Origin of the sequence: Stenotrophomonas cyclobalanopsidis (assembly GCF_008710035.1) — a bacterium.
Lineage (GTDB): Bacteria > Pseudomonadota > Gammaproteobacteria > Xanthomonadales > Xanthomonadaceae > Stenotrophomonas > Stenotrophomonas cyclobalanopsidis.
Window position 1 is genome coordinate 1 of the sequence record NZ_VYKI01000029.1, and the last position, 42,960, is coordinate 42,960.

The 42,960-nt window shown below is 67.0% G+C and carries 30 protein-coding genes and 1 pseudogene; 13 read left to right on the forward strand and 18 right to left on the reverse strand.

Annotated elements, in window-relative coordinates; genetic code table 11:
- Positions 1-243 precede the first annotated feature (243 nt).
- The 8 genes from acnB to FJU31_RS16555 form a co-directional block, all read right to left on the reverse strand.
- Positions 244-2,835, reverse strand: a complete 2,592-nt coding sequence (gene acnB / locus FJU31_RS16520) for a bifunctional aconitate hydratase 2/2-methylisocitrate dehydratase (RefSeq protein ID WP_150455703.1) — start codon at positions 2,833-2,835, stop codon at positions 244-246.
- 41 nt (positions 2,836-2,876) lie between these two features.
- A complete protein-coding gene (locus FJU31_RS16525; protein WP_150455704.1) occupies positions 2,877-3,275 on the reverse strand; it encodes a type II toxin-antitoxin system VapC family toxin in 399 nt (132 codons plus the stop codon).
- 6 nt (positions 3,276-3,281) lie between these two features.
- A complete protein-coding gene (locus tag FJU31_RS16530) occupies positions 3,282-3,506 on the reverse strand; it encodes an AbrB/MazE/SpoVT family DNA-binding domain-containing protein (protein WP_150455705.1) in 225 nt (74 codons plus the stop codon).
- Between the two features lie 65 nt (positions 3,507-3,571).
- Entirely contained in the window at positions 3,572-4,996 is a 1,425-nt protein-coding gene (locus FJU31_RS16535) for an OprO/OprP family phosphate-selective porin (RefSeq protein ID WP_150455706.1), read from the reverse strand.
- A 134-nt stretch (positions 4,997-5,130) separates the two neighbouring features.
- Positions 5,131-5,907: an ABC transporter permease gene (locus FJU31_RS16540; RefSeq protein WP_150455707.1), complete on the reverse strand. Its 777-nt coding sequence runs from the start codon at positions 5,905-5,907 to the stop codon at positions 5,131-5,133.
- Positions 5,891-6,724 (reverse strand): ABC transporter ATP-binding protein, encoded by an 834-nt coding sequence (locus tag FJU31_RS16545; protein WP_150455708.1) that lies wholly within the window; start codon positions 6,722-6,724, stop codon positions 5,891-5,893. Before FJU31_RS16545 ends, FJU31_RS16540 begins: the two co-directional genes overlap by 17 nt.
- A 14-nt stretch (positions 6,725-6,738) precedes the next feature.
- Positions 6,739-7,800, reverse strand: a complete 1,062-nt coding sequence (locus FJU31_RS16550; protein WP_150455709.1) for an ABC transporter substrate-binding protein — start codon at positions 7,798-7,800, stop codon at positions 6,739-6,741.
- Between the two features lie 76 nt (positions 7,801-7,876).
- Positions 7,877-8,998: a 4-oxalomesaconate tautomerase gene (locus FJU31_RS16555; RefSeq protein ID WP_150455710.1), complete on the reverse strand. Its 1,122-nt coding sequence runs from the start codon at positions 8,996-8,998 to the stop codon at positions 7,877-7,879.
- A gap of 109 nt (positions 8,999-9,107) precedes the next feature.
- Between FJU31_RS16555 and FJU31_RS16560 the strand changes: the two genes are divergently transcribed.
- From FJU31_RS16560 to rpfF, 9 genes are all read left to right on the forward strand, one after another.
- Positions 9,108-10,010, forward strand: coding sequence for a LysR family transcriptional regulator (locus FJU31_RS16560; RefSeq protein WP_049455867.1), 903 nt, complete (start codon positions 9,108-9,110; stop codon positions 10,008-10,010).
- Between the two features lie 171 nt (positions 10,011-10,181).
- Positions 10,182-12,935, forward strand: coding sequence for an aconitate hydratase AcnA (gene acnA / locus FJU31_RS16565; protein WP_150455711.1), 2,754 nt, complete (start codon positions 10,182-10,184; stop codon positions 12,933-12,935).
- Positions 12,936-13,101: 166 nt separating this feature from the next.
- Complete coding sequence (locus tag FJU31_RS16570) at positions 13,102-13,476, forward strand: type II toxin-antitoxin system Phd/YefM family antitoxin (RefSeq protein WP_116863625.1); 375 nt, start codon at positions 13,102-13,104, stop codon at positions 13,474-13,476.
- Positions 13,476-14,108 (forward strand): ATPase, encoded by a 633-nt coding sequence (locus FJU31_RS16575; RefSeq protein ID WP_150455712.1) that lies wholly within the window; start codon positions 13,476-13,478, stop codon positions 14,106-14,108. The genes FJU31_RS16570 and FJU31_RS16575 overlap by 1 nt, the downstream gene beginning before the upstream one ends.
- Before the next feature lie 146 nt (positions 14,109-14,254).
- Positions 14,255-14,845, forward strand: a complete 591-nt coding sequence (betI, locus tag FJU31_RS16580) for a transcriptional regulator BetI (protein WP_150455713.1) — start codon at positions 14,255-14,257, stop codon at positions 14,843-14,845.
- Between the two features lie 42 nt (positions 14,846-14,887).
- A complete protein-coding gene (gene betB, locus FJU31_RS16585; RefSeq protein WP_150455714.1) occupies positions 14,888-16,360 on the forward strand; it encodes a betaine-aldehyde dehydrogenase in 1,473 nt (490 codons plus the stop codon).
- Between the two features lie 101 nt (positions 16,361-16,461).
- The gene (betA, locus tag FJU31_RS16590) at positions 16,462-18,144 is read left to right on the forward strand and encodes a choline dehydrogenase (protein WP_150455715.1); all 1,683 of its coding nucleotides are present in this window, start codon (positions 16,462-16,464) and stop codon (positions 18,142-18,144) included.
- A 212-nt stretch (positions 18,145-18,356) separates the two neighbouring features.
- A complete protein-coding gene (locus FJU31_RS16595; protein WP_150455716.1) occupies positions 18,357-20,033 on the forward strand; it encodes a long-chain fatty acid--CoA ligase in 1,677 nt (558 codons plus the stop codon).
- Positions 20,034-20,232: 199 nt separating this feature from the next.
- Positions 20,233-21,102, forward strand: a complete 870-nt coding sequence (gene rpfF / locus FJU31_RS16600; RefSeq protein WP_150455717.1) for a diffusible signal factor synthase RpfF — start codon at positions 20,233-20,235, stop codon at positions 21,100-21,102.
- A 12-nt stretch (positions 21,103-21,114) separates the two neighbouring features.
- On the opposite strand, the gene FJU31_RS16605 is transcribed toward rpfF, so the two are convergent.
- The 7 genes from FJU31_RS16605 to prfB all read right to left on the reverse strand — a co-directional run bounded on the left by FJU31_RS16605 (position 21,115) and on the right by prfB (position 32,452).
- Positions 21,115-23,292, reverse strand: coding sequence for a response regulator (locus tag FJU31_RS16605; RefSeq protein ID WP_150455718.1), 2,178 nt, complete (start codon positions 23,290-23,292; stop codon positions 21,115-21,117).
- Positions 23,293-23,447: 155 nt separating this feature from the next.
- On the reverse strand, positions 23,448-24,587 hold the full coding sequence (gene rpfG, locus FJU31_RS16610) for a cyclic di-GMP phosphodiesterase response regulator RpfG (protein WP_150455719.1): 1,140 nt from the start codon (positions 24,585-24,587) through the stop codon (positions 23,448-23,450).
- A gap of 215 nt (positions 24,588-24,802) precedes the next feature.
- On the reverse strand, positions 24,803-26,314 hold the full coding sequence (gene lysS, locus FJU31_RS16615; RefSeq protein ID WP_150455720.1) for a lysine--tRNA ligase: 1,512 nt from the start codon (positions 26,312-26,314) through the stop codon (positions 24,803-24,805).
- Positions 26,315-26,497: 183 nt separating this feature from the next.
- Positions 26,498-28,138: an acetolactate synthase large subunit gene (locus FJU31_RS16620; RefSeq protein WP_150455721.1), complete on the reverse strand. Its 1,641-nt coding sequence runs from the start codon at positions 28,136-28,138 to the stop codon at positions 26,498-26,500.
- A 63-nt stretch (positions 28,139-28,201) separates the two neighbouring features.
- Positions 28,202-29,587 carry an NAD-dependent succinate-semialdehyde dehydrogenase gene (locus tag FJU31_RS16625; protein WP_150455722.1) on the reverse strand — a complete coding sequence of 462 codons (1,386 nt, stop codon included), beginning with the start codon at positions 29,585-29,587 and terminating at the stop codon, positions 28,202-28,204.
- 802 nt (positions 29,588-30,389) lie between these two features.
- Positions 30,390-31,172 (reverse strand): helix-turn-helix transcriptional regulator, encoded by a 783-nt coding sequence (locus FJU31_RS16630; RefSeq protein WP_150455723.1) that lies wholly within the window; start codon positions 31,170-31,172, stop codon positions 30,390-30,392.
- 154 nt (positions 31,173-31,326) lie between these two features.
- Positions 31,327-32,452, reverse strand: a protein-coding gene (gene prfB / locus FJU31_RS16635; protein ID WP_108768747.1) for a peptide chain release factor 2 whose coding sequence is annotated in 2 segments (ribosomal slippage) — positions 31,327-32,376 and positions 32,378-32,452 — 1,125 coding nt in all. Because the reading frame shifts where the segments join, the coding sequence is not laid out codon by codon here.
- 181 nt (positions 32,453-32,633) lie between these two features.
- Here prfB and FJU31_RS16640 point away from each other — a divergent pair.
- The gene (locus FJU31_RS16640; protein WP_150455724.1) at positions 32,634-33,374 is read left to right on the forward strand and encodes a M48 family metallopeptidase; all 741 of its coding nucleotides are present in this window, start codon (positions 32,634-32,636) and stop codon (positions 33,372-33,374) included.
- A gap of 33 nt (positions 33,375-33,407) precedes the next feature.
- Here FJU31_RS16640 and FJU31_RS16645 read toward each other — a convergent pair.
- Positions 33,408-34,162, reverse strand: a pseudogene (locus FJU31_RS16645) (LytTR family DNA-binding domain-containing protein).
- 282 nt (positions 34,163-34,444) lie between these two features.
- On the opposite strand from FJU31_RS16645, the gene FJU31_RS16650 reads away from it, so the two are divergent.
- The gene (locus FJU31_RS16650; RefSeq protein WP_150455725.1) at positions 34,445-35,650 is read left to right on the forward strand and encodes an acyltransferase family protein; all 1,206 of its coding nucleotides are present in this window, start codon (positions 34,445-34,447) and stop codon (positions 35,648-35,650) included.
- A 106-nt stretch (positions 35,651-35,756) separates the two neighbouring features.
- The gene (locus tag FJU31_RS16655) at positions 35,757-36,551 is read left to right on the forward strand and encodes a phosphatase PAP2 family protein (protein WP_150455726.1); all 795 of its coding nucleotides are present in this window, start codon (positions 35,757-35,759) and stop codon (positions 36,549-36,551) included.
- A 117-nt stretch (positions 36,552-36,668) separates the two neighbouring features.
- On the opposite strand, the gene FJU31_RS16660 is transcribed toward FJU31_RS16655, so the two are convergent.
- Together FJU31_RS16660 and recJ are read right to left on the reverse strand one after the other, a co-directional pair.
- A complete protein-coding gene (locus FJU31_RS16660) occupies positions 36,669-39,500 on the reverse strand; it encodes a VIT domain-containing protein (protein ID WP_150455727.1) in 2,832 nt (943 codons plus the stop codon).
- 419 nt (positions 39,501-39,919) lie between these two features.
- Positions 39,920-41,677 (reverse strand): single-stranded-DNA-specific exonuclease RecJ, encoded by a 1,758-nt coding sequence (gene recJ, locus FJU31_RS16665; RefSeq protein ID WP_150455728.1) that lies wholly within the window; start codon positions 41,675-41,677, stop codon positions 39,920-39,922.
- A gap of 120 nt (positions 41,678-41,797) precedes the next feature.
- On the opposite strand from recJ, the gene FJU31_RS16670 reads away from it, so the two are divergent.
- Positions 41,798-42,829 carry a DUF1176 domain-containing protein gene (locus tag FJU31_RS16670; RefSeq protein ID WP_150455729.1) on the forward strand — a complete coding sequence of 344 codons (1,032 nt, stop codon included), beginning with the start codon at positions 41,798-41,800 and terminating at the stop codon, positions 42,827-42,829.
- The last annotated feature ends 131 nt before the right edge of the window (positions 42,830-42,960 follow it).

The following is a 42,960-nucleotide window of genomic DNA, read 5'->3' on the forward strand; positions in this document are numbered from 1 at the left end:
TGCGGGATGGGGATCGCTCGGCTCGTCTGTCGGCGCTATCCGCAGATCCATGCTTGTCGGTCCCTCCACCCTGGCTCCTACATACCTCGTAGGAGCCGGGAGGAACATACAAGCCCATGCTCGGCTGGGCAGTCGCGAACAGCAGCCGAGCATCGGCTCGGCTCTACAGCCGGCAGCCGCACACAAAAAACCCCCGGCTTGCACCGGGGGCTCTTCGTTTACCGCATCAACCAGTCAGCAGGATCAGGCAGCGACCGTCTTGGCCACGTCCTGGTATTCCTCGATCTGGTCGAAGTTCATGTAGCGGTAGATCTCCGCACCGCTCTGGGCGATCACGCCCACATCGGCCATGTACTCTTCCTTGGTCGGGATGCGGCCCAGACGCGAGCAGATCGCGGCCAGCTCGGCCGAACCCAGGTACACGTTGGTGTTGCGGCCCAGACGGTTGGGGAAGTTGCGGGTCGATGTCGACATCGCGGTGGAGCCTTCGCGGATCTGCGCCTGGTTGCCCATGCACAGCGAGCAGCCCGGCATTTCCATGCGTGCGCCGGTGGCGCCGAAGGTGCCGTACACGCCTTCCTTGGTCAGCTCCGAAGCGTCCATCTTGGTCGGCGGGGCCACCCACAGGCGGGTCGGCAGGTCGCGCTTGCCTTCCAGCAGCTTCGCAGCGGCACGGAAGTGACCGATGTTGGTCATGCACGAACCGATGAACACTTCGTCGATCTTGGCGCCAGCGACTTCAGACAGGGTCTTCACATCGTCCGGGTCGTTCGGGCACGCCACGATCGGCTCGTGGATGTCGGCCAGGTCGATCTCGATGACGGCAGCGTATTCGGCGTCGGCATCCGGCTCCAGCAGCTCCGGGTTGGCCAGCCACGCTTCCATCTTCTCGATACGGCGCTGCAGCGAACGCGGATCCTGGTAACCCTCGGCAATCATCCACTTCAGCAGGGTGATGTTGCTGGTCAGGTACTCGATGATCGGTTCCTTGTTCAGGCGCACCGAGCAACCGGCCGCCGAACGCTCGGCCGAGGCGTCGGACAGCTCGAACGCCTGTTCGACCTTCAGCTCCGGCAGGCCTTCGATTTCCAGGATGCGGCCGGAGAAGATGTTCTTCTTGCCGGCCTTGGCCACGGTCAGCAGGCCCGACTTGATGGCGTACAGCGGGATCGCGTTGACCAGGTCACGCAGGGTCACGCCCGGCTGCATCTGGCCCTTGAAGCGCACCAGCACCGATTCGGGCATGTCCAGCGGCATGACGCCAGTGGCCGCAGCGAAGGCAACCAGGCCCGAACCGGCCGGGAACGAAATGCCCACGGGGAAACGGGTGTGCGAGTCACCACCGGTACCGACGGTATCCGGCAGCAGCATGCGGTTGAGCCAGCTGTGGATCACGCCGTCGCCCGGACGCAGCGAAACGCCGCCACGGGTGGAGATGAACTCCGGCAGGGTGTGGTGGGTCTTGACGTCCACCGGCTTCGGGTACGCAGCGGTGTGGCAGAACGACTGCATCACCAGGTCGGCCGAGAAGCCCAGGCAGGCCAGGTCCTTCAGCTCGTCACGGGTCATCGGGCCGGTGGTGTCCTGCGAGCCGACCGAGGTCATCTTCGGTTCGCAGTAGGTGCCCGGACGCATGCCCTGGCCTTCCGGCAGGCCACAGGCGCGGCCGACCATCTTCTGCGCCAGCGAGAAGCCCTTGCCGTTGTCGGCCGGCTGCACCGGCAGGCGGAACATGTCGGTCGGGGCCAGGCCCAGCGCTTCACGCGCCTTGCCGGTCAGGCCGCGGCCGATGATCAGCGGAATGCGGCCACCGGCGCGCACTTCGTCGAACAGCACTTCGCTCTTCACTTCGAACTCGGCAATCACTTCGCCGTTCTTCAGTGCCTTGCCGTCGTACGGACGCAGCTCGACCACGTCGCCGTGCTCCATCTGCGAAACGTCCAGCTCGATCGGCAGGGCGCCGGCATCTTCCATGGTGTTGTAGAAGATCGGGGCGATCTTGCCGCCCAGGCAGACGCCGCCGGCGCGCTTGTTCGGGATGAACGGAATGTCATCGCCGGTCCACCACAGCACGCTGTTGGTGGCCGACTTGCGCGAGGAACCGGTGCCGACCACGTCGCCGACGTAGGCGACCAGGTGGCCCTTGTCCTTCAGCGACAGGATCTGCTGGATCGGACCGCGCTTGCCGTCTTCTTCCGGGGTGAACGCCGCGTCGTCGCGCTTGTTCTTCAGCATCGCCAGGGCATGCATCGGAATGTCAGGGCGGGTAGTCGCGTCCGGGGCCGGCGACAGGTCGTCGGTATTGGTTTCGCCCGGCACCTTGAACACGGTGACGGTCAGGCTCTGCGGCACTTCCGGGTTGCTGGTGAACCATTCGGCATCGGCCCAGCTCTGCAGCACGGACTGGGCGTTGGCGTTGCCCGCCTTGGCCTTTTCCTGCACGTCATGGAAGGCATCGAAGACCAGCAGCGTCTTCTTCAGGCCGTCAGCGGCGATGGTGCCGATGGTCGCATCGTCCAGCAGCTGCACCAGCGGTGCGACGTTATAACCGCCGAGCATGGTGCCCAGCAGTTCGGTGGCGCGCTCGCGGCTGATCAGCGGGTTCTGCTCGCTGCCCAGGGCGATGGCCGCCAGGTACGAGGCTTTGACTTTGGCAGCATCGTCGACGCCGGCCGGCACGCGGTGGGTCAGCAGGTCGAGCAGGAACTCGGCCTCGCCCTGCGGCGGGTTCTTCAGCAGTTCGATGACATCGGCCGTCTGCTGCGCGCTCAGCGGCAGCGGCGGGATGCCAAGCGCAGCGCGCTCGGCGACGTGGTGGCGGTAGGCTTCCAACATGACAACTCCCGGGTAATGCGTAGATTGAAAAAAAGATGGGCTCAGGCTTGCGGCACGATCAGCTTCAGGCCCTTGAAGTAGTCGCGGTAAAACGTGTCGTTCCAGGTGATCAGGCCATCGCACTGAAGCAGTGCGTGGGCGCCGACCATGAATTCGTCCAGGCTGCGCCGGCTGCCGCCGCGCTGGCGGTGGCGGCGGTGCATCTCGCCGGCGCGCAGGGCCGACTTGGCCTCCAGCGCGTTGAAGTGCACGCCCATTTCTTCCAGTGCTTCCAGCACCTCGGCGCCGCCGCGCAGCGAGGCGCAGACTTCGGCCAGGGTTGCGCCGCAGACCACCACGCGGCCGCCGACCAGGCTCTGCCGCAGGATGGCTTCCACCGCATCGGCCTGTGGGCCGTTGCTGAGCAGTTCGACCAGGACCGGGGAATCGACGGCGATCATCACGGCTTATTCCTCATCGCGCACCGAGCGCACGGCCGCTTCGGCCGAATCGAAGCCATCGAGCGCGAACTTGCCGCGCGCCCGCGAAATGGCATCGTCAACACTCTTGCGCAGGATGATCCGGCTGCCGTCCAGCTCGACCTTCAGCTGGGTGCCCTTGGTCAGGCCCAGCGCGTCACGCACTGCCTTGGGCAGGGTGATCTGTCCGCGCTCTGCAACGGTGGCTTCCATGGGTAGGCCCTCTTCGGTATGCACGAATTATACATACCGAAGGGGCCATACCGCCAGCCGCGTACTTAGAACGCGACCTGCAGGCGGGTATTGAAGGTGGTGCCCTCGTCCCTGCCCTGCCCACTGCCGGTGCGGTTGTAGGTCTGCCAGCGGATCGCCTCGAACATCACCCGGCTGTAGTCGTTCAGGTACCAGTTCGTTCCCAGCGTCCAGGCGTGGCCGGTGCCGCCGGTGGGCAGCTCGGCGTAGTCCACGTCCTCATACCGCGCTTTCAGCTCCCAGGCACCGGCGCCGCCGTCGGTCACCGGGTCGGCCACCTTTACCTTGCCCCAGGTGCCCGCCTTGCCGGAGTAAGCCGGAACCGCGCCTGCCAGGAACCAGCCGGCCGAAACCGCCCAAGCCTGGTGGTCCAGGTCGTAGCGGCCGCTGGCGTCGATCCCGCGCAGGTTGCGCGTGCCCCACTCGCCGGTGGCCCATGCCGGGCCGAAGAACCCGGCCGCTTCCAGGCCATAGGCCGTGCTGCGCTCGGCCCCCACCAGGGTGCCCGGGGCGATCTTCACCAGATCGTTGAAGTGCCCGGCGATGGCCGAGCTGCGCAGCACGCCGCTGGCACCGGCGGCGATCTCCTCGTGGAACGCCCAGGCCCCCAGGTGCACGGTGGCGGCCTTGCTGGCCACCGGATTCCAGTGCACGCGCGTGGCCCAGGTCTGGCTGTCGTTGTCGTTGCCGGCGTTGTTCAGGTCGTTGCCCGCCACCGACAGGCTGGCGTGCCAACCCTTGCCGTACACGCGCTCGGTCAGGCCCACGCCGAACAGCCCACGCTGCGGCAGCATCAGCGTACCCACGACGTTGCGGTCCGGGAACGGCGTGTTGGAGGTGCTGCTGGAGCCGTCGATGCCACGGTCGTTCAGCCGGTTGCCCACGGTCAGGTCGGCCGGCAGGCCGAACAGGGTGTGGTCCACGGTCGCATAGACCGATTTCCAGGCGACCGCGTTGTCGGCGAAGTCACCCTCCACCGCCCAGCCCAGGATGCCGTAGCGGCCCTCGGCGCCCAGGCGCACCGAGCGGATCTCGGTGCCGGAAATGTTGCGGTCGGCCACCGACGAACCGTCGGTACTGGAGCCATCGACGAACAGGCGGCCGCGCGGGCGGAAGGCGACCTTGCCATCGGCGCTGCTGAAATCGGGCGCCCCCTTCGCCCAGGACACCTTCGGTGCCTTGGACTGGCTCGACTCCAGCGCGGCCACCCGCGTTTCCAGCGCAGGTGCCGGTGCCGCAGTCGGGGCAGCGGCGGCCCCGTGCCCGCCTTCAACCGCACGCAGGCGGGCTTCAAGCTGCTGGATCTGCAGTGCCTGCTGCTGCACCAGCGCCGACAGTTCGGCCTGGCTCAACGGGGCCGGGGCGGACTGTGCCCCGGCATGGCCGCTGGCCAACAGCAGGCCGAGCGCGACCGACAGCGCTGCGCGGGGCAGCACGGTGTGCGTGTTCATGGATTCTCTCTCCGGCCAGCCGGCCCCCTGGCCTGGCGCTGGCCTGTTGCGGTGGTGCGGGGGAAGATCGGGGGAGGCAGCGCGCGCCGCCGGATCAGCCCGGCGGCACGGCATGCGGGCTCAGCGCAGCGTGGTCAGCTGGTGGCCTGTGCCTGGGCGTTGGGACGCCAGGTGATCAGCTTGTTCTCGACCACGTCGAGCAGGGCATCGATGACCAGCACGAAGGCGGCCAGGATGATGATGCCGGCAAACACACCCACGGCATTGAAGTTGCCTTCGGCCTGCGCGATCAGGTAGCCCAGGCCTGCCGAAGCGCCCAGATACTCGCCGATGATGGCGCCGACCACGGCGAAGCCGACCGAGGTACGCAGCGAAGACAGGATCCAGCTGGCAGCCGCGGGGAAGTAGACGTGGCGCAGCAGGTCGCTGCGGCCCGCACCGAGGATGCGCGCATTGGCCAGCACCACCGGGTTCACTTCGCGCACGCCCTGCATGGCGTTGAAGAACGTGGTGAAGAACACCAGGGTCACCGCCAGGGCCACCTTCGACCACAGGCCCAGGCCCAGCCAAAGCACGAAGATCGGTGCCAGCACGACGCGCGGGATTGCATTGAAGCCCTTGATGAAGGGATCCAGGATGCGCGCCGAGCGGCGGCTGAGGCCGAGCCAGACACCGCCGGCCACGCCCAGGCCGGTACCGATCAGGTAGCCCAGCGCGGTCTCGGTCAGGGTGATGTAGACGTGCTGGTAGAACGAGGTATCCGACAACCAGTTCCACGCCTGCTGGGCGATGGCCGTGGGCGCGGGGAAGAAGAACGGGTCGATCCAGCCCAGCGCGATGCCGCCTTCCCAGCCACCGAACACGGCGATGACCAGTGCGATCTGGATGAAACGGTCAGTCTTGGCGTGCATAGCTCTTCTCCACTTCGCCGCGCAGGCAGGCCCAGATGTCGCGGTACAGGTCGGTGAAACGTTCGTCCAGCTTGATTTCGGCGACATTGCGCGGCCGTTCCAGATCCACGTCGAAGCTGCGCACGACGCGGCTGGCCGGACCGGAGGACAGCACCACCACGCGGTCACCCAGGGCGATGGCTTCTTCCAGATCGTGGGTGATCAGGATCACCGAGCGGCGATCCTCCTGCCAAAGGCGCAGCAGCTCGTTCTGCATCAGGTGGCGGGTGTGGATGTCCAGCGCCGAGAACGGCTCGTCCATCAGGATCACCTTCGGCTCGACGATCAGCGCTTGCGCCATCTGCACGCGCTTGCGCTGGCCACCGGACAGCTGGTGCGGGTAACGGTGCTCGAAGCCGGTCAGGCCGACCTTGGCCAGCCACGCATTGGCCTTGGCCTTGCGCTCTGCCTCGGGCACGCCACGGAAGCGCAGGCCGAGTTCGACGTTCTGGTACGCAGTCTTCCACGGCAGCAGTGCGTCCTGCTGGAACAGGTAGCCGACCGACTCCTGCACGCCGCTGACCGTGCGGCCGTCGATGGCCACGTCACCGGACGAGGGCTTCAGCAGCCCCGCCACGGAATTGAGGATGGTGCTCTTGCCGCAGCCGGTGGGACCGACGATGGCGAGGAACTCGCCGTCGCCCACCTGGATATCGACATCACGCACGGCGGTGAACTCGCCGAAGGACATGGTCACCTTGTTGATGGCGACCATGGTCTGTGCAGGCTCCAGCTGCGGCGCGCCATTGAGCTGGCGCACGGTGGCATTGAGGGCCATGGGGTTACCTCCGCTTAACGTTGGGCAGCCGGCGCCGCAGCGTGGGCACGCTCGACGAAGGCATTGGTGTAGGTCCTGGACAGGTCGATGTCAGCGTTGGCGACATCCTTGTTGAACTCGCGCAGCACCTTCAGCGGCGTCTCCAGATCGGCCGCAGTGAAGTGACCGTCGGTGGTGAAGATCGCGCGGGCGTTCTCCACGGCACGCGCATAGGTGGCGCGGTCGCCGGAGACGTAGCTGTCCGGCAGTGCGGCGACGATGTCCTCGGCACTGTTGTCGGCGATGAACTTCAGGGCCATCTGCTCGGCACGGGCGATCTTCTCGGCCGCTTCCGGGCGCTGCTCCAGGAAGCTGCGGTTGGCGTACATCACCGAGGTCGGGTACAGGCCACCGTAGACCTGGCGTGCGCCCTCGTCACTGCGTGCATCGATGATGATCTTCCCGACCTTGCGCTCGGTGATCAGGGTGGCGGCGGGGTCGTAGTTCACCAGCAGGTCGATCTTGCCCTGCTCCAGTGCAGCCACCGCTGCCGCTCCCGAACCGACGCCGATCAGCGAGATGCTGTCCACCGGAATGTCATGCTGGGCCAGGAAGTGGCGGACGAAGAAGTCGGACGAGGAGCCCGGCGCGGTGATGCCGACCTTCTGGCCCTTGATCGTGTCCGGGCGGGCCGGGTCGAAGGTCGCGTCATCGCGGCCGGCCATCACCAGGCCGGAGTTGCGCGACAGCAGTACGAAGCCCACCACGTCCTTGCGCTTGGCCTGCATCTGGATGGTGTGGTCATAGAAGCCCACGGCCACGTCGGTGGAGTTGGCCACCAGCGCCTGCAGCACCTTCGAACCGCCCTGGGCGAAGTTCTCGGTCTTCACCTCCAGGCCGACGTCCTTGAAGTAGCCCTTGGAATCGGCAATGAAGAACGGCAGGTTGTTGAGGTTGTAGGACCCCACGCTGATCCGCACCGGCGTGGTGTCTGCGCTGCCGGCGGCCGTGCCCTGCGCATCGGCCCCATTCCTGCTGCACCCGGCCATGGCCAGGCCAGCCGCGCACAGCGCGGCCATGAACATCTGCTTGTACATCATCCCTCCCAGGAGTGAAGCATCTACGTTGTGGTGGCCGGCCACGCGCTGCTGCGCGGGCCCGACCGGTTTCAGGTCATGCCGCTGAAGTCCATTGGCGGGCTTGGGTGGAACAGGTCTCGGTGGTTGCGGGCGAGGTCGCGAACACGCGGCCTTCGAACAGGCGGCGGGCGGTACGGACCACGCTGGCAACCACCGGCGCATCGTCCGAGCTTCGGCTCAGGCCCACGTCCAGGGCCCCGCTCGGATGTTCGAGGGTAATGCTGCCGGGCAGGCCCAGGCATCCGACAAAAGTGTTGGCCAGCGTGCCGGGGGTGACGGCCGCCGTCGCCAGGCCAACGCCGCCGGTGATCGCCAGCGCGGTGTGGCATTGATGGGGCATGAAATATCGCACCTGCAGGTGGCCGCCGTGCTGCGGTGCAGAAAGCAGCACCGGCTTGGGGATGACCTTGTTGCCGGCGTCGGCGATGCCCATACGGGCGCCAGCTTCGATGCGCAGCGCTTCAAGACGGGCGAGGAAGCCCGCATCCGCATTCAGTTCGCCCGGCGAGGCATCGCCGCGCACGCCCATGTCCTCGGCGCGCACCAGCATCATCGGCATCGCACAGTCGACCAGGCTCACCGCCACGCCGTCGATCGTTTCCTGCGCATGCCCGCTGGGGAGCAGCTTGCCGGTACGGGCGCCGGCGGCATCCAGGAAGGACAGCCGCACCGGCGAGGCCGAGCCCGGCGCACCGGCGATCCGCGTATCACCGCGGTAGACCACCTCACCGCCCGGCGTTTCCACCGTGGCCACGATCAGCTTGCCGGTATTGACGTTGAATATCCGTACCCGGGTCTGCGGGTCCTGCGCCTGCACCAGCCCACGCTCGATGGCATAGGGCCCGACAGCGGCCAGCATGTTGCCGCAGTTCGGCGAGGTGTCGACCACCTGCTGCTCCACCCTCACCTGGGCGAACAGATAGTCCACGTCCGCGTCGGCGCGGCTGGACCGGTCGATGATCGCCACCTTGCTGGTCAGGGCGTTGCCCCCACCGATGCCGTCGATCTGCAGCGGGTGGCCCGAACCCATGACTTCCAGCAGCAGGCGGTCGCGCTGGGCGCTGTCCGCCGGCAGATCGGATGCCAGGAAGAAGGGACCCTTGGAGGTGCCGCCGCGCATGAGCACGCAGGGAATGCTGAGCAGATCGTTGGACATACGTGTGCTAGATTGATGCGTATAGGGGATGAATACCCCCTCTGTGATTCGATACTGGCATGACCAAGATTGATCTGTGAATTGCTGATTTTTGGATGATTGATACCCCATGAGCATCAATTGCGAGATTCTGGACCTTCGCGCCTTCCTCCTCGTTGCCGAGACACGCAGCTTCCACCGTGCCGCTGAAAGCCTGCATGTGTCGCAGCCGGCACTCAGCCGCCGCATCCAGAAGCTGGAACAGGCCGTCGGCTCACCGCTGCTGGAGCGCACCACGCGCAGCGTCAGCACCACCGCCGTCGGCGAGAACCTGCTGCCACTGGTGCGGCGCATGCTGGAGGAATTCGACGGCTCGCTGTTCTCATTGCGCGGCCGCGAGGACACCCGTGGCGCCACGGTGACCATCGCCTGCCTGCCGACGGCCGCGTTCTACTTCCTGCCAAGCGTGATGGCGCGCTTCCACGAAGCGCATCCCAACGTGCGGTTCCGCATCCTGGATATTCCGGCCACCGAGGGCCTGCAGGCGGTGGAACGTGGCGAAGTGGAATTCGGCATCAACTTCATGGGGGCCAACGACCCCAACCTGGATTTCGACGTGCTGGCCGAAGACCCTTTCGTGCTCGCCTGCCGCCGCGACCATCCGCTGGCCCGCAAACGCAAGGTCGAATGGGCGGACCTGGCCCAGCACCAGCTGATCACCGTGCACCGCACCAGTGGCAACCGCACCCTGCTCGATGGCGCACTGGCGCGCGAGAACCTGAAACTGAGCTGGCACTACGAGGTCACCCACCTGTCCACGTCACTGGGCATGGTCGAAGCGGGCATCGGCGTGTCGGTGCTGCCGAAGATGGCCACCCCCGATGGCGACCACCCGATCCTGGTGACCCGCCCGATCGGCAACCCGGTCGTCTCACGCACCATCGGCATCGTGCGTCGCCGCGGCGCCCTGCTCTCGCCCACCGCCGAGCGCTTCCTGCAGATGCTGATGAGCCAGTGGCGCGGCAAGCCGTGACATCGGCACTACATACAGCCCTGTAACCTTGCGTCCTGCGCCAAGGGCGTCCCGGCCCCTCCCCGCTCGGCCATACTGACGGGGATCCGGCGGCCGCGACGCCACCGTCAAATGCAAGCAGGCCTGCCACGGCGGGCCAGAGCAAGCCATCCGCAAGAGGAGTCATCCCGCATGAGCGATTCGTTCTCCACCCGCAGCCAGCTGGACGTCCGCGGCAAGACCTACGACTACTTCAGCCTTCCCACGCTCGGCAAGCGCTTCGACATCTCCCACCTGCCCTACTCGATGAAGATCCTGCTGGAGAACCTGCTCCGGCACGAGGACGGCGGCGCCACCGTCGGCCCCGACCACATCGAAGCGGTGGCGCGTTGGCAGCCCAGCGCCGAGCCGGATACCGAAATCGCCTTCATGCCCGCGCGCGTGGTCCTGCAGGATTTCACCGGCGTGCCCTGCGTGGTCGACCTGGCCGCCATGCGCGATGCGGTGGTCAAGCTGGGCGGCAAGCCCGAGCAGATCAACCCGCAGATCCCCTCCGAACTGGTCATCGACCACTCGGTGCAGGTCGATGTGTTCGGCAAGCCCGACGCACTGGACCTCAACGGCAAGATCGAATTCCAGCGCAACCAGGAACGCTACGGCTTCCTGCGCTGGGGCCAGAAGGCCTTCGACAACTTCAAGGTGGTGCCGCCCAACACCGGCATCGTCCATCAGGTGAACCTGGAAAACCTGGCCCGCGTGGTGATGACCGCCGACAAGGATGGCCGCGCCGTGGCCTACCCCGATACCGTGTTCGGTACCGACAGCCACACCACGATGATCAACGGCATCGGCGTGCTTGGCTGGGGCGTGGGTGGTATCGAGGCCGAGGCGGCCATGCTCGGCCAGCCCTCCTCGATGCTGATTCCGCAGGTGGTCGGCTTCAAGCTGACCGGCAAGCTGCCCGAGGGCGCCACCGCCACCGACCTGGTGCTGACCGTCACCCAGATGCTGCGCAAGCTCGGCGTGGTCGGCAAGTTCGTCGAGTTCTACGGCGACGGCCTGCAGCACCTGCCGCTGGCCGACCGCGCCACGATCGGCAACATGGCGCCCGAATACGGCGCCACCTGCGGCATTTTCCCGATCGATCACGAATCGCTGAACTACCTGCGCCTGTCCGGCCGCAGCGACGAGCAGATCAACCTGGTCGAGGCCTACGCCAAGGCCCAGGGCCTGTGGCACGAACCGGGCAGCGCGCCGGCCCAGTACAGCAGCACGCTGGAACTGGACATGGGAACCGTGAAGCCCTCGCTGGCCGGTCCCAAGCGCCCGCAGGACCGCGTGCTGCTGGAAGACGTGCAGAAGAACTACCGCGAATCGCTGGTTGGCCTGACCGCCAACCGCGACCGCAAGGACCCGGCCATCGCCAACTTCACCAACGAAGGTGGCGGCACGGCAGTCGGCAACGAGCAACTGGCCAAGGGCCAGGCCGACATCGAGATCGAAGGCCGCAAGCTGCGCCTGAAGGATGGCGCGGTGGTCATCGCCGCCATCACCTCCTGCACCAATACCTCCAACCCGGCGGTGATGATCGGCGCCGGCCTGCTGGCCCGCAATGCCGCGGCCAAGGGCCTGAACCGCCAGCCGTGGGTCAAGACCTCGCTCGGCCCAGGCTCGCGCGTGGTCACCGATTACCTGGAAAAAGCCGGCGTGCTGAAGGAGCTGGAGAAGATCGGCTTCTACGTGGTCGGCTACGGCTGCACCACCTGCATCGGCAATTCCGGCCCGCTGCCGGCCGAAGTCAGTGCCGGCATCGCCACGGGCGACCTGGTGGTCACCTCGGTACTGTCGGGCAACCGCAACTTCGAGGGCCGCGTGCACCCCGAAGTGAAGATGAACTACCTGGCCAGCCCGCCGCTGGTGGTGGCTTATGCCATCGCCGGCACCACCGACATCGACCTGACCACCCAGCCGCTGGGCACCGGCAGCGATGGCCAGCCGGTGTTCCTGCGCGACATCTGGCCGAGCAACAAGGAAATCGGCGACGTCATCGCCGCGACCATCGGCCCGGAGATGTTCAAGCAGAACTACGCCGACGTGTTCAAGGGCGATACCCGCTGGAACACCATCGCCTCGCCGGACGGCAACCTGTACGAGTGGAGCGACGCCTCCACCTACATCAAGAACCCGCCGTACTTCGATGGCATGACCATGCAGACCGGCAGCATCGACGACGTGCACGGCGCACGCGTGATGGGACTGTTCGGCGATTCGATCACTACCGACCACATCTCCCCGGCCGGCAACATCAAGAAGGATTCGCCGGCGGGCCGGTTCCTGCAGGAACGCGGCGTGCAGCCGGCCGACTTCAACAGCTACGGCAGCCGCCGCGGCAACGATGACGTCATGGTCCGCGGCACCTTCGCCAACATCCGCATCAAGAACCTGATGTTCGGTGGCGAGGAAGGCGGCAACACCCTGTACTACCCGGCCAACGGTGGCCAGCCGGAAAAGCTGGCGATCTACGACGCCGCCATGAAGTACAAGGCCGACAACGTGCCGCTGGTGGTCCTGGCCGGCAAGGAATACGGCACCGGCTCGTCGCGCGACTGGGCGGCCAAGGGCACTCTGCTGCTGGGCGTGAAGGCAGTCGTGGCCGAGAGCTTCGAGCGCATCCACCGCTCCAACCTGGTCGGCATGGGCGTGCTGCCGCTGCAGTTCCGCAACGGTGAGAACGCGCAGTCACTGGGCCTGGACGGCTCGGAGACGATCGACATCACCGGCCTGGAAGACGGCGCCAGCAAGCGCGCCACGGTGACCGCGACCAAGGCCGACGGCACGAAGAAGACCTTCGAGGTGTCGGTGATGCTGCTGACCCCGAAGGAAGTCGAGTACTTCCGCCACGGCGGCCTGCTGCAGTACGTGCTGCGCCAGCTGGCCAGCAAATAAGCTGGTAGCGCCGGGCCATGCCCGGCGGCGGTTGACGTGGACAACGGCCGGATCGACGTTGATCCGGCCGTTTACGCAATTTATCCTGTTTTCATATTTTTCCCGATTCATGCAATTCGCACGAAACAGGCGTAAGGTGGGCCCATAGCCCCGCTGGAGCCCCGCCATGCTTCACCTCCCCGTCCGCTTCGACCCGATCAACGAGTTGACCCACACCACCGCCTCGTCGGTCAAGGAGCACTGGCGCAAGGTCATGCAGGAGGTCCGCGACCAGCGCATGGTGGTGGTCACCAACCACAACGAGCCGCAGGCGGTCATCGTCTCCATCGAGCAGTACCGCGCCCTGCAGGCACGGGTGGAGGCACTGGAATCCTCGCTGGAGGAACTGCGCGGGCAGGCCCCGGGCCTGGCCGAACTGCGTGCCGGCTTCGACCAGCGCTTGGCCGTGCTGCAGCAGGCCCAGGCCGGTGACACCGCGCGCGCCCTGCTGCGCCGCCCGGCCCGCCTGAAGGGTCAGGTCAAGGCCGGCACGGGGCACTGATGTCGCGACCGTTCCTGTATGTCCTTGCCGGCGTCAATGGCGCCGGCAAGAGTTCGGTGGGCGGCCACGTACTGCGCGAGGCCGGGCTGGACTGGTTCAACCCGGATACCTTCGCCCGTGGCCTGCGTGAACTGTCGGGCCTGTCGCAGGCCGAGGCCAACGGCCAGGCCTGGCAGGAAGGCGTCAACCGCATCCGCGATGCCCTGGACCAGGGCCGCAACCACGCTTTCGAGACCACGCTGGGCGGCAATTCCATCGCCGCCCTGCTGCATGAAGCCAGCCACAGCCACGACGTCCTGATGTGGTTCTGCGGTCTGTCCAGCCCCGAGCAGCACATCGCACGCGTGCAGGCGCGGGTGCGCAGCGGCGGCCATCCGATCAACGAAGCCGACATCCGCCGGCGCTGGCCGCTGGCCCAGCAGAACCTGGTGCGGCTGATGCCGGTCCTGGCCCAGCTGCAGGTCTACGACAACAGCGCCGACGCCGCCCCCGGCGAGGCCGTGCCCGATCCGCAGCTGCTGCTGCAGATGGAAGGCGGCCAGGTGCTGTACCCCGAGCCCGACGACCTCGCCCAGCTGGCGGCCACGCCCGCCTGGGCCGCCCCGCTGCTGGAAGCCGCCCTCCGTCTATAAACCCGGGGTCGGATCCCTTTCCGCAGGAAAGGGCTCTGACCCCGAATCCCCACTCACACACCGCCTTCACTTTTTGTTGATTGAACGTTCAATCAACAAACGCGATACTGTCCACCTCGGGCCAACGCCCATGCCCCAGGTGAGCCGTGCCGAAGAAAGGCATCGAACTGATCCGCCGCGAGCAGCTGATCCAGGCCACCTTCCAGGTGATCCACGATATCGGCCTGGCCGACGCCACCGTGGCCACCATCGCCCGCCAGGCCGGCCTGTCCACCGGCATCGTCGCCCACTACTTCGGCGACAAGGCCGGCCTGCTCAACGCCGCGATGCGGCAGATCCTCAACGAGCTGAAAGACGCCTTCGCCCAGTACCGCACCAAAGCCGATGCAGACCCGCGGGCCCAGCTGCGCGCGCTGGTCGATGGCAACTTCGACCAGACCCAGACCAGCGGCCCGGCCATGCGTGTCTGGCTGACCTTCTGGGCGGCGAGCATGCACCAGCCGGAACTGGCCCGCCTGCAGCGCATCAACGACCAGCGGCTGTATTCCAACCTGGCCCATCAGTTCCACCGTGCGCTGCCCGCCGGACGCGCTCGCGACGCCGCCCGTGGCCTGGCCGCGATGATCGACGGCCTCTGGCTGCGCGGCAGCCTGGTCGGTGGTCCGTTCGACACCGGCGCCGCCCGCACGCTGGCCTACGCCTACATCGACTTCCAGCTGCAGCCCGAGGGCGTATAAGCAGCTTCAAGCCCTTCCCCCTTTGTCTCCAGGAGTGCCCCCATGACCGCCCTGCCCGTCCAACAGCTCTACATCCACGGCCGACGCGTCGACGCCACCAGCGGCAAGACCTTCCAGTCCATCAACCCGGCCAATGGCCAGGTCCTGGCCGAGGTGCAGATCGCCAGCCAGGCCGACGTCGAGCGCGCGGTGCAGAGCGCAGCCGAAGGCCAGAAGGTGTGGGCGGCAATGACCGCGATGGAACGCTCGCGCATCCTGCGCCGCGCCGTCGATATCCTGCGCGAGCGCAACGATGAGCTGGCCCGGCTGGAAACCCTGGACACCGGCAAGGCCCTGTCTGAAACCACCACCGTGGATATCGTCACCGGCGCCGACGTGCTGGAGTACTACGCCGGCCTGGCCACCGCTATCGAGGGCACCCAGCTGCCGCTGCGTGAGTCGAGCTTCTTCTATACCCGCCGCGAACCGCTGGGCGTGGTCGCTGGCATCGGTGCCTGGAACTACCCGATCCAGATCGCGCTGTGGAAGTCGGCACCCGCGCTGGCCGCCGGCAACGCCATGGTGTTCAAGCCCTCGGAAGTAACCCCGCTGACCGCGTTGAAGCTGGCCGAGATCTACAGCGAAGCCGGTGTGCCGGACGGCGTGTTCAACGTCGTGCAGGGTCCGGGCGGCGAGATCGGCAACTGGCTCACCGAACACCCGGTGATCGAGAAGATTTCCTTCACCGGCGGCGTGGCCACTGGCAAGAAGGTCATGGCCGCCGCCGCGTCGTCATCACTGAAGGAAGTGACCATGGAGCTGGGCGGCAAGTCGCCGCTGGTCATCTGCGATGACGCCGATCTGGACCGCGCCGCCGACATCGCGGTGATGGCCAACTTCTTCAGCTCCGGCCAGGTCTGCACCAACGGCACCCGCGTGTTCGTGCCGCGCAGCATGCTGGCCGCGTTCGAGGCCGCGGTGATCGAGCGGGTCAAGCGCATCCGCATCGGCGATCCGCAGGCCGCCGAGACCAACTTCGGCCCGATGGTCAGCTTCCCGCACATGCAGAACGTGCTGCGCCACATAGACAGCGGCAAGGCCGAAGGCGCACGCCTGCTGACCGGCGGTGGCCGTGCGGAGGAAGGCGCGCTGGCCGATGGCGCCTACGTGCTGCCCACCGTGTTCTCCGACTGCCGCGATGACATGACCATCGTCCGCGAGGAGATCTTCGGGCCGGTCATGAGCATCCTCGCCTACGACGACGAGGACGAAGCCGTGCGCCGCGCCAACGACACCACCTTCGGCCTGGCCGCCGGCGTGGTGAGCCGTGACATCAGCCGCGCCCACCGCATCATCCACCGCCTCGAAGCCGGTATCTGCTGGATCAACACCTGGGGCGAATCGCCTGCGGAAATGCCGGTCGGTGGCTACAAGCAGTCCGGCGTCGGCCGCGAGAACGGCCTGTCCACGCTGGGCCACTACACCCGCATCAAGTCGGTGCAGGTCGAACTGGGTGACTACGCCAGCGTGTTCTGATCAGCGTGCCCTGAGCCAGCCGCCCGGCGCGAACGCCGGATCGACATTCTGCCGGGAGAGTTGCGCAACGCGCGCGCATTCCGGCCCGCAGGAGAACCATCATGAGCACCCCCAACGAGTACGACTACATCATCATCGGCGCCGGTTCGGCCGGCAACGTACTGGCCACCCGCCTCACCGAGGATGCCGACGTCAGCGTGCTGCTGCTGGAAGCCGGTGGCCCGGACTACCGCCTCGACTTCCGCACCCAGATGCCGGCGGCACTGGCCTACCCGCTGCAGGGCAAGCGCTACAACTGGGCGTACAAGACCGACCCGGAGCCCTTCATGAACAACCGGCGCATGGATTGCGGCCGCGGCAAGGGCCTGGGCGGCTCGTCGCTGATCAACGGCATGTGCTACATCCGCGGCAACGCCATGGACTACGACAACTGGGCCGGCATGCCGGGCCTGGAAGACTGGACCTACCTGGATTGCCTGCCGTACTTCCGCAAGGCCGAAACCCGCGACATCGGCGCCAACGATTACCACGGCGGCGACGGCCCGCTGCGCGTGACCACGCCCAAGGCCGGCAACAACGAACTGTTCGCCGCCATGGTCGAAGCCGGCGTGCAGGCCGGCTACCCGCGCACCGATGACCTCAACGGCTACCAGCAGGAAGGCTTCGGCCCGATGGACCGCACGGTCACGCCGAAGGGCCGCCGCTCCAGCACCGCCCGCGGCTACCTGGACCTGGCCAGGCCGCGCCCGAACCTGACCATCGTCACTCACGCCCTTACCGACCGCATCCTGTTCTCGGGCAAGCGCGCGGTGGGCGTGCAGTGGCTGCACAACGACCAGCCGCGGCGCGCCACCGCCCGCCGCGAAGTGCTGCTGTGCGGCGGCGCCATTGCCTCGCCGCAGATCCTGCAGCGCTCCGGCGTCGGCCCGGCCGAACTGCTGCGCAGCCTGGACATCGATCTGGTGCACCACCTGCCCGGCGTCGGCGCCAACCTGCAGGATCACCTGGAGATGTACCTGCAGTACGAATGCAAGAAGCCGGTATCGCTGGCCCCGGCGTTGAAACTGCACAACCAGCCGGCCATCGGCGCCGAATGGCTGTTCCTGGGCACCGGCATCGGCGCCAGCAACCAGTTCGAGGCCGGCGGCTTCATCCGCAGCGACGAGGCCTTCGACTGGCCGAACCTGCAGTACCACTTCCTGCCGGTGGCCATCAATTACAACGGCTCCAACCCGATCAAGGCGCACAGCTTCCAGATGCACGTCGGCTCGATGCGCTCGCCCAGCCGTGGCCGCGTCCAGGTCGTCTCCAAGGATCCGCGCGTGCACCCCAGCATCCTGTTCAACTACATGTCGCACGAGCAGGACTGGCGCGAGTTCCGCGCGGCCATCCGCATCACGCGCGAGATCTTCGCGCAGCCGGCGCTGGCACCGTACAGCGGCCGCGAGATCTCGCCCGGCCGCGAGCTGCAGACCGATGCGCAGATCGATGGCTTCGTGCGCGAACACGCCGAAACCGCTTACCACCCCTCGTGCACCAACAAGATGGGCCACGCCGATGACCCGATGGCGGTGGTCGATGGCCAGGGCCGCGTGCACGGGCTGGACGGCCTGCGCATTGTCGACGCCTCGATCATGCCGCAGGTGGTCACGGGCAACCTCAACGCGCCGACCATCATGATCGCCGAGAAGCTGGCCGACGTGATCCGCGGCCGCACCCCGCTGGCTCGCAGCACCGCGCCGTACTACAAGGCCAACGGTGCCCCGGCGCGCAGCCGCGGCTGACGCATAAAACCCGCCGGGCACGGCCCGGCGCTACCGGTTTCCGCACCCTGATCGGTAGCGCCGGGCCATGCCCGGCGGCACCTGACGCATTTGACCAATCCGCGCCGCAAGGCCCCCTTCGCGTTTCCCCTACGGAACGGTATGCTGCTGCGAGCGGTTCTGGCGGATACTGTCCGCGCCGCACCCATCAAAACGATTCCTGGAGGGGGAATATGAGTCTGGATCGTCCCTGGCTGCAGAGCTATCCGAAAGGCGTTCCCGCCGACATCGACATCAATGAGTTCCATTCGGTAGCTTCGGTCTTCGACGCTTCCGTCGCGAAATTCCGCGACCGGCCCGCCTACTCCAGTTTCGGCAAGGTCCTCACCTACGGCGAAACCGACGCACTGGTCGAGCAGTTCGCCGCCTACCTGCTGGGTGAGCTCAAGCTCAAGAAGGGTGACCGCGTCGCCCTGATGATGCCCAACTGCCTGCAGTACCCGATCGCCACCTTCGGCGTGCTGCGCGCCGGCCTGACCGTGGTCAACGTCAACCCGCTGTACACCGCGCGCGAGCTGAAGCACCAGCTGGTCGATGCCGGCGTCAGCGCGCTGGTGGTGGTCGACAACTTCGGCGACACCGTCCAGCAGGTCATCGCCGACACCCCGGTCAAGCACGTCATCACCACCGGCCTGGGCGACCTGCTCGGCCTGAAGGGCACGATCGTCAATTTCGTGCTCAAGTACGTCAAGAAGATGGTGCCCAACTACCATCTGAAGGGCGCGGTGCGCTTCCGCCAGGCGCTCAAGCTCGGCAGCCGCCACACCCTGCCCAAGGTCGAGATCGACCACGACGACGTCGCCTTCCTGCAGTACACCGGCGGCACCACCGGCGTGGCCAAGGGCGCGATGCTGACCAACCGCAACCTGATCGCCAACATGCAGCAGGCCTCGGCCTGGATCGGCGCATCGGGCATCGAGCCGGGCAAGGAGTGGATCATCACCGCCCTGCCGCTGTACCACATCTTCGCGTTGACCGCGAACGGTCTGGTCTTCATGAAGTTCGGTGGCTGCAACCACCTGATCACCAACCCGCGCGACATGAAGGGTTTCGTCAAGGAGCTCAAGTCGGTGCGCTTCACCGCCATCACCGGCGTCAACACCCTGTTCAACGGCCTGCTCAACACGCCCGGCTTCGACACCGTCGATTTCTCCTCGCTGAAGGTCACCCTGGGCGGTGGCATGGCCGTGCAGCGTGCGGTGGCCGAGCGCTGGAAGAAGGTGACCGGGGTGACCCTGGTCGAGGCCTACGGCCTGACCGAGACCTCGCCGGCGGCCTGCATCAACCCGCTGGACCTGAAGGAATACAACGGCGCCATCGGCCTGCCGATCCCGTCCACCGATGCCTGCATCAAGGACGACAACGGCAACACCCTGGCCATGGGCGAAGTGGGCGAGCTGTGCATCCGCGGCCCGCAGGTGATGAAGGGCTACTGGCAGCGCCCTGATGAAACCGCCACCGCCATCGATGCCGACCAGTGGCTGCACACGGGCGACATGGCGAAGATGGATGAGCAGGGTTTCTTCTACATCGTCGACCGCAAGAAGGACATGATCCTGGTGTCCGGCTTCAACGTGTACCCTAACGAAGTCGAGGACGTCATCGCGATGATGCCGGGCGTGCTGGAAGTGGCCGCTGTCGGCGTGCCGGACGAGAAGTCCGGTGAAGTGGTGAAGGTGGTCATCGTGAAGAAGGACCCGAACCTGACCGCGGAAATGGTCAAGGAACATGCGCGGGCCAACCTCACCGGTTACAAGCACCCCAGAATCGTAGAATTCCGAAAAGAGCTGCCGAAGACCAACGTGGGCAAGATCCTGCGTCGTGAACTTCGCGATACGCCCGCCCCGTAAGGGTTCTCGGACAGAGGTGAAGAACAGGCCCGGGTCGGCGACGACCCGGGTCTTCTGTTTGCGCGGGGGCGGGTTTCCCGCCGCTTGCGGGCGGTTCACAGGGAGTGCATAGAATCACTCGCCGCCGCACGTTCAGCTTGCCCCCTCACTATTCTCCGTCCGCTCTGCGGTCGGCCGGACGGTCATACGGAGAACACCCATGTCTGCAGTCCATCCCTTCATCGCCCGTCCCTCGCGCCACCCCACCCTGCGCGTGAGCGAGGAGCCGGAACGAAACGTCTACTGGATCCACATGCACGCGCACCTTGCCGAACAGCCGGGTCGCCCCTGCTTCGCCTCGCGCCTGGTGAACGATATCGTCGACTACCAGCGTGACCTGGGCGAACGACTCTCGGCGTCGCATGTCCTGTCGCCGCATGTGGTACTGGCGTCGGACAGCGATGTCTTCAACCTGGGCGGCGACCTGGAGCTGTTCTGCCGCCTGATCCGCGAAGGCGACCGTGCCCGCCTGCTCGACTACGCGCAGCGCTGCGTGCGGGGCGTGCACGCCTTCCACGCCGGGCTGGGCGCACGCGCCCACAGCATTGCCCTGGTGCAGGGCAACGCCCTGGGCGGCGGCTTCGAAGCTGCGCTGAGCTGCCACACCATCGTGGCCGAGGAAGGGGTGCTGATGGGCCTGCCAGAGGTGCTGTTCGACCTGTTCCCCGGCATGGGAGCCTACTCGTTCCTGTGCCAGCGCATCAGCCCGCGCCTGGCTGAGAAGATCATGCTGGAGGGCAACCTCTACACGGCCAGCGAACTGAAGCAGATGGGCCTGGTCGACGTGGTGGTGCCGGTCGGCGAAGGCGTTGCGGCCGTGGAACAGGTCATCAAGGACAGCAAGCGCATCCCGCATGCCTGGGCCGCCATGCGCCAGGTCAACGAGATCGCCACCCAGGTGCCCCTGCACGAAATGATGCGGATCACCGAAATCTGGGTGGACACCGCCATGCAGCTCGGCGAGAAGTCCCTGCGCACGATGGATCGACTGGTGCGGGCGCAGGCACGCCGCAATGGGGATGGGGCCTGAACCCCGCGCGGATCAGGAAGGCGATCGCTCGCCACCGTCCTGCCGGACAACGCCGGCAATACGTGCGTCGAGCGCCTTCCTGCCGCTGCGCAATGCAGCGGCCAGACCGGAGACACGGACGCTCCACTCGGCCTTGAGCTGCCAATCGGCCATCCGCATCAGTTCACCACTGGTGGCCGCCACCTGCACCAGACCCAGGTTGCTGGTGACCCCGCGCAGGGCATGGGCTCGCTCACGGAACTCTTCCCAGTCCTGCTGCTCGGCACTGCTCTGGATATGCTTCATGCACAGATCGACGTCGGCCAGGCACTGGTCGATGAACTTGCGCTCGAAGCCATCGCCCATGCCCAATGAAGCGAGTTCGTCCAGCACGGCCGGATCGAACACGCCGTTGCTGACCACCTGCGGTGGCACTGCTTCCAGGCTGGTACCGGCGCGGACGTTGGCCGCAACGTCCGCCAGGACATCGAGCAGGCGCGTGGCCACCACCGGCTTGGCCAGGAAGGCGCGCGCGCCGGCCTGCTCGCAGCTGCGGATGGATTCGGGCGTGACATCGGCACTGAGGACCATCACCGGCACATACGGCATGCCGCTGGCATGCATCACCCGCAGCTGCTTGAGCAGATCCAGGCCACTCATGCCGGGCATGTGCAGATCGACGATGGCCGCATCGAAACTGGCCTGTTCCAGCGTGTCCAGCACCTGCTCACCGCCGTTCACGCAGGTCACCTTGTGCCCGGCTTTCTCCAGCAGGCGCTGCAGGACCATGCGGTTGGCTTCGTGGTCATCGGCCACCAGCACGCGCAGGCTGCGGACCCGCGCGCGGTGGCGCAGGAACGGATTGGAGAAGGCGATGACATTGCCGCCCTCCTCGGAAGGCGTGGCCACGTCCTCGGTCACGCTGGCCGGCTCCAGCTCCAGTTCCACCCAGAACAGGCTGCCGCGTGGCAGATTGGGCGCATACCCCACCTGGCCGCCCATGGATTCCACCAGGCCCTTGGCGATGGTCGTGCCCAGGCCGGTGCCTTCGTGGCGCCGGGCCAGGCCGACGTCGGCCTGCTCGAAGGGCTCGAACAACCGGCCGCGCATCGCAACCGGCACGCCAATGCCGCTGTCGAGGATCTCGAACCGCAGACGCATGCGGTTGCCGCCACCGGGCGCCGGTTGCCCCATCACCCGCAGATGGACGAAACCGCTGTCGGTGAACTTGACCGCGTTGCCCATCAGGTTGAGCAGGATCTGCTGCAGATGGCCCGCATCGCCGTACAGGCGCAGCGGAACGTTCTCGTCCACCATCACCCGGTACTCCAGGGATTTGGAGCGGGTCTGCGGGGCCAGGATCAGATTGATCGCCTGCAGCACATTGGCCAGTTCGAACTCGTTGCGCTCCACGCGCACCTTGCCCGCTTCAATGGCCGAAATGTCCAGCACCTCCTCCACCAGCACCAGCAGGCTGCGGGTCGAGGCCTGGATGGTGCTCAGGCATTCGCGCTGCTCATCGTCCAGGCGGGTGGTGGCCAGTACCTCGGTCATGCCGGCCAGGCCGTTCAGCGGCGTGCGGAACTCATGGCTCATGTTGGCCAGGAAGCGGCTCTTGGCTTCGTTGGCCTGGCGCGCCTCGGCCACCGCGCGGGTCAGCGCGCGCAGCAGCGAATCGAAGTACAGCGGGATGGCACCCAGGCCCAGCAGCAGGCCCCAGCCCAGGTACTCGTGAGCGCGCCAGTAAGGCGACAGCACCACCGTGCACAGGAAGGCCACAAAGCCCATCGCCGTGGCCACGCGCAGATAGGTGCTGCCATAGCGCATGCCGTTGCCGATGGTCACCCACAGCATGACGGCATACAGCGGCGCGGCAGGCTCGCCCTGGATGGTCATGATCCAGGCCATGCAGGTGTAGTCGGTGAGCATGCCGATCACCCGGCGTACATGCGACGCACGCGGCTGCAGCAGGATCGCCGCCAGCAGGCCAGCGGAGATCGTCAGTTCGAACGCCAGGATCAGCCAGGTCGCCGTCAGCGTGTCACCGCCCCCGCTGAAGGAGCGCCAGCCGAGGTAGCTGATGAACAACGCGGTGATGACGATGCGGATCAAGTTCTGCGCATGCTCGCTGTCCTCGCGGCCGGCAAGGCGCTGTTTCAGCCGGCGCAGCAGCGAAGGGGATGGCAGGGGCGAGGTTGCGGAGGTATCCATGGGCGTAAGGGGGGCATCCGTCGGCACATCAGTGGAAAGCGGCACCGGGCAGCCGGTGCCGTACCTGCCACGTACGCGGCATGTGGTACTGGCAGGCGGCCCCCGCAGGTTCCTGCGCCGGCCGGTGTTTCAACCGTGGACGCAGGCCCTGCATGTCACCCGACCGGTCGGGCGGATGCCGTCGAGTGCTGGGCGCAGATGTCCGCCAGCTGCTTGCGCCCACGCATCAGCGCGTCGACACAACGCGGGTCGAACAGACGACCGCGCTGGGCGTACAGATAAGCCAGGGTAGCTTCCATGGTCCATGCTTCCTTGTAGGGACGTGGTGAGATGAGCGCGTCGAACACATCGGCGACCGCAACGATACGCGCTTCCAGCGGAATCGCGTCGCCGACCAGGCCATCGGGATAGCCGCTGCCGTCATAGCGTTCGTGGTGGCGCAGCGCGATCAGCGCGCCGACCTGGATGAAGCGGTTCTGGCTGCCACTGAGCAGTTCGTGGCCGATGCGCGGGTGCCGGCGCATGATCGCCAGCTCCTCGTCGTTGAGCTTGCCCTGCTTGAGCAGCACCGCATCGGGAATGGCGATCTTGCCCATGTCATGCAAGGGGGCGGCCATCTCGATCAGCTTGACCTCTTCCTCGGGCAGGCCCAACTGCTCGGCGATCAGCCCGGCCACGCGCGCCATGCGCTCGAGGTAGGCACTGGTGCCGGCATCACGGAACTCGATGGCGCGCGCCAGCCGCGAAAGGGTCTCGCGTTCGCGCTCTTCCACCTCGTGCATGCTGGCCAGCAGCCGCTGTTCCAGCGACAGCGCTCGTTGCTTCACGTTCTCGGATTGCTGGCGCAGCTGCAGCAGGTTGTAGCAGCGCGCACGCAGTTCGCGCGGCCGGATCGGCTTGACCAGGAAATCGATCACGCCCGCCTCCAGCGCGGCCTGCCGGATCGGCTCGTCGCCGACCACGGTGATCAGGATCACCGGGATGTCGCGGTGCTTGGGCAGCCGGCGGAAACGGCGGGCGAACTCCAGCCCGTCCATCTCCGGCATGCGGTAATCCAGCAGCAGCAGATCGACCGGGTACGACTCGCACCACGCAAGCGCGGTGAGCGGATCACCGAAGTCGTGCACGCTCAATTCGGGCGCGATGTCTTCAATGACATGGCGCAGCATCGTCCTTGCGGACGTCTGGTCGTCGACAATGACGATGTTCAAGGCGTTCTCTGCCTGCCTTCTCGACCACGCTGGAAGATCAGCCAGCGAGGATACCCCGCCGCTGTGCACACTGGCACCCTGCATCGGCACGACTCCCGTCACGAGCTCCCCGGTTCATGATCGTCGTCACAATGTGAAGCGGGTTCTCCACATCGACGCTTCTCTACATCGACCCTCACTAACCCCATCGAGCGATAGCGGGTGTCAAGGCCGTGCAACAACCATACGCCGAAGGCGGATCGCGTCAATGGCGCCGCCCGGATCCGGGACGGCGCGCACAGTGGGAGCGGAACTGCGTCTTACTGCTCGGGACGCATGTAGGGGAACAGCAGGACGTCGCGGATCGAACTGCTGCCGGTCAGCAGCATCACCAGGCGGTCCACGCCGATGCCCAGGCCGCCGGTCGGCGCCATGCCGTACTCCAGCGCACGGATGTAATCGGCGTCGTAATGCATGGCCTCGTCGTCGCCGCCTTCCTTCGCGGCCACCTGGGCCTGGAAGCGCTGCGCCTGGTCTTCGGGGTCGTTCAGCTCGGAGAAGCCGTTGGCCAGCTCCTTGCCGTTGACGAACAGCTCGAAGCGGTCGGTATAGCCCGGATCGTTGTCGCTGGCACGGGCCAGCGGCGAGACCTCCACCGGGTGGTCGGTGATGAAGGTCGGTTGGATCAGGGTGTGCTCGACGGTCGCTTCGAAGATCTCCAGCAGCAGCTTGCCCCAGCCGTAGGACGGCTTGACGCGGATATTCAGGCGCTCGCAATGGCGCAGCAGCGCCTCGCGGTCGGTGCAGTCGGCGGCCGAGATTTCCGGGTTGTGGTGACGCACCGCCTCGTCCATGCGCCAGCGGCGGAAGGCCGGGCCCAGGTCGATCTTCGCGCCGTCCCACTCCACTTCGGTGCCACCGTTGACGGTGGTGGCCACGTCACGGATCACGCCTTCGGTCAGGTCCATGATCTCGTTGTACGTGGCATAGGCCTCGTACAGCTCCATCATGGTGAATTCCGGGTTATGGCGGGTGCTGACGCCTTCGTTGCGGAAGTTGCGGTTGATCTCGTAGACGCGCTCCAGGCCACCCACGGTCAGGCGCTTGAGGTACAGCTCCGGCGCCACGCGCAGGTACAGGTCCAGGTCCAGCGCGTTGTGGTGGGTGGTGAACGGCTTGGCCGCCGCGCCGCCGGGGATGTAATGCATCATCGGCGTCTCGACTTCGAGGAAGTCGCGGTTGTCCAGCCACGCACGCATGGCGCGGATGATCTTGGAGCGCTTGATGAAGACCGCGCGCGACTCCGGCGTCACGATCAGGTCGACGTAACGCTGGCGGTAGCGCTGCTCGACGTCGGCCAGGCCGTGCCACTTGTCCGGCAGCGGGCGCAGCGACTTGGTCAGCAGACGGATCGATTCGGCCTTGACCGACAGCTCGCCGGTCTTGGTACGGGTCAGGGCGCCTTCGACGGCGATGATGTCGCCCACGTCCCAGCCCTTGAAAGCGGTGTAGGCGTCGCCCAGGGCGCCGCCCTGCAGGAACAGCTGGATGCGGCCGGATTCGTCCTGGATCTGGGCGAAGCTGGCCTTGCCCATGATGCGCTTGGCCATCAGGCGGCCGGCCATCTTCACCTGGCGGCCATTGCCTTCCAGGGCCTCGGCGGTCCAGGTCCCGGCATCGGCGAATTCGGCCTGCAGCTGCCCGGCGAAGTCCTCGCGACGGAAGTCGTTCGGGTACGCGATGCCCTGCCCACGCAGCGCTTTGAGTTTCTCACGGCGCTCGGCGATCAACTTGTTTTCGTCGACGGGGGGGGTATCGGTAGCTTCGCTCATGGATCTGCGGGAATCGTGTAGTGGGAGGGGGGTACAGCGCCCGGCGCAGCCGGTTGGACAGCATACCAAAACCGCCCTCCCCGGGCCCCGCCGGCCTCCCCTGCTCTGGTAGTCGCCAACCTTGGTCGGCGGTCCCTGTGTCGACCAAGGTCGACACCTACCAGGGCGCGCGCGGGGTAAGTCTCAGGCATTCCCGGGGAACGCCTGCCGCAGCTCCTCCACCAGCACCCGCTGGTTCTCCGAGTAGTCCACCGGCACCGAGACCAGATGCACCCCGCCCTCGTTGAACGCCGCTTCCAGGGTCGGGATGAACTGCTCGATGGCCGTCACCTCATGCCCCTTGCAGCCATACGCCTCGGCGTACTTCACGAAGTCCGGGTTGCTGAAGGTCATGCCGTAGTCGGTGAAACCATCCACCGCCTGCTTCCAGCGGATCATGCCGTAGGCACCGTCGTTGAGGATCAGCACCACCAGGTTCAGGCCCAGCCGCCGCGCCGTCTCCAGCTCCTGGCTGTTCATCATGAAGCCGCCATCGCCACAGACCGCCAGCACCCGCCGCTCGGGATAGAGGATCGAGGCCATGATCGCCGACGGCAGGCCCGCGCCCATCGTCGCCAGCGCGTTGTCCAGCAGCAGCGTATTGGCCACCTGGGTGCGGTAATTGCGCGCAAACCAGATCTTGTACATGCCATTGTCCAACGCCACGATGCCGTCCGGCGGCATCACCTGGCGCACGTCATGTACCAGTCGCTGCGGGGTGAATCCCGCTTCCTCGGCACGGTCGGCAAGGTGCTCGAGGATGGTCGTGCGCAGCGGCAGCAGCGCATCGGCATGCGGCACGGCGCCTTCGATGCGGTCGGCCAGCTGGGTCAGCGAGCGGCCGATATCGCCGATCACCTCCACCTGTGGGAAATACACCTGCTCCACCGCGGCCTGCGAATAGCCGATATGGATGACGGTCGGGCCGCCCGGACGCATCACGAAGGGCGGCTTCTCGGTCACTTCGTGGCCGATGGTCACGATCACGTCGGCCTGGTCGATGGCCATGTGCACGTAGTCGCGCTCGGTCAGCGCCGCAGTACCCATGTACAGGCCCGAGCCGCCCGCCACCGCGCCCTTGCCCATCTGCGTGGTGAAGAACGGGATGCCGGCGCGCTGCACGAACGCGGACAGTGCTTCGCTGGACTGCGGGCGCGATGCCGCCGAGGCGATCATCAGCAGCGGCCGCTTGGCACCGCGGATGATCTCCGCCGCGCGGTCCTGCGCTTCGGGGCTGGCAATCGGCCGGTCCACCGCGTGGGTGGGAATGAGGGAAACGCCCTCCACCTCGCTGGCGGCGATGTCCTCGGGCAGCTCCAGCAGCACCGGGCCCGGGCGCTCCTCCTGGGCCACTCGGAAGGCCTCGCGGACGATGATCGGGATGGTGCGCGCCGAGACGATCTGCCGGGCCAGCTTGGTCAGCGGCTTCATCGTGCTGACGATGTCCACGATCTGAAAGCGCGCCTGCTTGCTGGCGACGATGCCCTTCTGGCCTGTGATCATGATGACCGGCCACGCCCCCAGCAGCGCATAGGCCGCGCCGGTGGTGAAGTTCAGCGCGCCCGGGCCGAGCGTGGCCAGGCACACGCCCGGCTTGCCGGTCAGGCGCCCGTAGGTGGCGGCCATGAACACCGCCGCCTGCTCGTGGCGGGTGATGACCAGCTCGATGCTGGAATGGCGCAGCGACTCGACCACGTCGAGGTTTTCTTCGCCGGGAATACCGAAAATGCGCTCGACGCCTTCGTTCTCAAGTGCGGCGACAAGCAGATCTGAACCCTTGGACATTGGAGTGCCGTCCTTTTCGCTGGACTGATGGTGGATCGTTGCAGGAAGGGTGGAAGCCGCGCGTCAACGCTTGTCGAACCAGACCGTCTGCGCGTTGACGAATTCACGGATGCCGAAGTGCGAGAGCTCGCGGCCGAAGCCGCTCTTCTTCACGCCGCCGATCGGCACGCGCGGGTCGGAGGCCGAGAAACCGTTGACGAACACGCCGCCGGTCTGCAGCTGCCGCGCCAGCTGCATGGCCCGTTCATGGTTGCCGGTCCACAGATTGCCGCTGAGGCCGAACTCGCTCTGGTTGGCCAGCTCCACCGCATGGTCGGCGTCGCGGGCGCGGCTGATCGAGGCCACCGGCCCGAAGGTCTCGGTATCGAAGGCCTGCATGCCCGGCTCGACCCCGGCCAACACGGTGGGCGCGTAGAAGCTTCCCGGGCGATCCAGCTGATGGCCACCGACCAGCAGCTGCGCGCCGGCATCGACCGAGGCGCGTACCTGCGCATCGAGCTGCTCGAGCAGGTCCTGGCGGGCCATCGGGCCGATGCGGTTGCCGGCTTCGCGGCCATCACCGATGGTCAGCGCCTGCACCTTCCGGCAGAACTGCGCCACGAACCGCTCGTAGACAGCCTCTTCGACGATGATCCGCTTGCCAGCGATGCACACCTGCCCGGTGTTCTGGAAGCGCGAGGCCACGGCCGCATCGACGGCGGCGTCGAGATCAGCATCGGCGAGCACGATGAAGGGGTCGGAGCCGCCCAGTTCCAGCACCACCTTCTTCAGCGCCTGCCCGGCCTGGGCGGCGATGCTGCGACCGGCGGCGACGCTGCCGGTAAGGGTGACGGCGGCGATGCGGTCATCGGCGATGGCGGCACTGGTGCCCTCGCGGCTGATGTTGGCGGCGATGAAGGTGCCGTCCGGCAGGCCGGCTTCGCGCCAGGCGGCATCCAGCAGCTGCGCGGTGCCGACGATGTTCTCTGCCGGCTTCAGCAGGAAGCCGTTGCCGCCCATCAGGATCGGCACGGCCGCGCGCATCACCTGCCAGTACGGGAAATTCCACGGCATGATGCCCAGCACCACGCCCAGCGGCAGGTAGGACACGTAGGCCTTGTCGTCGGGCACCTGGGTGGGCTCGTCGCGCAGGAACTGCGCACCGTTGTCGGCGTACCAGTCGCACAGCAGCGCGCACTTCTCGATCTCGGCCAGCGATTCGGCGTGGACCTTGCCCATCTCGGCGGTGGCCATCGCGGCCAGCGGCTCGCGGTCGCGGCGCAGGACGGCGGCCATGGCGCGCAGCACGGCAGCGCGCGCGTCCAGCGGCTGCGTGCTCCAGGCGGCGAAGCCGGCCTGGCCGCGCTGCAGGAGGTCTTCCAGTTCAGCGGCGGTGGCGAAGGGGTGGCTGGCGATCTGCTGGCCGGTGGCCGGATCGCGGGAGATGGCGGTGGTGGGGGCAGCGGACATGCAGGTCTCCTGTTGTCTCGACAACGGGCCGGCGGCCCGTGTCCTGGACAGGAATGTGGACCTGTTCGATGGCAGCAACAAGGCGTCTGCTCATCCTGTGACCTGCACTTACCTGTATAGGGAGGGGGTTATGGCAGGGCTGCGCCCTGCACCCGCTCAATGCAACGTCAACGTCAAACGCGTGCATTCCGTGGGTTGGCGGGGCGGGTCCGGTTGAGGGGGACGCTGCAAGTACGTCCATGTAAGCTCGGTCGCCGCTTGCTCGTGTGCGCTGTCCTGCGCACACGGCAAGACCTGGGTTGGGCGTCCTGCCCAACCCGCCCGAGGCATGCCTCGGGCCCATGCGGCTCACGCCCCCTCAACCGGACCCACCCCGCCTTCGACAGTTCTCCGCGATCTGTTGGAACGGCGTTCTGCTTTGGTGGGTGGCGACCATTGGTCGGCACGGATGAACTCAATTGATATCGGATGTAAAAATCGTGTCGACCAAGGTCGACACCTACCAAAAGCCGCTACTGCCAGTAGATCCACGCCATGCGTGGATGACTCATTCGATATCCGACAGAGGTGCCGATCAACGGTCGGCACCTACCAACGGCCGCCGGTCAACTGTCGAAGGCGGGGCACTGTGGGTTTGCGGGGTGTGAGCCGCATGGATGCGGCGACCAAGCCTACAAGGACGTATTTACGGCGTCCCCGCAAACCCACAGTGCCCCGCCATCCCACGGAATGCCCGCTGTTGCTGTTGCTGTTGCTTCGGCTTTTCCAGGTGCAGGGCTGCAAGCCCTGCCGAACACCCCACCTACTTCCGCGGCAGGTAAGTCACCAGCGAAAGATCGTGCCGGCTCTCCGGCACCAGCGCCACGTACTGCAGGTCCAGCAACCCGCGCGTGGGATGCATCAGCTTCTTCGCCCCCTCGTCGAAACGACGGACGTCATGCTCCGGCCACCACAGGCGGAACTGCTCGCTCTGCGCCGAAATGTCCTCGGCCAGCGCCAGGAACGGCGCCTTGTCCGGCGCCTGCGCCATCGCCGCACGGAACCCGGCCAGCAGACCGCGGCTCATTTCTTCCCAGTTGAGGATGCGTTCGCGGTAAGGCGCGTACAGGAACATCAGCCACAGCGTGTTCCGCTGGTTCGACGGGAACTGGCTGTAATCCACGAACAGGTCGGCGATGGCCTCGTTCCAGGCCAGGATGTCGAAGCGCGTGTTGCGTACGTAGGCCGGGATCGACTGCATCGCCTCCACCAGCTGGCGCAGGCCGTCGGTCACGCTTTCGTCCGGCGATTCCAGCGGCACCCCGTAACCGGACAACGCGAAGGCATACGCGCGCTCGTCATCGCTCAGGCGCAGCACCTTGGCCAGGCGCTCAAGCACTTCGGGCGAGGCACGTACTTCGCGGCCCTGCTCGATCCAGGTGTACCAGCTGACACTGACCCCGATGGCCAGCGCCACTTCCTCGCGCTTGAGGCCCGGGGTGCGCCGACGCCCGGCCGGCAGGCCAAGCGTGGCGGGGTCGACACGGGCGCGGCAGGCTTTCAGGAAGCCGCCCAGTTCCTTGCGTTCACTCTCGCTGCGCATCATCGCTACCGCCGCACGTGTTGTAGCGTCGAGCCATGCTCGACGGATCTGCTACTGCGCCAACAGCAGCCGAGCATGGGCTCGGCTCTACCGGAAGCGTGGTTAGCCACCCTCGGCATTGCGCACAAGGGCGATGACATCCGCGCAGGCGCCTGGATCAGGCATCGATGCGCTTGGAACCCACGGCCAGGCCGGCCTTCAGGCTGGCCTCGACGAACTCGTCCAGGTCACCGTCGAGCACCTTCTGCGTGTCTGAACGCTCGATGCCGGTGCGCAGGTCCTTGATACGGCTCTGGTCGAGCACGTAGTTGCGGATCTGGCTGCCCCAGCCGATGTCGGACTTGGTGGCTTCCACCGCGTCCTTCTCGGCGTTGCGCTTCTGGATCTCCAGCTCGTACAGCTTGGCGGCCAGCATCTTCATCGCGTTGTCGCGGTTCTGGTGCTGGCTGCGGCCGGTCTGGCATGCCACGACGATGTTGGTCGGGATGTGGGTGATACGCACCGCCGATTCGGTCTTGTTCACGTGCTGGCCACCGGCACCGGACGAACGGTACACGTCGGTACGCAGGTCGGCTGGGTTGATGGTGATATCGATGTTGTCATCGATTTCCGGCGACACGAACACCGAGGTGAAGCTGGTGTGGCGGCGGTTGTCCGAGTCGAACGGCGACTTGCGCACCAGGCGGTGCACGCCGGTCTCGGTCTTCAGCCAGCCATAGGCGTAATCGCCTTCCACGCGCAGCGTCGCCGACTTGATGCCGGCCACGTCGCCGCCGGAAACTTCCATCAGCTCGGTCTTCCAACCGCGCGATTCGCACCAGCGCAGGTACATGCGCAGCAGGATTTCCGCCCAGTCCTGGGCTTCGGTACCACCGGCACCGGCCTGGATGTCGACGAACGCGGCGGCATTGTCCATTTCGCCGGAAAACATGCGCTGGAATTCCAGCTTCTCGACGTGCGCCTGGTGCTTGTCCAGATCGGCGACCACGGCCAGGGCGGTATCTTCGTCCTGTTCGGATTCAGCCAGTTCCAGCAGTTCGGTCGCATCGGTCAGGCCGTCGAGCACCGCGGCGATGCCGCCCACGGTCTTCTCCAGGCTGGAGCGTTCACGGCCCAGGTTCTGCGCGTATTCGGCATTGTTCCAGACGTCGGGGCTTTCCAGCTCCCGCGTTACTTCCTCGAGACGCTCTTTCTTGGCGTCGTAGTCAAAGATACCCCCTGAGCGACACCACACGATCGGTCAGATCGGTGATGCGCTGGCGGACAGGATTCAGTTCGATCATGTCGGCGGTCATGCACTAGATAGATGACTGCCAATGATACCGCAGGCTCCCTCCCCCGCGCGAGGCAGGACGGGTCCTGTGGCACCGCTTCACATCCGTCCACATCATCCCGGTAGACTTCCCGACCGCCGCGGGAACAGGGGCCACGCGGACCATCCCAACCCCAAGGAGCACCAATTCAATGACGAGCCTCCGTTCCACCCTGTGCCTGGCCGCCTGCCTGCTCGCCGCCAACGCCTCGGCCATCGACCTGAAGAGCCTGAGCAGCACCGGCCTGAAGGCAGGCAAGGCGCTGACCCTGTCCGACGCCGAGGTCTCCCAGGCGGCCGATCAGGCGTGCGCCTACATGGACAAGGAAAACCAGGTGGTGACCGGCAACGATCCCTATGCCCAGCGCCTGGCCAAGATCACCCAGGGCCTGGCCAACGAAGACGGGCTGAACCTGGACTTCAAGGTCTACCACACCGCCGACGTCAACGCCTGGGCCATGGCCAACGGCTGCGTGCGCGTCTACACCGGCCTGATGGACATGGCCAGCGACGACGAGATCCGAGGCGTGATCGGCCATGAAATCGGCCATGTGAAGCTCGGCCACAGCAAGTCCAAGATGCGCACCGCCCTGCTCGCTTCGGCGGGTCGCGAGGGACTGGCCGCGTCCGGCAACGGCAACCTGACCCAGCTCAGCCAGGGCCAGCTCGGTGAACTGGGCGAGAGCTTCATCAACGCCCAGTTCTCGCAGAAGGAAGAGAGCGCTGCCGACGAGTACGGCTATCAGTTCATGAAGCGCCACAGCTACGACCCGGCTGCCCTGGCCAGCATGTTCCGCAAGCTGTCCAGCAAGGGCGGCCTGATGTCCTCGCATCCCGGGTCGGATGCCCGCGCCGCGCGTATCGAGTCGATGATCAAGAAGGACAGGAAGTAATCCGCAGGCGGGCGGGCCTCCAGGCCCGCCCGCTCAGGATCCGCCCAGCGCCTGCCGCAGCAGCGGCAACTGCCGCCGGCTGCACGGCACCTTCGCGCCGTCAGCCATGTGCAGCAGGGCCTCGCCGCCGTCCAGCGGCTCGATCGAACGCAGCTGGCCGCGGTGGATCAGCCAGCTGCGGTGCGGACGCAGGAACACGGCCGGATCCAGCCGCTGCTCCAGCACCGCCATGGTGATGCGCAGCGGGTAGTCGTGGCCGCGAACCCGCAGGTTCACGTAGTTGCCGGCGGCCTGGGCGTACTCCACATCGCCGGTGGCGACCAGGAACTCCTTGCCCAGCTTGCGCACCAGGAAGTGCTGCGGGCGCTCGACCGGTTCAACCGGAGGACCGTCGTCGGGCGTTGCCAGCAGGTGCGCCTCACCCTGGCGCTGGCGGCCAAACCAGGCCACCGCATGCACGGCAATCACCAGCAGGCTGTAGGTCTGCACGTCCTTGAAGAACTCGTAGAACCACTGCGCCGGCCAGTCGCCATAGGTGTAGTGCTGACCAATCAAGGAAAAGGCCAGCTTGCGCAGCAGGACCATGGCGCTGACGTGCAGCAGCCACCAGGCAATGCCACCCAGCACATAGACACCGATCCGGCGGCGCCAGGTGTCGGCATGGAGTGGCCAGCGCCGTGCGGCCGCATGCAACAGCGCCAGCAGGCCGAGGCTGGCCAGCGCACTGCTGAACTCCTCAACCGAGGTCGCCCCGCCAGGAAGGCCTCGCCGTCCCGCACCGCCCGCATCCACTTGACCAGCACATTGGCGACCGCAGTGCCCAGGAACAGCGCTGCCCAGAACGCAGCGGTCAGCACAGGGCGATGGGGCCGCTCTGCAACAGGGGCGGACAACGCCGCCGTATCTTCATTTTCCATCCCGCCATTGTTGCCCATCCGGCCCCGCGCGCATCCGCCATTGGTCCCTGCCACCCCACCATTGGCCCCAACGCGGCCACCATTGCGCCCCTCCCGCTGGCGTCCAGGGCCTGGCAGGCGGAGGCTGCAGCTTCTTTCCGATGCCCGCCGCCCATGCACCGTCGCCACGATCTGGACACCCTTCGCATCGCCGCCTTTGCGCTGCTGATCCTCTACCACGCCGCCATGGCTTATGTGGCCGGCTGGGATTTCCACCTCAAGAGCGCTTACACCGCCGAATGGCTGCAATGGCCGATGATCGCGATGAACCGCTGGCGGATGCCGCTGCTGTTCGCCATCAGCGGCATCGCCCTGGGCCTGTCACTGCCCGAGCATGGACGAGTGCGCAGCACGCTGCGCCGCTGCTGGCGCCTGTTGTTGCCACTGCTGTTCGGCATCGTCGCGGTGGTGTCCCTGCAGGCCTACTACGAAGCTCTGGACAAGGGCGATGTAGCACCGGGGCTGGCCCAGTTCCTGTGGCGCTACTGGCAGTTCAAACCTTGGCCTGGCGCACATTTCACCGGCGCCGAGTTCGGCTTTACCTGGAACCACCTCTGGTACCTGGCCTACCTGCTGCCCTACACCGTGCTGGCGGTGGTGCTGGCCAGCCTGCTGCGCCCGATGCGCAAGGTGCTGCCCACGTGGCAGCTGAGTGACCGCCTGCTGGGCGGGATGCTGGTGGTACTGCCGGTGACCTGGCTGTCTTGGGCAGTGCTGGTCGTGCTGCCGCGCTGGCCGCCGACCCATGCACTGGTGAACGACGCCTATGTGCATGCCGAGTCGCTGCCGCTGTTCCTGGGCGGCTTCCTGGCGGCACGCTGGCAGCGTGGCTGGGAGCTGCTGGTGCGCGGGCGCCGACTGACCCTGGCGCTGGCCGTGCTGGGGCTGTGCCTGGAACTGGGCATCCGCGCACTGGCCCGGCTGCCGCACGTGGGCGATCTCGACGCCTGGGTACTGGCACTGCCGTGGGCCCAGACCGAACGCGTCGGCCGCGCGCTCTATACCTGGTGCATGCTGCTGGCGCTGTTCGGCTGGGCCCGGGTGCTGCTGTCCCGCCCGTGGCCAGGCCTGGGCTATTGCCGGGAGGCGGTGTTCAGCTGGTACATCCTGCACCAGACCGTGCTGATCGCGCTGCTGTATGCACTGCGCCCACTGCAACTCGGCCCATGGCTGGAACCTTCCCTGCTGGTGGCCGGCACCGTTGGCGGCTGCCTGCTCATCCACGAACTGCTCATCCGTCGCGTGCGCTGGCTGCGCCCGCTGTTCGGCCTGCGCAACGACGCGTCATCGCTGCCCGTGGCACGTGTTGCACCGGTGTAGAGCCGAGTCCACACTCGGCTGCTTTGGCCCGGTCCTGTAGAGCCGAGCCCATGCTCGGCTGCTCCGGTCGTGAGCCGAGCATGGGCTCGGCTCTACCTGGCTGCTGATGGCCTGCGCCACCCATCCGATCAAGCAGAGCGCCGCCCTGCCCCGCCCCTCCGATGTGGATGCAGCGGTGCTGGACAAGGGCGAGCCGTCGCACCCGTTCGTGGTCGATGGTGGCGGCCACACGTTCTGGGCATTGCCCGATGCGCAGGCCACCGCGATGCTGCGGGCGCAGCCGCACGCCGACTATGGCTTCAACAGCGGCCACGTCGGCATCACCACGGCGGCGGGCGTTGCCCTGCTGCTGGCGTTCGGCATCCGCCGCAGCGGGCTGCGCTGGACACTGGTGCTTGGCTGGCCCCTGCTGATGGCGATCTCGCGCATGTATCTGGGTCGGCATTTCCTGGCCGATGTACTGGCCGGTTGGTTGATAGGTCTCGGCGTCGCTCTGCTGGCGTGGCAGTTGATGCCTGGGCTGCGTGGAAAACGGCGCTGGAAGCTGCCGGTGCTGCTGGGCCTGGGCGTGGCGTTGTCGTGGGCCTCGTTGTGGACGCCCCTGGTGCCGTTGGGTGAAGCCTCGCGCCTGCTGGCACTGGCCCTCCTGGTGGGCTGGCTGCAGTGGCGCGGCTGGCCGGTCGATCCGCAGGGCGTGGTGCAACGGGTACTGAGAGTGCTAGGCGTGGTGGTGGTCTATCTGCTGGCGCGGCCGGCCATCGAATGGCTGGCCTACAGAATTCCTCTGCCGGATGCGCCGATCACCGAGCTGCTGTGGCACACCGTCGGCACGTTGTTGATCCTTGGCGGTGGCATTGCGCTGGCGCGGTGGATTCCGCGCCAGCGCAATGCCGCCCAGTAGATCCACGCCATGCGTGGATGAACCGGCTGAGGTAGCGCCGGGCCATGCCCGGCGGACGCGGAGGATTCCACGCAGCCACGCATGGCGGGGCTCTCCTTCGCTGGGCATGGCCCAGCGCTACCGCACTTCGAACTCGCCCACCAGCACGGTCTCCGCGCGATCCTTCAATCGCATGGTGACCATCTGATCCTTCTGCTGCGGCGTGCCCCAATGGGTGGTCAGCCGCAGCATCAGGGTGGTCGCGCCGGTCACCAGCTGCTGGCGGCTGCCGAAGTAGTTGGCCTCCACCTTGTACTTGCCGGGCTTGGCATCGCGCAGCGAGAACTGCTCCGGTCCATAGCCGCCGGTGAAGTCCTGCGACATCTGCCCACCCTGGTAGGTCAGCCGGTTGCCGTAGTACGCGCGCTCGCCGTTGGGGTCGGTCACCCACAGGTCCATGTCGCTGTTGTCGGCATCCCAGGCCAGCACCACGCGCAGGTCGAGCGGCATGGCCTGCAGCAGGCGTGGGTCGATGCCGCGGGTATCGAGCTGCGGCCGGCTGCGTGACACCAGGTTGGTCAGCTCATCCAGCGCGATCAGCGCGATGCCATCGAAGCGGCCATCCCACGGACGCACCACCACCTGGTACAGCGGCTCCAGCGCCTGCTGCGGCGTGCCCGCCGCGGCCAGCGCGAGGCCGAGATCGCGGAAGCTCTGTGGCTCTTCCTGGCCCATCGCCAGCACCTGCTCGAACACCGGCACGGCCAGCGCGGGCGCGTCGGCCTGCAGCAACCGGTAGCCGAGCACGCGCAGCAGGTGGCGGTTGTCCAGATCCATCTCGGCCAGGTTGGACAGCACGCGCAGCGCCAGCTCGCGCTGGTCCTGCTGCAGCAGCAGATCGGCGACGTCCAGGAAGAACGCGCTGCTGTCGGCATGGGCGGTGCGTTCGGCCAGGTAGCGGTCGTACAGCTGGGCCGGAGGCCCCTGGCGCAGGCGGCGCGCCACCGGCGAGTCGGGCTGCCAGGCGGCCAGCTGGATGCCGAGCTGGCCGTTGTTCGCCGGCGCCGCCGCATCCTCGATCGCCGACCCGGTCACCGCGATGGCATCCAGGGATGTGGCGGCCGGCGGCGCAGGTGCAGCCGGTGCGGGCGCGGCGAGCAAGGCCATCGGGGCGCTGGCGGCCGATTGGTCGTGGAGAATCTCCTTTGCCGCAGACGGCGGCGCCTGCTTCGGCCAGCTGCGGTTCCACCACTGCTGGCGCTCCTTCCACTGCGCGGCCACCTTGTCGAGCCTGCGGCGGTCTTCGGCTGCACGGTCGGCGACCTGGCGCGCATAGCCGCGGTCATAGTCGGCGCGCAGCGCACCGGCCGGGCGGATCGCGTAGCGCAGGTAGTCCTGCAGGGTTTCCAGCACGATCAGAGAGGTATCCGGGCCAACCAGCCCGAACTGCTGCGACAGGCGCTGCATCGCTTCACGGTTGCTGCGCCGGTCCACCGCCAGCTGCTGCAGGCGCGCCTGCGCCCACAGGCCAGCCAGCAGGTCGCCATCGTCGCTGCGGGTGGTCGGCGGTAGGGCCTGCCATTCACCCCCATTGACGCGCACGCGCATCGGCACGCCTTCGGCCGCCAGGCGCGCATGGAACCACAGCCATCCCTGCGCTTCGCTGCGGCGATCGATCACCACGTCCTGCACGCCACGCCCGGCGTCGATCTGGATGTCCAGCGGTCCCGTCAGGAGTTCCCGCGCGGCAGCCCGCACGTCATTGCCCAGCGCCACGAAACGGCCGCCGTGGGCTTCGCTCCAGCCACGCAGACGGGTGACATCGGTGCGTGCACCGGCACTGCTGACCGCGAACAGGCGCTGGCCAGCGGCAAGCGTCGGCAATGCTTCCGGGCCGTAGGTCAGCAGGCCATCACTGACCAGCAGGTACTCCTTTATGCCGGGCTGCGGCTGCCAGTTGGCCAGCGCGCTGGCGCCATCCGGACGCACCTGCTGCAGCGCCTGGCGCAGCGCGCTCCAGTCGCCCTTGCGGATACGGAACTTTCGCTCGGCCTCAGGGCGGTCGCGCAGCACGGTCAGCACGACATTGCCCTCGCCCATCGCCGCGAAGTAGCGGTCCAGCAGCGCGAACTCGCGGGTGCGGTCGCGCTGTCCAGCCGAACCGGAGCCATCCCAGAGCAGGCCCACTTCGGCCGGCGGCGTACGCGGCGTGCGGTCGGCGGGCACCGGTAGCTGGGCCAGCAGGTAGTGACCGTCCTGCCACTTCGCCACCTGCACCTGCGACTGGCGCACCGCAGGCAGGGTCCACTGCAGCTGTGCCGGCAGTTGTGCGCCACGCCCCTGCCAGTGCAGCTGACCGCCCTGCAGGGCGAATGGCGCCTTGGCGGTAGTCGCAGCGCCTGCTGTCTGCAGATCCAGCTTCACCGAGGCCGCGCCTGCAGCGAACTGCAGCGGCAGCGACCATTGCCAGCCGTTATCGGCGTAGGCCAGCGGCTCACGCACCACCAGCTGCACGCGGCGGCTGCCGCCGGCCGGCAGCGGATACACGCGCAGGCGGAACTGGTTGCCCGCCGTCTGTTCCAGCAGGCCCGGGTCGACGCCGTGGCGCGCGATCTCCTCGAAGACCTGGCGGCCGCGATCCTTCGGCACCGGCACCGCCTCGCGCAGCTCGCCATTGATGTCCAGCGCGAAGCCGCTGATCTGCTGGCCATCCCCCAACGGGAACTGCAGCTCGCCTTCCAGCACGCGGTTGTTGGGATTGTGGAATTCCAGGGTGATGCGGGTCTGCGCGATGCCGGCCTGGACCTCGCCTTCGATGCGCACCTCGCGCAGCTGGATCGGCTGTTCGGCGGCCGGCGCGATCAGCAGCGGCGTGCTGGCCTGCGGCCGTACGTGACGTGGCGACTGCGCGTCAACGGGCCAGGCCGCCAGCACCAGCAGGATCAGGGGGGCACAGCGGGCAAAAACCATGGCACGGCTCCAATAAGATCGTGGACGGTTCAACGCACAAGCACGGCAGGTGGGGTTACGGATCGAACGTGGATGCATTCCGCCGGGCATGGCCCGGCGCTACCGCAGCACGCTCGGGTTACGGATCGAACGTGGATGCATTCCGCCGGGCATGGCCCGGCGCCACCGCAGCGTGCTCGGGTTACGGGTCGAACGTGGATGCATTCCGCCGGGCATGGCCCGGCGCTACCGCAGCACGCTCGGGTTACGGGTCGAACGTGGATGCATTCCGCCGGGCATGGCCCGGCGCTACCGCAGCACGCTCGGGTTACGGATCGAACGTGGATGCATTCCGCCGGGCATGGCCCGGCGCTACCGCAGCATGCGGGGCCTCTGGTAGCGCCGGGCCATGCCCGGCGAGCGCGAAGCACGGAGCTCCGTCAGGCCGGCAGGCAGTGCTCGACGATCAGCTGGATCGCGGTGCCGCCGCGGTAATCATCGCAGGCCAGGCGGTAGGCCAGGTGTACGTGGCGGCTGGGTGCATTGCCGTGCCAGCCGCCGAAGTGGATGGCGTTGACCGTGCCCGGCAGGCCGGGCAGGCGCAGTTCCAGCTTCAGGTGGCGCTCCTTCAGCACGCGCCAGTTGGCCACTTCGAAATGACCATCGAACAGCGGTTCCGGGAAGCCCTGCCCCCAGGGGCCGGCGAGGCGCAGGGCGTCGGCATGGCGGTGGTCGAGTTCGTGCGCGGCCAGTTCGCCATCGCTGAGCACGTGCTGCTGCAGCGCGGCCGGATCCAGCACTTCCTGCACGATGGCGACGAAGGCGGCCTCGAACGCGGGCAGATGTTCCAGGCGCATGCTCAGGCCGGCGGCCATCGCGTGACCGCCGAAGCGTTCGACCAGGCCGGGATGGCGCGCATCGACCAGCGCCAGCGCATCACGGATATGCAGACCCGGAATGGAACGGGCCGATCCGCGCAGGGTGTCGGCGCCGGGCTCGGCGGGTGCGAAGGCGATCACCGGGCGGTGCAGGCGGTCCTTCATCTTTGATGCGACCAGGCCGACCACGCCGGGATGCCAGTCGGCATCGAACAGGCAGGCCGCCACCGGGCGGTCGCCCTCGGACTGCAGCACCACGCGCGACAGTGCCTGCTCGGCGTCGTCGGTCATCGACTGCTGCACGGCGCGGCGTTCGGCGTTGATCTGCTCCAGGGTCTGGGCGATGTCGCGCGCCTGCCGCGGGTCTTCGGTCAGCAGCAGGGCGATGCCCAAGGCCATGTCCTCCAGACGGCCGGCCGCATTGAGGCGCGGGCCGAGCGCGAAACCGATGTCGGTGGCGGTCAGCCGTGCGGCATCGCGACCGCTGGCTTCGATCAGCGCCTTCAGGCCAACGCAGGCATGGCCGGCACGCAGCCGACGCAGGCCAGCGCTGACCAGGGCGCGGTTGTTTGCATCCAGCACCACCAGATCGGCGACGGTACCGACTGCCACCAGATCCAGCAGCGTGGTCAGGTCAGGGCCCTTGCCATCGGCAAACACACCAGCCTCGCGCATCTGTCGGCGCAGGGCCATCAGCACGTAGAAGATGACGCCGACACCGGCCAGCGACTTGCTGGGGAAACCGTCGCCTTCCAGATTCGGGTCGACGATGACATCGGCCGGCGGCAGCTGCGGTCCCGGCAGATGGTGGTCGGTGACCAGCACCTGCCACCCGCGCGCCTTGGCGGCGTTGACGCCGGCATGGCAGGCAATGCCGTGATCGACGGTGACCAGCAGGTCCGGCTGCAGTTCGGCCAGCTCCTCCACCAGCGAGGGCGACAGGCCGTAGCCGTGCACCATGCGGTTGGGCACGGCATGGAACACGTGCTGCGCGCCGAGCATGCGCAGGCCGCGCACGCCGACCGCACAGGCGGTCGCGCCATCGCAGTCGAAATCGCCCACCACCAGGATGCGCTTGTCGTTGGCGATGGCCTCAACCAGCAGCGCGACGGCCGCATCGATGCCGGTCAGCAGCTCGGGCGCGTGCAGGTTGCCCAGCCGTGGCAGCGCAAGGTCCGGCGTGGTCGCGCCGCGGCTGGCGTACAGGCGGGCCAGCAGCGGCAGCGTGTCGTCGGGCCACGTACCAGGCTGCACCGGCTCGCGGCGCAGGATCATCGGGGTATCGGACACGGGCAGCGCAGCATCGGCGGCAAGGGACATCGGCATCGCCGGGTTGCGGAAGACGTGACCATGATAGCGCGGGGCCGGAGACGGGGTCAGACATTTGGATTTCGCCGCCACATCTTCCATGCTTGCCGGCCCCGAGACGGATGTCTGCCCATGCGCCACAGTTTTTTCCTGGCCCTCGCCCTCGCCCCGGCCGCCCACGGCGCTACGCCCGAGCCGAAGGCCGGTGTCGAATTCCAGCACAACGACTGGTCGCTGGCCTGCGACAACACCCGCACCTGCCGTGCCGCGGGTTACAGCCCGGAAGAACCCGCCAACCTGCTGAGCCTGATGCTGGAACGTGCCGGTGGCCCCAATGCCCAGGTAATTGCGCGCCTGCGCAACGGCGAGGATGGTGAGAGCCCGATACCAATCGGCGTGCTGCGCCTGCGCCTGAATGGCAAGGACCTGGGCCCGGTGCAGGACACCGGCGAGGCGGAAAAGGTGCTGTTGAAGCAGGCGCAGACCGATGCCCTGCTCGCCGCCCTGCCCCGCAAGGCACGTATCGAGATTGTCGATGGCAAGGGCAAGGCGTGGCCGATCTCGGACAGCGGCGCTACGGCCGTGCTGCTGAAGATGGACGAGGCGCAGGGCCGGCTGGGCACGCCCGGCGCGCTGGTGCGACGCGGCGACAAGGCCGAAGCGAGCGTGCCGGCGGCACTGCCGGTGCCGGTGATCGTACGCGGCAAACTGGTGGCGCCGCGCGGTACGGATGCGGCGCTGGCCAAGGTGCCGGCGTTGCGCAAGGCGATGATCGCCAGCCTGCCGAACGCCGACGAGTGCACACGCCTGACCGAGGGCGAAAAGGATGAGATCGAGATCCAGCGACTGGATGCCGGCCACGTGCTGGCCAGCACCCGCTGCTTCATGGGGGCCTACAACTTCAGCAGCGGCTACTGGGTGGTGCAGGACAAGGCGCCGTACCAGGCGAAGTTCGTGACCTCCGATGCGGAGGACTTCGATCGCGATGACGCCACGCTGCGCGGGCGCTTCCGTGGGCGCGGGATCGGCGACTGCTTCTCCGGCCACGACTGGACCTGGGATGGCGCGCGATTCGTGAAGAGCAGCGAGTTCACCACCGGCCAGTGCCGCGGCGTGGCGGGTGGGCATTGGCAGCTGCCGACGGTGGTCAGCGCGGTGAAATGAAATGAGCCGAGCATGGCTTGTATGTTCCTCCCGGCTCCTACGAGGTATGTAGGAGCCAGGGTGGAGGGACCGACAAGCATGGATCTGCGGATAGCGCCGACAGACGAGCCGAGCGATCCCCATCCCGCACA

Bases quoted from the DNA above. Each gene is read 5' to 3' on its own strand.
- rpfF (WP_150455717.1), top strand. From the start codon at position 20,233: ATGTCTGCAGTCCATCCCTTCATCGCCCGTCCCTCGCGCCACCCCACC.
- FJU31_RS16660 (WP_150455727.1), bottom strand. From the start codon at position 39,500: ATGGTTTTTGCCCGCTGTGCCCCCCTGATCCTGCTGGTGCTGGCGGCC.
- betA (WP_150455715.1), top strand. From the start codon at position 16,462: ATGAGCACCCCCAACGAGTACGACTACATCATCATCGGCGCCGGTTCG.
- FJU31_RS16605 (WP_150455718.1), bottom strand. From the start codon at position 23,292: ATGGATACCTCCGCAACCTCGCCCCTGCCATCCCCTTCGCTGCTGCGC.
- betB (WP_150455714.1), top strand. From the start codon at position 14,888: ATGACCGCCCTGCCCGTCCAACAGCTCTACATCCACGGCCGACGCGTC.
- rpfG (WP_150455719.1), bottom strand. From the start codon at position 24,587: ATGCAGGGTGCCAGTGTGCACAGCGGCGGGGTATCCTCGCTGGCTGAT.
- FJU31_RS16640 (WP_150455724.1), top strand. From the start codon at position 32,634: ATGACGAGCCTCCGTTCCACCCTGTGCCTGGCCGCCTGCCTGCTCGCC.
- FJU31_RS16650 (WP_150455725.1), top strand. From the start codon at position 34,445: ATGCACCGTCGCCACGATCTGGACACCCTTCGCATCGCCGCCTTTGCG.
- FJU31_RS16530 (WP_150455705.1), bottom strand. From the start codon at position 3,506: ATGGAAGCCACCGTTGCAGAGCGCGGACAGATCACCCTGCCCAAGGCA.
- lysS (WP_150455720.1), bottom strand. From the start codon at position 26,314: ATGAGCGAAGCTACCGATACCCCCCCCGTCGACGAAAACAAGTTGATC.
- FJU31_RS16550 (WP_150455709.1), bottom strand. From the start codon at position 7,800: ATGTACAAGCAGATGTTCATGGCCGCGCTGTGCGCGGCTGGCCTGGCC.
- recJ (WP_150455728.1), bottom strand. From the start codon at position 41,677: ATGTCCCTTGCCGCCGATGCTGCGCTGCCCGTGTCCGATACCCCGATG.
- FJU31_RS16630 (WP_150455723.1), bottom strand. From the start codon at position 31,172: ATGATGCGCAGCGAGAGTGAACGCAAGGAACTGGGCGGCTTCCTGAAA.
- acnB (WP_150455703.1), bottom strand. From the start codon at position 2,835: ATGTTGGAAGCCTACCGCCACCACGTCGCCGAGCGCGCTGCGCTTGGC.
- FJU31_RS16560 (WP_049455867.1), top strand. From the start codon at position 9,108: ATGAGCATCAATTGCGAGATTCTGGACCTTCGCGCCTTCCTCCTCGTT.
- FJU31_RS16625 (WP_150455722.1), bottom strand. From the start codon at position 29,587: ATGTCCGCTGCCCCCACCACCGCCATCTCCCGCGATCCGGCCACCGGC.
- FJU31_RS16670 (WP_150455729.1), top strand. From the start codon at position 41,798: ATGCGCCACAGTTTTTTCCTGGCCCTCGCCCTCGCCCCGGCCGCCCAC.
- acnA (WP_150455711.1), top strand. From the start codon at position 10,182: ATGAGCGATTCGTTCTCCACCCGCAGCCAGCTGGACGTCCGCGGCAAG.
- FJU31_RS16570 (WP_116863625.1), top strand. From the start codon at position 13,102: ATGCTTCACCTCCCCGTCCGCTTCGACCCGATCAACGAGTTGACCCAC.
- FJU31_RS16595 (WP_150455716.1), top strand. From the start codon at position 18,357: ATGAGTCTGGATCGTCCCTGGCTGCAGAGCTATCCGAAAGGCGTTCCC.
- FJU31_RS16575 (WP_150455712.1), top strand. From the start codon at position 13,476: ATGTCGCGACCGTTCCTGTATGTCCTTGCCGGCGTCAATGGCGCCGGC.
- FJU31_RS16555 (WP_150455710.1), bottom strand. From the start codon at position 8,998: ATGTCCAACGATCTGCTCAGCATTCCCTGCGTGCTCATGCGCGGCGGC.
- FJU31_RS16535 (WP_150455706.1), bottom strand. From the start codon at position 4,996: ATGAACACGCACACCGTGCTGCCCCGCGCAGCGCTGTCGGTCGCGCTC.
- FJU31_RS16545 (WP_150455708.1), bottom strand. From the start codon at position 6,724: ATGGCCCTCAATGCCACCGTGCGCCAGCTCAATGGCGCGCCGCAGCTG.
- FJU31_RS16620 (WP_150455721.1), bottom strand. From the start codon at position 28,138: ATGTCCAAGGGTTCAGATCTGCTTGTCGCCGCACTTGAGAACGAAGGC.
- FJU31_RS16540 (WP_150455707.1), bottom strand. From the start codon at position 5,907: ATGCACGCCAAGACTGACCGTTTCATCCAGATCGCACTGGTCATCGCC.
- FJU31_RS16655 (WP_150455726.1), top strand. From the start codon at position 35,757: ATGGCCTGCGCCACCCATCCGATCAAGCAGAGCGCCGCCCTGCCCCGC.
- FJU31_RS16525 (WP_150455704.1), bottom strand. From the start codon at position 3,275: ATGATCGCCGTCGATTCCCCGGTCCTGGTCGAACTGCTCAGCAACGGC.